This is a genomic window from Pseudomonas songnenensis (assembly GCF_003696315.1).
GTDB classification, from domain to species: Bacteria; Pseudomonadota; Gammaproteobacteria; order Pseudomonadales; family Pseudomonadaceae; genus Stutzerimonas; species Stutzerimonas songnenensis.
Genome location: NZ_RFFN01000009.1, coordinates 1 through 57317 on the forward strand (window position 1 = coordinate 1; position 57317 = coordinate 57317).

Genomic DNA, 57317 nt, shown 5'->3' on the forward strand with positions numbered 1-57317 from the left:
TGTGGCGCTTGAGAGCCGGCGAGGTGAGCCTCTAGGTTGGCAGCGCTGGGGCAACTACAGACTGTAGTGGTCTACTCATCCCTGACAGTGGGTTTCGATTGTCGCTGGGCAGCCCGTCGTTGTATCGGTGCGGCCTGATCAGTTGTAGCGGGTTATCAAGTACGGCTGATGTCCCGTTGAGTCTCTAGGACTGTGGTAGCCAATTGCTGGAATCCATTTCCATTCAGGTTGCGGAGCAGGCGCTCTAGGAACTTCGCGGTTCAGCCGATTGAGCATATTCGGGCGTTCGGCCGTGCGGGTTACAAACAAGTGGGCCAGCCTGCCTGCTGGCGCAGCCCCAGCTCATGTGTCAGCCGGCGCGTGACGATAGCGACCAATCGTCACGCGATCCTCGCGCTACATAGTCGGGATGTGGGCGGGCGACTAATCACGGACGCACGATGTCCTGCCCGTCCTTTCAATACCAGTAAACCCTTCATTGCACGTTGCACAAGGCCGGCGATGGGCAGGAGCAGCCCAGTCCTATCCCCTCTGCCCCGATTCGAGCATGGTTTCCGGACGAACCCATTGATCGAATTCCTCGCTGGTCAAGTAGCCGAGCTCCATGGCCGCTTCGCGCAGTGTGGTGCCTTGCGCATAGGCCTTCTTGGCTATCTCCGCTGCTCGGTCGTAGCCAATATGGGGATTCAGTGCGGTTACCAGCATGAGCCCCCGCTCCAGATGCTCTGCCATGCGGGCCGGGTCAGGTTCGAGCCCCGTAATGCAGTGAGTGTTGAAATTGCGGCATCCGTCTGACAGAAGCTGAATGGATTGAAGCAGGTTGTGAATGATCACCGGCTTGAACACGTTCAGCTGCAAGTGCCCTTGGCTAGCGGCAAAGCTGATCGTCATATCGTTACCCATCACCTGACAGGCAAGCATCGACAACGCCTCGCACTGGGTCGGGTTCACTTTGCCCGGCATGATCGAACTCCCAGGCTCGTTGGCGGGTAACCGTACCTCGGCAAAGCCTCCGCGTGGGCCTGAGCCAAGCAGGCGAAGATCATTGGCCAGCTTCATCAAGGCTACAGCCAGGGTCTTCAATGCGCCGGACAGCGCTACCAGCGGCTCATGTCCCGCCAAGGCAGCAAATTTATTGGGTGCAGATACGAACGGAAGCCCCGAAAGCGCTGCAAGCTCCGCTGCAATGGCTTCGGCGAACCCGTGTGGGGAGTTCAGGCCGGTTCCTACGGCAGTACCGCCCTGCGCCAGTTCGTACACGGCCGGTAAGGTCTGACGAATCGTGCGTTCGGCAATGTCCAGCTGGGCAACGAAGGCCGACATCTCTTGGCCGAAGGTGATCGGAGTGGCGTCCATCATATGGGTGCGTCCGGTCTTGATCAGCTTGCCGTGTCGGACCGAGAGTTCTGCGAGACCGCCAGAGAGCTCCGCCAGGGCGGGAAGCAACTTGGCATGGACCGCCTTGGCCGCAGCGATGTGCATTGCGGTCGGAAAACAGTCGTTGGAGCTTTGAGCGCGGTTCACATGGTCGTTGGGATGCACGGGAGACTTGCCCCCGCGCGTGCCGCCAGCGAGCTCGTTGGCGCGACCCGCGATCACTTCGTTGACGTTCATATTGCTTTGCGTGCCGCTGCCGGTTTGCCAGACCACCAGCGGGAACTGATCGTCGTGCTGCCCATGCAGGATCTCGTCTGCGGCTTGTTCGATCAGGCGAGCCACATCGGGCGGCAGGTCACCGATCCGATCATTCACCCGTGCAGCGGCTTTCTTGATCAAGGCCAGGGCGTGGAGCACCTCGATCGGCATGCGCTCCGTGCCGATTTCGAAATTGCTCAGCGAACGTTGCGTCTGGGCACCCCAGTAAGCCTGATCCGGTACTTCGACTGGTCCCAGGCTGTCGGTTTCTGTACGCGTCATGAAATGCTCCTGCTCGATAGTACTGGTTAGGGTGCCTTGCGGTGCCGACGGTTCCCCTAACGTGCCGCTCGTGGCTTGAGGCATTGGAACTCCCGGCGCAGAATGTGTCCATTGAAGGCTACCTATAGCCTGCCCAAGGGATGTCCAATGCCAACGTTTCGTACCCAGGTCTTGCGCTCTGCAATGCTGTTTGTCTGTATCAGTTCATCGGCCTTGGCCGATAGCGCAAGCCATGCCGGGAGCGCAGAGCGTTTTCTGCAACTGGCCAACGCGGACCGGCTCGCCGTGCCCGTCTATGCCCAAGTGCAGCAGATGTTTGCGCAACGCTTTGCCGAGGCACAGGCCCCTGACAGCAAGAGGGCGATGCTCGAGCGCTACCAGGCTCAGGCCAATACGGCGCTGGACAAGGCCATCGGCTGGGACAAGTTGAAACCCGATCTGGTCGCCCTGTACACCAGCCAGTTTTCCGAAACCGAACTGAATCAGCTGATCGATTTCTACCAATCCCCGCTGGGCAAGAAGATGCTGACCAAGCTGCCGGAGCTCAATGCGCGCTCAGCTCAGCTCACTCAGGTCAAGCTAGAAGGTGCCGTACCGGAAGTGAACAAGTTGCTGGCCGACATGACGGCCGAGCTCGAAAAACAGAAGCCTTGAGAGACCCAGGTAAATGCGCAAGATCGATTCGATTCAGAATGCCCTGCAAGCCCTGCAGCCAGAACATCTCGAAGTCCTCGATGAGAGTCACATGCACAGTCGGGGGCAGGAGACCCACTACAAGGCTGTGATCGTCAGCCAGCAGTTCGCCGGTCTGAACTCGGTCAAGCGCCATCAGCGGGCCTACGCGGCGATGGGCGACCTGATGCGCGAGGTGCATGCGCTGGCATTGCACACCTACACGCCTGAGGAGTGGGCGCAACAGCGCGTGGTCCCGGCGTCGCCAGTCTGCGCTGGAGGGCATAAGTAGGCGCGCTCGCGCAGGACCGCCCTGGCGTTCTTTGTTAGACTTTCGCTCGCGCCGGCCCTCGCCGGCGTTTTCGTTTGTATCCGGTCCACCCTTTACGCGGGTGACCACTGGTGGAAGTATTCATGACCCAAAGAATCGTTGTGGCCGCGTTGTACAAGTTCGTATCGCTGCCGGATTACGTTGCGTTGCGCGAGCCCTTGCTCGAAACACTTCTTCTGCACGGCATCAAGGGAACGCTTTTGCTTGCGGAAGAGGGCATCAATGGCACGGTTTCCGGGACGCGGGAAGCCATCGACGCGCTGCTGGATTGGTTCCGACGCGATGACCGTCTGGCCGATATCGATCACAAGGAATCGTACTGTGACGAGCAGCCGTTCTATCGCACCAAGGTCAAGCTGAAGAAAGAGATCGTCACGCTCGGAGTAGATGGCGTCGATCCCAACAAGCGCGTCGGTACTTACGTGGAGCCGCAGGACTGGAACGAGCTCATCGCCGATCCCGAAGTGCTTCTCATCGATACACGAAATGACTACGAAGTAGCGATCGGCACGTTCGAGGGCGCGGTCGATCCCAAAACCAGGTCGTTCCGCGAGTTTCCCGAGTACATCAAGGCCCACTACGATCCGGCGAAGCACAAAAAGGTCGCGATGTTCTGCACCGGTGGCATCCGTTGCGAAAAGGCGTCGAGCTACATGCTCGGCGAAGGCTTCGAAGAGGTCTATCACCTCAAGGGTGGCATTCTCAAATACCTGGAAGAAGTGCCTGAGGCACAAAGCCGCTGGCAGGGTGACTGCTTCGTTTTCGATAACCGGGTAACGGTACGCCATGACCTGAGCGTCGGTGAGTTCGACCTCTGCCACGCCTGCCGCGCCCCGCTATCCGTGGAAGATCGGCAATCGGAGCACTACGCTCCGGGAATAAGCTGTCCGCACTGCTGGAATACGCTGAGCGAGAAAACCCGCGCCGGCGCTCGCGAGCGGCAGAAGCAGATCGAACTGGCGCGCCAGCGCAACCAGCCGCATCCCATCGGCCGCGACCCGCGCGAACTGGATCGCTGAGCGCTGGCCGCCGCGCCGGCACGTCACGCAGTAGTGGAGTAACGAAGTGGCCCGACTGATCTATGTGATGGACCCGATGTGCTCCTGGTGCTGGGGGTTTGCACCGGTGATGACGGCGCTGGCCGGGCAAGCGGCGGAACGGGGCGTATCGCTTGAGCTGCGCGTCGGTGGCCTGCGGCGTGAGCGCGTCGTCATGGATCAGGCCGGGCGCCAGCGCACACTGTCCTACTGGCAAGCCGTGCATTCGGCGACGGGGCAGGCTTTCAACCTGGCGCAGGGGCTGCCCGAAGCACTGGTCTACGACACCGAACCCGCTTGCAGAGCCCTCGTTGCGGCTCGTGGACTTGATGAGGCTCGTGTCTGGTCATTGTCATTACTGATCCAGCAGGCGTTTTATGAGCACGGGCAGGATGTGACCCAACCATCAGTGCTCGTCGACCTCGCTGAATCCGCTGGCCTTTCGCGCAGCGAATTCGCCGAGCGTTATGACGACTCTGCCACTAAAGCGGCTACCGCGGCTGACTTCATCTGGGTGGAGAATCTGGGCATCGCGGGGTTCCCCACGTTGCTGGCCGAGCACGAAGGGCAACTGGCACTGGTTACCAATGGCTATCAGCCTTTGCCTGCGCTGGCACCGCTACTGGCGCGTTGGCTGGAGCGCAACGCCCATGGCTGACCAACTCAGCTGGGCGGAAATCCGCAGGCTCGCGCTGCATCATCGCAAGGCGCTGATTCTGGCGAATCTGGTCGCGGTGCTGGCGACGCTCTGCAGCGTGCCGATTCCCTTGCTGCTGCCGTTGCTGGTCGACGAAGTGTTGCTGGGTGCGGGTGATACTGCACTGCAGGTGATGGATCGCTTTCTGCCTGCCAGCTGGGAAAGCGCGGCGGGATATATCGGGCTGATGCTGGGTATAACGCTGGTCTTGCGAGCCTCGGCACTGGTGTTCAACGTGCTTCAGGCGCGCCTGTTTGCGCGGCTGTCCAAAGACATCGTGTACCGCATTCGCATCCGGCTGATCGAGCGCCTCAAGCGCATCGCCCTCGCCGAGTACGAAAGCCTCGGCGGCGGTACGGTGGCAGCGCACCTGGTCACCGATCTGGAAACCATCGACAAGTTCATCGGCGACACGCTAAGCCGTCTGCTGGTTGCCGTGCTGTCGATCATCGGTACGGCGGCCATTCTGGTGTGGATGCACTGGCAGCTCGCTCTGCTGATCCTGCTGTTCAATCCGCTGGTGATCTACGCCACGGTGCAATTGGGCAAGCGCGTAAAACACCTGAAGAAACTGGAGAATGACAGCACCTCGCGCTTCACCCAGGCTCTGACCGAGACACTCGACGCCATCCAGGAGGTGCGTGCCGGCAATCGGCAAGGCTTCTTCCTCGGGCGCCTGGGGCTGCGCGCGCGCGAAGTACGGGACTACGCAGTTGCCTCGCAGTGGAAGACCGACGCGTCCAACCGCGCCAGCGGCTTGCTGTTCCAGTTCGGCATCGACGTATTCCGTGCTGCAGCGATGCTCACCGTGCTGTTCTCAGATCTGTCGATCGGCCAGATGCTGGCAGTGTTCAGCTACCTCTGGTTCATGATCGGCCCCGTGGAGCAGCTATTGAGTCTGCAGTACGCGTTCTACGCGGCCGGCGGGGCACTGGGGCGGATCAACCAACTGCTGGCGCGGGCAGACGAGCCGCAATATCCCGGTGGGCGGGATCCCTTCGCTGGGCAGACAACGGTCGCAATCGAGGTGCGAGGCTTGCAGTTCGCCTATCAGGACGAGCCGGTGCTCGAAGGACTCGATCTCAGCATCGCACCCGGCGAGAAGGTCGCCATTGTCGGCGCCAGTGGCGGAGGCAAGAGCACCCTGGTGCAGCTGCTGCTGGGTCTTTATCAACCGCAGGCTGGTCAGATCCGTTTTGGCGGCGTGCCCCTCGAAGAAATCGGACTGAGCACCGTGCGCGACAACGTTGCGGTGGTACTGCAGCACCCGGCGCTGTTCAACGATACCGTGCGAGCCAACCTGATGATGGGCCGCGAGCGGGATGATGACGCCTGCTGGCGAGCGCTGGAAATCGCTCAGCTGGCCGATACGATTCGCCAGTTGCCGAATGGTCTTGACAGCATCGTCGGACGTTCCGGGGTGCGGCTGTCCGGCGGGCAGCGGCAGCGGCTGGCTGTGGCACGCATGATTCTCGCCGAGCCGAAAGTGGTCATCCTCGATGAAGCCACCTCGGCGCTCGATGCGGCGACCGAATACGCGCTGCATCAGGGGCTCAATCGCTTCCTCAAGGGGCGCACGACGCTGATCATTGCGCACCGTTTATCGGCGGTGAAACAGGCTGATCGCGTACTCGTTTTCGATGGCGGCCGTATCGCCGAAGACGGTGACCACGAGCAGCTCATCGCCGAAGGCGGACTCTACGCGCGCCTCTATGGGCACCTGCAGCACTAGGGCGAGGGCTTCGGTAAATTCCGCCGGCTCGGCGTGACCCTTGAAGGCGCGTGACCGGCCCTCTGTCTCAAAGCAACTCGCACTGGTCTCCGCAAAGCGCTAGAAGGTCCCAGCCTACCGCCAGTCTCAAGGCGCCAAAATATCCTGTCTGGCTGCTCAACTATTAGAAATCTCTGCCGACTTCCCGTTGTGCCCCTTTTTGCGGAACCCCTTCTGATGGAACCAGTACTGAATCTCTTCACCAATCTTTCGGTTGGCAAAAAGCTCATCTGCGGCTTCGGCCTGGTCTTGCTGTTGACACTCGGCGTGGCCGGTACCGGATTCGTTGCGGTCGATGAAATCCTCGGTCGGGCGCAACAGATCGAGCAGCTCTCGAGCGTCAACGCATCCATCCTGGCGGCGCGCGGTGCGGAGCGTGATTTCGCCCTGACGCGCCAGCAGTCTTCTGCTGATGCGCTGCACAGCTCCCTGCAGCAGCTCAACACGGAACTGGCTGGCTTGGACGACAGTTCCAGCACGACGGAGCGGGCGTATCTGACGCGAATTCGTCAGGCGGCTGAGGAATATGGGCGTCAGTTCGACCGCTACATGCAGCTGATCGAGCGCGGTGTGGCACTGCGCACGCGTATGCAGGATGCGGCGCAAGTCAGCCGGGAGGAGTTCGAGTTTATCGAGCTGGATATGTATGACGCGGTTCGGGTGCTGCGTCTGGAGGGGGATCGGCTCAAAGGTAGCGACCCGCTGACGATCGCTGAAGCGACCTCCGGCCTGACCAAGCAGATCCTCGACATGCGAACCCTGGAGAACGTGTTCGTTGCCAATAGCTCAGACGCCGCGGCGAAAAGCTGGAGCGAGCTGCACGGCAACGTCACGGCCATCGGCAGCAACCTGAAGGTCTGGTTGAGCGATGATCAAAAGGCATCCATGGACAAGGCCCTCGCGGAACTGGACCAATACCGCGCCGCGTTCGATGAGTTTCGCCAGAATCGTGGCGAGCGGCTCGCGCTGGAACGGTCCATGGCCCAGCAATCCGAGGTGGTGATCGCTGCCGCTGACGAGGCGCTGGCCAATGCCAGCAATGCCATGCAGCAGCAACAGCGCAGCAGTTACCTGCTGCTTGGTGTGATCGGCGCGCTGGCCATCTTCGTCGGCCTGCTGGCGGCCACTGTCATTTCGCGCATGATCGTCGGCCCGCTGCGCAGTACCGTTCAGCAGGCCCAGCGCGTCGCCAACGGCGATCTGACGTACTCCGAGGCCAGCGCGCGTCGCGATGAAGTCGGGCAGCTGCAGAACGCCATGCATGGCATGACGCAAAGCCTGCGCAACCTGATCGGTCGCATCGGGGGCGGCGTCAGCCAGATCGCGGCCGCCGCCGATCAACTGTCTGCCGTGACCGCGCAGACCAGCGCCGGGGTACAGACCCAGCGCGTGGAAACCGAGCAGGTCGCGACCGCCATGCACGAGATGGCTGCCACCGTGCAGGAAGTTGCACGCAATGCCGAGCAGGCGTCCATCGCGGCGCGACAGGCCGATCAGCAGGCGCGGCAGGGCGATCGGGTGGTACAGGATGCGGTCGGGCAGATCGGCAATCTGGCCAACGAGGTGGATCAGTCTGCTCATGCAATCGAAGCGCTGCATGCCGAAAGCGGACGGATCGGCAGCGTGCTTGAGGTGATCCGTGCGGTTGCCGAGCAGACCAATCTGTTGGCGCTCAATGCCGCCATCGAGGCGGCGCGTGCCGGCGAGCAGGGCCGCGGTTTCGCCGTGGTGGCCGATGAGGTTCGCGCGCTGGCCCGCCGTACCCATGATTCCACGGAGGAGATCGAAGGGCTGATCGCTAATCTGCAACGTGTAGCGCAGCAAGCCGTAGAGCAGATGCAGAGCAGCCGTAGCCTCACCCAGCGCACCGTGGATCTGGCCAACGAAGCAGGTGTCGCGTTGGGGCGCATCACCGAGTCGGTGTCCACCATCGAACAGATGAACCAGCAGATCGCCGCGGCGGCTGAGCAGCAGAGCGCGGTGGCCGAGAACATTTCAGAAAGCGTGACGCGCGTGCGGGATATCGGCGACCAGAGCGCCAGCGCGACGGAGCAGACTGCCGGGGCCAGCGCCGAACTGGCACGCCTCGGTGTGGAGCTTCAGGGCCTGGTTCGCCAGTTCCGCACCTGACCCCGCCGAGTCACTTAGCCACAAGCGGCTCGCACGCCCGAGTCGCTTGGCTTATCGACTGCCGTTCAGCTCCGCCGCCCAGGCTGCCAGCGGCAGTGCCGGTTCCTGCTGCCATATGCGCTGCCACAGACTTGCCAGGCGGCCCATATCGCCTCTGTTGGCGGGCAGGCGCTCGGGCAGGGGCACAAGCTGCCAGCCCTTGGCAGTGCGCTCAGCGAGTGGGAAGCGAAATGGATGAAATCCGGTCATGCCCAGCCGCAGGTCCGTCACCAGCAGCTGGTTGCCATCCTCGTCATAGCGCAGCACGTTCCCGGTAAACCACTGCAATCGCTCGTGTTGCGGTGAATCGCTCAGCGCTTTGGCCAGATGCACGTTGCGTGGTAGCCGTACCAGGGTGGGTGGGGCGTCATCCCACCAGCTGACCAGGGTTTCGTAATAATGCTCACCGTCCACCAAGATCACGCGCCACAACAGGCTGTTGAAGGGTGTCGGTGTGCTGAACATACGCTCTGCCTGAATGCCCTGGCTGGCCACGGCCGACTGCACGCGATGTTCGGCCATCTGCTTGCCGGCCAGGGTGAATCCCAGATAACCGGTTGAGATGATCAGTGCGTAGGCGGGCCATCTGGCGATTCGCCCGCTTAGCCCGAACAGGCCAGCCGCCAGCACGGCGAGCAATAGCGGAACGCTGTAGAGCGGGTCGATGATGAAGATGCTGGACCAGGCGATCGGTGGCGTGGCCAGTGGCCAGAACAACTGCGTGCCGTAGCTGGTAAAGGCATCCAGCAGCACGTGGGTAACCAGCACCAGCCATATGGTGGCGAACAGCCGCGTGCCGGAATACCGCGGGTCAGGTCGGAACCGCCTGACCAGCCAGGTCAGCAGCACGGCCACCACACTCAGCACGAACAGCGAATGGCTGAAGCCGCGGTGATAGGTCATGTTGGCCACCGCATCGCCGTAGTCGATGACCACGTCGAGGTCGGGCAGGGTGCCGAGCACAGCGCCATAAGCGAGGGCCTTGCGGCCTTGCCAGCGACCGAGCAACGCGCCCTGCACACTGGCGCCCAGCAGGGCCTGAGTGATCGAGTCCATGCGTAGATCCATTGAGGCGGAGGTTTACCTTAGCCGAACGGCTGAAGGCGTCTGTCCTGCAAATATCTAAAAAGTGTGTCGGCGGTGAGCCCTGCATAGGACAATCGCGGGCGTCCATCGTCCGCTGCGAGCCTTCATGCTGGAAATTTCCAATACCGTGCAGTTGCCCGATGCCGAGATCGAACTGACTGCGATCCGCGCCCAGGGCGCTGGCGGTCAGAACGTCAACAAGGTGTCCAGTGCCTTGCACCTGCGCTTCGACATCCAGGCGTCTTCGTTGCCGGCTTTCTACAAGGAGCGGCTGCTGGCGCTACGTGACAGCCGGATCACCAGCGAGGGTGTGGTGGTCATCAAGGCGCAGCGTTATCGAACCCAGGAGCAGAATCGTCTCGATGCGCTGGAGCGGCTGGCGGAGTTGATTCGCAGTGTCACCAAGGTGGAGAAGGCGCGCCGTCCGACCAAACCGACGCTGGGTTCGAAAAAGCGTCGGCTTGAGGGCAAGAGCAAACGCGGCGCGATCAAGGCCGGGCGCGGCCGGGTCGACTACTAGCGCGTTCAGGTTCCGGTGCGCATGTCGGTCGGCGCTTCGGCCGGCGGCATATCGTCCAGTTCGCTTTCGTCCGCCGGTTCCTGGGTTGTCGCGTCTTCGGGGGTATCGGGCATCAGTTCCATCACCGTCGGGCTGGTACGCAGGATCGGCGTGAAATGTCCGTGCGGTTCGGTGACCAGGTCAAATACCTTGCGCGGCCGATAGAAAGCATAGAACGCCAGCACGCCGAGGCCTGTCGCGAAGAACAGCGGCAGTGCAATCGGGCCGAACAGATGCATCAGGCCGCCAGCGGCCACCGGGCCGAGCGCCGCGCCAAATCCGTTGGCCAGCAGCAGGCCGCTGGAGCCGGAGAGAATCTCGTCAGGGTTCAGCTGGTCGACCATCTGCGCCACCGCGATGGAATAGATGGAAAACGCCAGGCCACCCCAGACGAACATCAGTCCCAGCAGCAGCGAGCCTGCCAGCAGCGGAGCCACGGCAAGCGCCAGTACGGCGGCCAGGGCGACGACCCAGAGCAGTACGGTACGCCGCTCATGCTTGTCGGAGAACAGCCCGATCGGCCACTGCAGCACCGCACCGCCGAGAATGGTGATACTCATCAGCAGGCCGACACCGGCCGCGTCGAAACCGATTTCGCTGGCGTACACCGGGGCCAGACCCCAGAAGCCACCCAGAACGAAACCCGATATGCCAGCCGCCATCAGCGGCAGCGGCGCGATGCGTGCGAGCTGCAGCAGATCGGTGGGCGGAATGTCCGGCAGCGACGGCTGCGGCTGGCGGGTCAGGGTGATCGGCATCATGGCGCTGCCGATGAGAATGGTCGCCAGGGCGAACAGGGTGAATTCCATCGGGCTGTCGAGCCCCAGCAGCTGCTGTGCGGCCGCCAGCGCACCGAGGTTTACCGCCATGTACACCGCAAACACCTGGCCGCGCTTCTCGCCGCTGACCTGGGCGTTGAGCCAGCTCTCGATGACCATGTACAGGGTCACCAGGGCGATCCCGTAGATCACCCGCAGAACGAGCCAGACCCAGGGATTGACGATCATGACGTGCAGCAGCACGGCCGTGGCGGCCACCGAGGCGTAGAAGGAGAACGTGCGGATATGGCCGATGCGGCGAATCAGCGATGGCGCCAGCCAGGTGCCGATCAGGAAACCGGCGAAATAGCCGGACATCAGCAGGCCGACCATCCCCGTCGAATAACCTTCGGCGACGCCGCGCAGCGTCAGCAGCGTATTGAGCAGCCCGTGGCCGAGCAGCAGCAACGCCACGCCAGCAAGCAGGGAACTGATGGGAGCGATCAAGGATTTCATCGGCAACACCCTAAGTAACGAAACTACCAATTACAAGTTGAGGTACGCCCGTGCGGTGGCGCGCCGTGATGCGACCTGTTGGTCGAATATGGCTGTGACCTGTCGGACAGGCATGGAGATTGTCGTGCTGAACGCTTGGGCAGCAGGCATGGCTCAGGATTCCCGCTCTACTGGGTTCGGTAGCGGTTCAGCGTGGCGTACAGCCTGATTCAGCATCCGCACCGCTTCGGCTATGCCCTGCCGATCCAGCGCTCCGCCCAGCGAGGCGGTGGCCTGTTCGAGGATCGCTTGCGCATGGCGCAGGATCACCCGCTCGTGCTCGATGCCCGGTGCGCTGAAGAGCAGGTTCTTGCAGGCTTGCAGCAGCGTCAGCAGGACCTGCAGGTCGTTCTGGCCGTAGCCGCGCAGCGAGCCGAAGGCCAGCAGGAGCATCCGATGCAGGTCGAGCTCGCGCAGAAATATCCGCGGGGCGCCTTCTTCGGGAACCACGTCATGGTCCGGCAGCTTCATGCGTTCGGCGAACAGCACGCCCATCATGTCGATCGCCTTGATCGCCGTACCCGGATCGTTGATGCCGGGGCTCAACGCCCGCACGGCAATCTCGACGATCTGTTTGAAGCCAAAGAAGAAATGCCGGTGCGCATACTCCTCGACATAGAAGTCGAAGCAGTCGAGCAATTGCGTTACGCAGCGTTCGTCCAGCTCCCGGTTCAGGCGTATCAGCGGATGTCCGGGCATGACGAAAAAGCCGTAGTGCACCTGCACGGTCATGCAGGCGTCCTGCTCATCGAGCAACGCCTGGGCGGCTGATATGTTCAATGCCTTGAAATAGCCAGAGCGCCTTGCGGGAATGGTCTGCCAGCCGTCGTCATCCGGCCAGTCCGCCATGCTGCGGCGCTCCAGCCGCGCATGGCGTTGTTGCAGCTGATCGAAGGTCTGCTTGTAGACACGGTTGAGGATGAAATCGACCTGGATCGACAGCGAAATCGAGCGGATGAAGTAGACGAACAGGCACAGGCAGATCACGCCGAGCCCCAGCGCCAGGAAGATGCCCAGGCTCGGCACGTTGATGTCGTCGCCTTCCTGGATGGTCGAGATCAGCATCAGTGAGTTGATGATCGTGCCTAGGTAAACGCCCAGCACGACCTGATGGCTGCGACTGCTGATCAGCCCCGGGATCACCCGCGGTGACAGCGACGACGCGGCCGAGTTGAGCACCACCATGACCATCGAGAAGCTGAACACCATCAGCGAGATGATGCCCGCCACCAGCGTGCCAAGGATCAGACGGGCGTTGTCGGCGTTCTTCACCAGACCCAGATCGAGGTCTTCCTTGTAAGGCTGTAGCCAGGTCATCTCCAGCACGATGGTGACGACGCACAGGCTGGCGAGGCCGACCGCGATCAGAGTCGGGTAGAAGGCGATGCTACCGGTGACGCGGTGATACAGGCGAAACAGCCTGTTGGTGACTGCGGACATTGGGGCTCCCTGCGATGGTCCGCCGAAGCGGGGCTACCCGCCTTTCGGCAGCATCGGGGGCGTAACGTTCGCTCAGGCCTTGTCGCCGGGAACCAGGGTCGCGATCAGCGCGCGCACGCTGCCGGGCAGGGCGTCCAGTTCGCGGACCAGGATGCTGCGTTCTCTCACTGCCCAGGGCTCGTCCAGTGTTACCAGGGCCAGCTGCATGGTGCGGCTGTGTCGGCGCGCCGCGGATTCGGGAATGATGCCGATGCCGACACCGGCCTCGATCATCCGGCACACCGCCTCGAAGCTGGAAACCTGGATGCGCAGGGAGAGCTGGCCACCGAGTTTTTCCACCTGGTCGCGCAGGAAGGTCAGCAGGGTGCTGCCCTCGTGCAGACCGATGTGCTGGCAGGTCAGGGTCTGGCGCAGCGTGACCTGTGCTTCCCCGGCCAGCGGATGGCCGACCGGCACGGCGAGCAGCAGGCGGTCGGTGCTGAAGTGCAATACCTGCAGCCCTTCGGCCTGCACCGGGCCGGCGATGATGCCCATGTCGGTGCTGCCGTCCAGCACGCCACGCACGATGTCGCGGCTCAGCCGTTCCTGCAGGTCCACCGTGACGCCGGGGCGCTCGGCGAGAAAACCGGCCAGCACCTCCGGGAGGAATTCGGTTACGGCCGTGGTGTTGGCGAAGATGCGGATGTGACCGGCCGAATCGGTGCCGTATTCGGTGAACTCGCTCTTCAGGTAATCCACCTGGCGCATGATCAGCCGCGCATGCTGCAGCAGCTTGTGTCCGGCCGGCGTCAGCTCGACACCGCGGCTGTCACGGTAGAGCAAACGGCTATCGAGCTGGCTTTCCAGCGCTTTGATGCGCGCACTGGCGGCTGCCGGCGACAGATGCGCGCGCCGTGCGCCCTGGGTCAGGCTGGGGGATTCGGCGATATGGATGAACAGGCGCAGGTCGGCCAGATCGAAATGCATGCGTGATACCGGTGCTTGGAACGGCGTTCAGCTTAGCCGAACGCTGGTGTTGGTAAATACAAATTCACGGAACGCTGCCTTCGTAGCATTCTCCAGTGAAACAAAGACAACGACCGGAAGCCGCAATGACCGATATCTCTGCCTGGATTGGCCGCAGCGAAGAAGTGCACGACCAGCTCAGCCGCCACCTGCTGATGCGCATCGCCGCCACATTCGGCGAAACCACCCCCGCCCATGGCGAGGCCTTGCCGCCGTTGTGGCAATGGTGCTTCTTTCAGGAGCCCATCGCCGAGAGCGGCCTGGGCGAGGACGGTCACCCGGCGCGCGGCGGCTTCCTGCCCCCGGCCGATAACCGCAACCGCATGTGGGCCGGCGGCCGGGTCGAGTTTCTTCGTCCACTGGAGGCCGGTGGCGAGGCGCGCCGGGTATCGACCATCAAGCACATCGAGGAGAAGCACGGCCGCACCGGTGCGCTGCTGTTCGTCACCGTGCAGCACGACTACCTGCAGGACGGCCGCCTGGCCATCCGCGAGGAGCAGGACATCGTCTACCGCGAGCCGAGCCCGCCGAAGACCAGCAGTGGCGAACCCATGGTCGCCGGTGGCTGGCGCGAGGCGGTGACACCCACGCCGACGCTGCTGTTCCGCTATTCGGCGGTCACCTTCAACGGCCATCGCATCCATTACGACTGGCCCTACGTCACCGAGGCCGAGGGCTATGCCGGTCTGGTCGTTCACGGCCCGCTGATCGCCACGCTGAACCTGCGCGCCTTCTGCCGCGCCAATCCCGATGCCCGCCTGCGGCGCTTTGCCTACCGCGGCCTGCGCCCGCTGATCGCGCCGCAGCCGTTCGAGGTCGGCGGCCGCATCGTCGCGCCGGGCAAGGCCGAACTCTGGGCCGGCGACCACAACGGCCTGGCGCAGAAAGCCGAAGTGGAATTCGACTGAATCGTAGGGTGGATAACGGCGCAGCCTTATCCACCGTTGAGGCCGCGTGCCGCACAAGCGAGAAACCGAGATGAAACCGAACAAGACCGAAGAACTGAACTTCATCCGCGAAGGCGTCCGCGCGCTCTGCGCCGAATTTCCCGCCGAATACTGGCGCAAGATCGATGAGGAAAAGGGCTTCCCGGAAGCCTTCGTCACCGCCATGACCGAGGCCGGCTGGCTCTCGGCGATGATCCCGGAAGAATACGGCGGCTCCGGCCTGGGTCTGGCCGAGGCTTCGGTGATACTGGAGGAGGTCAACCGTTGCGGCGGCAACTCCGGGACCATTCATGGGCAGATGTACAACATGTTCACCCTGCTCAGAAACGGCAGCGAGGAGCAGAAGCGCTACTACCTGCCGAAGCTCGCCAGTGGCGAGCTGCGCCTGCAGTCCATGGGTGTCACCGAGCCGACCACCGGCACCGACACCACCAAGATCAAGACCACTGCTGTGCGCCGGGGCGACAAGTACGTCATCAACGGGCAGAAGGTGTGGATCTCGCGTATCCAGCACTCCGATCTGATGATCCTGCTGGCGCGCACCACGCCGCTGGCCGAGGTGCAGCGCAAGTCCGAGGGCATGTCGATCTTTCTCGTCGACCTGCGTGAGGCCATCGGCAACGGCCTGACCGTGCAGCCGATCGCCAACATGGTCAACCACGAAACCAACGAGTTGTTCTTCGACAACCTGGAGATTCCCGCCAGCAGCCTGATCGGCGAGGAGGGCAAGGGCTTTCGCTACATCCTCGACGGGCTGAATGCCGAACGCACGCTGATTGCCGCCGAGTGCATCGGCGATGGCCGCTGGTTCGTCGAGAAGTCCGCGCAGTACGCCCGCGACCGTGTGGTGTTCGGCCGGCCCATCGGGCAGAACCAGGGTGTGCAGTTCCCGATCGCCGAAGCGCATATCGAGATCGAGGCCGCGGACCTGATGCGCTGGCGCGCCTGCGAGGAGTATGACGCCGGGCGCAACGCCGGAGCGGCGGCAAACATGGCCAAGTACCTGGCAGCGAAGGCCAGCTGGGAGGCAGCCAACGCCTGCCTGCAGACCCACGGCGGCTTCGGCTTCGCCAACGAATACGACGTCGAGCGCAAGTTCCGCGAGACGCGGCTGTACCAGGTGGCGCCGATCTCCACCAACCTGATTCTGTCGTACGTGGCCGAGCACTTGCTCGAGCTGCCGCGTTCGTTCTAACGGAGCCAGACGTAGGGTGGAAAACGGCGAAGCCTTTTCCACGCATATCGAACAGGCGACACAGGGGGGGAAATGCTTCGCGATTTCCACCCCTACGAAAAAGGGAAGTGCGTCATGAATATCAGCCATCTCGACCACCTGGTGCTGACCGTCGCTGACCTCGAGGCAACGATCGACTTCTACACCCGCGTGCTCGGCATGCAGGCGGTGACCTTCGGCGAAGGGCGCAAGGCGCTGGCCTTCGGCAACCAGAAGATCAACCTGCACCAGGCCGGGCGCGAATTCGAGCCCAAGGCCGAGCGGCCGACCCCGGGTTCGGCGGACCTCTGCTTCATCGTTGCCACACCGCTGACCGAGGTGATCGCACACCTCCAGGCGCAGCAGGTCGCCATCGTCGAAGGTCCGGTGCAACGCACCGGCGCGACCGGACCGATCCGCTCGGTGTACCTGCGCGACCCCGACCAGAACCTCATCGAACTGTCCAATCCGTTAGAGAATCCGCTGGAGCCCAACGTATGAGCCAGCACACCCGTGCCCTGACCGAATTCCTCGCCGGGCTTGCCTACGAGCAGATCCCCGAGCCGGTGCTGGCCCGCACCGAAGACCTCTTTCTCGACTGGCTCGGCTCGGCCCTGGCCAGCGCAGGCTCGCATCCGATTCCGCTGTTCGAGCGTTATGCGCAGAGAATGGGCCCGGCCGACGGACCGGCGCGCATTTTGGTCAACGGCCAGAGCAGCTCGGCCTATTTCGCTGCGCTGGTGAACGCCGCCAGCTCGCATCTGGTGGAGCAAGACGACCTGCACAACAGCTCCGTGCTGCACCCGGCCACCGTGGTGTTCCCCGCTGCGCTGGCGGCGGCGCAGGATCTCGGCAAGTCCGGCCGCGAGCTGCTGGTGGCCTCGGTGGCCGGCTACGAGGCGGGCATCCGCATCGGCGAGTTCCTCGGCCGCTCGCATTACCGCATCTTCCACACCACCGCGACGGTCGGCACCCTGGCCGCGGCGGTGGCCGTTGGCAAGCTGATGGATTTCGACCAGCAGCAGTTCACCCATCTGCTCGGCAGCGCCGGTACGCAAGCGGCGGGGCTGTGGGAGTTTCTCCGTGACGCGGCGGACTCCAAGCAACTGCACACCGCCAAGGCGGCTGCCGATGGCCTGCTCGCCGCCTACCTGACCGCCGATGGCCTGACCGGCGCACAGAACATCCTCGAAGGCGAGCAGGGCATGGCGGCGGGCATGTCCCGCGATGCCGAGCCGAGCAAGCTGTCCGACCGGCTCGGCAGCCGCTGGGCGCTGGCGGAAACCTCGTTCAAGTTCCACGCCTCCTGCCGGCATACCCACCCGGCGGCCGATGCGCTGCTGGTGCTGATGCAGCGCGAAGGGCTCGGGGCCGATGACATCGCCTCGGTCACCACCCGCGTGCACCAGGGCGCGATCGACGTGCTCGGCCGCGTGACGGTGCCGCAAACGGTGCATCAAGCCAAATTCTCCATGGGCACCGTGCTGGGGCTGATCGCCCTGTACGGCAAGGCCGGCCTGACCGAATTCCACAGCCATGCGCTCAGCGACCCGCGCGTCGGCGAGTTCCGCGAGAAGGTCTCGATGACGCTCGATCCCGAGGTGGACGGCGCCTACCCGGCACGCTGGCTCGGTCGCGTCGAAGTGACCACCGCCGATGGCCGCACGCTGCACGGCGCCATCGACGAGCCGAAGGGCGACCCGGGCAACACGCTGAGCCGCGCCGAGCTGGAGGACAAGTTCCGCCGCCTGGTGCAGTTCTCCGCGGCGCGCAGCGATGACGAGGCGGGCCTGCTGATCGATACGGTCTGGCGCCTGCGCGAGCTGCAGCGGCTGGACGCGCTGGCCTGAACGTAGGGTGGATGGCGGCGAAGCCCCATCCACCAAAGTGGCGCCAGGGTCCCCAGAGACCTGAACAAACGCGTGGAAAAGGCTTCGCCGTTTTCCGCCCTACGCCGAATTTGCAGGAACCGAACATGAACGACACCCAAGTCAAACCCCGCCCACTCGATGGCATCACCGTGGTCAGCCTCGAGCACGCCATCGCCGCGCCGTTCTGCACGCGCCAGCTGGCCGACCTCGGCGCAAGGGTGATCAAGATCGAGCGGCCCGGTGCCGGCGACTTCGCCCGCGGCTACGACGAGCGGGTCGACGGCCTGGCCTCGCATTTCGTCTGGACCAACCGCTCCAAGGAAAGCCTGAGCCTGGACGTGAAACAGGACGCCGCTGCCCAGGTGCTCGACCAGCTCTTGGCCGGGGCTGACGTGCTGGTGCAGAACCTGGCTCCGGGCGCGGCCGCGCGCATGGGGCTCTCCTTCGAGGCGCTGCACGAGCGCTTTCCGCGGCTGATCGTCTGCGATATCTCCGGCTACGGCGAGGGCGGCCCCTACGAGCAGAAGAAGGCCTACGACCTGCTGATCCAGAGCGAGGGCGGCTTTCTCTCCGTCACCGGCGGGGCGGGTGAGACCGAGATGGCCAAGGCCGGCTGCTCCATCGCCGATATCGCCGCGGGCATGTACGCCTACACCGGCGTGCTTTCGGCGCTGATGCTGCGCGACAAGACGGGCGAGGGCAGCCGCGTCGACGTTTCCATGCTCGAAAGCCTGGTGGAGTGGATGGGCTACCCGCTGTACTACGCCTACAAGGGTGCGACGCCGCCGCCGCGTGCCGGCGCCGCCCACGCCACCATCTACCCCTACGGCCCGTTCCCCACCGGCGACGGCGGCACGGTGATGCTCGGCCTGCAGAACGAGCGCGAGTGGCTGGCGTTCTGCGACAAGGTCCTGCTGCAGCCGGAGCTGGCGCAGGACGAGCGCTTCTCCAGCAACGCCCGGCGTTCGGAGCATCGCGCTGAATTGCGTGCGCTCATCGTCGAGGCGTTCAGCCACCTGAGCGCCGAAGAGGTGATCGCCCGGCTGGATGCCGCGCCCATCGCCAATGCCCATGTCAACGACATGGCCGGTGTCTGGGCGCATCCGCAGCTCAAGGCGCGCCAGCGCTGGAGCGAGGTGGACAGCCCGGCCGGCCGCCTGCCGGCATTGCTGCCGCCGGGGCGCAACAGCGCCTTCGCCCCGCGCATGGACCCCATCCCCGCGCTGGGCCAGCACACCGATAGCCTGCTGGCCGAACTGGGCTACGCCCCCGGCGACATTCAGCGCTTGCACGAGCAGGGCGCGGTATGAGCGTGCCCAGGAGCCAGCCCATGAACGCATCGATCATCCGTAGCGCGCTGTTCGTCCCGGCGACCCGCCCGGAACGCATTCCCAAGGCGCTGGCGAACGGCGCCGACGCGGTCATCGTCGACCTCGAGGATGCGGTCGCGGAGAACCTTAAGGCTGAGGCGAGGGGCAACCTCGACGCCTTCCTGGCTGCCAGCCCGGCGGCGCGCCTGCTGGTGCGCATCAACGCGCCAACCCATGCCGAGCAGGCCGCGGACCTGGCGCTTTGTGCCCGTCATGCCGGCGTCGCCGGCGTACTGCTGCCGAAGGTCGAAAGCGCGGTGCAGGTTGCGCTGGCGGCCAGCTGCGGCAAGCCGGTCTGGCCAATCGTCGAAAGTGCCCGCGGGCTGGCCAATCTGTCGGAAATTGCCCACGCCCAGGGTGTCGAGCGGCTGTCCTTCGGCGCGCTGGATCTGGGCCTCGATCTCGGCCTGGCCAATGGCACCGCCGGCGCCGAGCGCATGCTTGACCAGGCACGCTATGCGCTGCTGCTGCAGTCGCGATTGGCCGGGCTGGCAGCACCGCTGGACAGCGTCTTTCCCGACATCAAGAACCCCGAAGGCCTCGCCCGTGCAGCTGCCGACGCGCGTGACATGGGCTTTGGCGGCCTGCTGTGCATCCACCCGAGCCAGGTGGCCGTGGTGCACGAAACCCTCATGCCCAGTGCCGCGGAACTGGACTGGGCGCAACGCATCCTCGCCGCCGGAGCTTCCGGCGATGGGGTTTTCGTGGTGGACGGACAGATGGTCGACGCCCCCGTCATCGGCCGTGCCCGTCGCCTGCTGCAACGTGCCGGGCAAGCGGTGCCCTGACCGCAACGCTTGCCCGCGAAACGTACCAACCGACAAAAACAAGAGGGTACTTCCATGCTGAGTAACAAGCTCAAGGCACTCGCCTGCGCGCTTTCTTTCACCGTCGCCGGGTTGGTGCATGCCGACCCCGTGACCATAAAGTTCGCCCACGTAGTGGCGGACAACACACCGAAGGGGCAGGGCGCCCTGCTGTTCAAGAAACTCGCCGAGGAACGCCTGCCGGGCAAGGTGAAGGTCGAGGTCTACCCGAACTCCTCGCTGTTCGGCGACGGCAAGGAAATGGAGGCCCTGCTGCTCGGTGACGTGCACATGCTGGCGCCCTCGCTGGCCAAGTTCGAGCATTACGCCAAGGCCATTCAGATCTATGACCTGCCGTTCCTGTTCGACGACCTGGCGGCTGCCGATCGTTTCCAGAGCGGCCCGCAGGGCAAGGCACTGCTGCGCGCGATGGAGGACAAGAACATCACCGGCCTGGCCTACTGGCACAACGGAATGAAGCAGCTTTCGGCGAACAAGCCGCTGCGCGAGCCGAAGGATGCCCGCGGGCTGAAGTTCCGCGTGCAGGCCTCGGCAGTGCTCGACGAGCAGTTCAAGGCGGTGCGCGCCAACCCCCGCAAGATGAGCTTCGCCGAGGTTTACCAGGGCTTGCAGACCGGCGTGGTCAATGGCACCGAGAACACCTGGTCGAACTATGAAAGCCAGAAGGTGCACGAGGTCCAGCCTTACATGACCGCCTCCGACCACGGCCTGATCGACTACATGGTGATTACCAACACCAAGTTCTGGAACGGCCTGCCGGAAGACGTGCGCGGCGAGCTGGAAACGATCATGGAAGAGGTCACCGCTGAGGTGAACCGCCAGGCCGACGACCTCAACCAGCAGGCGCGCCAGGTCATCGCCGCCTCCGGCAAGACCGAAATCATCGAACTGACCCCCGAGCAACGCGCCCAGTGGCGCGAGGCGATGAAACCGGTGTGGAAGAAGTTCGAGAATGAGATCGGCGCCGAGCTGATCGAAGCGGCGCAGGCGGCCAACCGCTCCTGAGCCTCCAGAGGCACCAAGCGGCGGAGAACGAACGGGTCTGTCCGATGTGACCGGCCCGTTTTTTTATGCCTGAAACCAGGCTTATGCTGACCGACCAAAGCGCGCAAGGAGACGCCGGCATGAGTCGTTACGCCACGGTCAGCACACCCGTGCTGGATATCGCTTATCTCGAATGGAACCCCCGCGGCCAGCAGGTGGCCGTGCTCGTGCACGGCTGGCCGGATTGCCCCGAAGGCTGGGAGCCGGTGGCCGAGCGCCTGGCCGCAGCGGGCTACCGCGTGCTCTGCCCGACGCTGCGCGGCTTCGGCCAGACACGCTTTCGCGACGCGCTGACCCCACGCAGCGGTCAGCTCGCCGCGCTGGGGCGCGACCTGCTGGATTTCATCGACGCATTGCGCCTCGACCAGCCGGTGCTGGTTGGCCATGACTGGGGCGCGCGGGCGGTGGCCAATGCCTGCGGGCTGCGCCATCACGCCGCCGCACGGCTGGTAATGCTCGCGGTGGGCTACGGCACCAATGACCCGAACCAGCACATCTCGCTCAGCCAGGCGCGCAACTACTGGTACCACTGGTACATGGCCACCCCGCGCGGCGAGCAGACGGTAGTCGAGGATCGCGCGGCTTTCACGCGGTTGCTGTGGGATACCTGGTCACCGGCCGGCTGGTACGCCGAGGCTGACTTCATCCAGGCGCTGGAGGCGTTCGACAACCCGGATTGGGCTGCCGTGGTACTGCATTCCTATCGCCACCGCTGGGGCTTTGTCGATGGCGATCCTGCATATGCATCGGACGAGGCGCTGCTGCAACCGGCCCCGGTGCTCGCCGTGCCGACGCTGGTGCTGCACGGCGAGGCCGATACCTGCAACGCACCGGAAACCTCGGCCGGGCGTGAGGCCTTGTTCAGCGGCCCTTACCACCGACAGCTATTGCCAGGCGTCGGCCATTTCCCCCAGCGCGAGGCACCGCAGGCGGTGGCCGACGCGATTCTGCAGTTCTGTCAGGGGGACTGAGCCCGTTGTTACATGCTGCGGGCGGCGAGACCTAACCGTTTCTCTCGCCTGCAGTGGTTGGTTTTTCTAGGGCTCTGCTAGGCCTGGCGCTTGTGCTTGCCAGTTTTTTGCGGCTCTACACGGCATGCAATCTCGAAGGCTTATCGACACGGCAAGGGTAGAGCGTGCTGAGGGGGCGCAGGCGGGCGAAATCTGATGGCGCCATTTTCATGCGTCTCGGGGCTGGAGTATAAATTAAATTCACAGCGTCTTTGGGGCGGCTGAGCTAGAGGCTTGGATTGGAGAGAAGGGCGAACGGAACGTATACCACAAGTTTGCTCAGTGTCTTATATATAGTTAGGCAACAAAGTGAGGCGTCCGTGAAGCCTGAAGTTTTCTACAAGTACACTAATCCTTCCACAGCCGAAATTATTCTCGGGAGTGGTAGGCTTCGCTGGTCGAGCCCGTCCATCTTCAACGATCTGGCAGAATTCCAACGCATGCCTCGCTTCGAGCCGACTGTCAGTGACTCTCATAAACTCTTTTCACAGGCATTAATTGATATTGCCGGCGGAAGGAGAACTGCAGACTTGGCACGCTTAGCACCAACTACATGGATGCTTCTTAACTACATCCAGCAGTCGCTAATGGACGGAGTCTCAGAAGAAGCGCTGCTGGAGCTTCTCGGAAACTTCGCGAACCCGCAAGCGGACGAAAAAATTGAACAAGCGCTGCGAGAACATTTTGATTCACTAGACATTCGGACTGCACGAGTCCTGTGCCTTACTGCGACGTCGCACAATGATGTCATGTGGGGCACGTACGCAGAGAATCATTCTGGCTGCGCTTTTGGTTTCTCGGCCGCATTACCGGAAAGTCCATTTCATGAAGCCAAGCCCGTTATCTATACCGAAAAGAGGGCAGTCGCCGGAACAGGGCTAGACTTTCTGCTGTATGGAAATACACAAAGTTTATGACAAAAGGCATTGGAGGCAGTCTGCTATACCAAAAAGACGGTTTGGTCCTATGAGCAAGAATGAAGATTAATAACCTGGCGACCCAATGAGATCGATGTCTTACATGGCGACTATATATTTTATCCGGAAGAGTTGAATTCAATTATTTTCGGCGCGCGAGCTAAACCAGATTTTGTCGAAAGCATATGCGCGATTGCAGAACAAAAGTATCCAATGGCGAATATTCTAAAAATTACTCATGACAAGGGGGCATTGAGCGCAGTCAGTTTTGCCTAACTGGTCAGTAAAAGTAAGCGCTAATTTAATCGTGCCGGCATTTTCATAGCCCTCGCTGGTTCCTCCGCCCACCATTGCCGCGTGCCTCATTCATTATTTTAGAGACGAAATCATGAAATCAAAAATATTTAAATTTTTGCAATTTCTTATAGGTATTTGTGCAATCGGAGCTATCGTCTATGGTTTATGGCTTCTTATTAAAGAGTTTTTAAGTGCGCTCGCCGCCGCCAGTCCAGAAATAACAGCCGCCATAATTGGTGCTATGGCGACCATTCTAGTTGGCATATCAGCCCTTTTAATAAGCCAGGCGCATGAGCGCAAGCGCGCTGCAGATGAAGCTCATAGACTTAAGAAGATCGAAATATATCAAGGCTTTGTCGATATAATCAGCAGAATGATGGGTGCGTCGAATAAAAATCTTTCGCTAAAAGAGGTTGATCCCCAAGAGTTAGTGTGCTTCGCATTCAAGTTCAAATCCGACATATTGCTTTGGGGGTCGCCGAAAGTAATTAAAGCACAAATATATTTTGAAACCGTTTCAGGGAGTGGTGACACAAAGAATCTATTTCGCGCAGTTAATTCTCTGTACTTGGCCATACGAGAAGACATCGGTCTTAGCAACTCAGGGCTTACCAGTCTTGAGCTGGTTAAGCTATCTTTAAATCCCGAGGCGCGAAAAGAGATAGAGCAATAACTAGGGGTGTTATTTTTTGTTCCGGACTTCAAGATGATATTTGTTATTTCAGCCCTCTACTTAGGGATAATGCAGGGGGCAAAGCGTGCAAGCGATATCAACGGTCACGGTTGTTATCGGCCTTGTCCCGCAGCTAGCCCCGTCTGTTCCGGCAGTTTCGCTTCTCACCACAACCACCAAAAACTCACTTCATTATCTACCCCGCCGTCGGGCGGGTTTTGTGCTGCGCCAGCCGCCGCCTAACCGCCGCTCATTGCGCCACACCTTCCAGCAGATGCTTCGGACAGGGTCAAACGCCAGCTTCCTCCATCCACTTCGGTTTCGGGTAACGACGATCGGCCTTGCCGGCCTTTAGTACCGCGCCCGGCACGTCGTGGCCGACCAGTTGGGGCAGGTCGGCGGCGCATTGCAGCAGACGGTCGAGATCGACGCCGGTGTTCAGGCCCATGCGCTGGAACATATGCACGAGATCCTCCGTGCAGATATTGCCGCTGGCGCCAGGGGCGTAAGGGCAACCGCCGAGTCCGCCGAGCGAGGCATCGAAGCGGTCGATGCCGGCGTTCAGCGCTGCCAGCGCGTTGGCCAGGCCCATGCCGCGGGTGTTGTGGAAGTGTGCGGTGAATACTGCCTGCGGCCAGCTGTTCAGCACTTCGCGGCAGATGCGCTCGACCTGCGCCGGGTCGGCCATGCCGGTGGTGTCGCAGAGGGTGATGCCCTGCACGCCGATCTCCAGCAGGCGTTGCACCAGCTCATAGATGCGCCGCTCGGGCACGTCGCCCTCGAAGGGGCAGCCGAAGGTGGTCGATAGCGAGGCGTTGATGAACACGCCACTGCCGCGAGTGACTTCGATGATTTCGCGGAACTGCACCAGCGACTGCTCAGGCGTCATGCGCAGGTTGGCCAGGCCGTGGGTATCGCTGGCCGACATCACCAGGTTGATCTCGTCCACCTCGCAGGCCAGCGCGCGCTCGCAGCCCTTCACGTTGGGCACCAGCACGGTGTACTCGACGCCCTCCGCACGGCGGATGCCGCGCATCACGTCCTCGGCGTCGCGCAGGTTGGGGATGGCCTTGGGCGAGGTGAAGGAGGTGACCTCGATCTTCGCCAGCCCGGTTTGCGAGAGGCGGTCGATCAGGGCGATCTTGGCTTCGGTCGGCACGAAGTTCGCTTCGATCTGGAAGCCGTCGCGGGTCGCGACTTCCTGGATATACAGGCGTTTGCTCATGGGAGTCCTGTCGGTTGTGCCTGGGCGTAGGGTGGACGACGCTTTACCCGTCCCCCGTCGTGGCTTGCTGGCTGGTGGACAAGCTTCGCGTTGTCCACCCTACGTAGAGCTGTAGTTCGTAGGGTGGATGACGCTCCACCCATCCACCGTTTCGGGAATGTCGCGGTGGATGAAAAAGGCGTCATCCACCCTACGTGGCGTTCAGATGATCCCGCGTTCGCGCAGGCCCTGGCGTTGTTCATCGGTGAGGCCGAGGCCGGCCAGCACATCGTCGGTGTGCTCGCCCAGTTGCGGGCCGCCTTCGCCGATGCGCCCTGGCGTGCGCGACAGCTTGGGCAGCACGCCCGGTACCTTGAGCGGGCCGGCGTAGGTCTGCACCTGCTCGATCATCTGCCGCGCCAGGTAGTGCGGGTCCTTGACGATATCGGCAGCGGTGTAGGGATAGCCGGCCGGCACGCGGGCGCCCTTGAGTGCTTCGATCACCTCGTCGCGGCTGTGCTGGATGGTCCATTCGCCAATAGCGGCATCGATCAGCTCGGCGTGCTGGGCGCGGCCGTCGTTGTGGGCGAAGCGCGGATCATCGGCGAGGTCCTGGCGGCCCATCAGGGTCATCAGGCGCTTGTAGATGCTGTCGCCATTGCCGGCGATCAGCACGTAGGCGCCGTCGTTGCACAGATAGGAGTTGGACGGCGTGATGCCGGGCAGGGCACTGCCAGCCGGCTCGCGTACATAGCCGAAGGCGTCGTATTCGGGCACGAGGCTTTCCATCATGGCGAACACCGACTCGTACAGCGCCACGTCGATCTCCTGGCCCTGGCCGCTACGGTTGCGCTCCTGCAGGGCGAGCAATACACCGATCACGCCATACAGCGAGGACAGCGAATCGCCGATGCTGACGCCGACCCGCACCGGCGGCTGGCCCGGATAGCCGGACAGGTGGCGCAGACCGCCCATGGCTTCGCCGATCACACCGAAGCCAGGCAGGTCGCGATAGGGGCCGGTCTGGCCGTAGCCGGAAATGCGCAGCATGATCAGCCGAGGGTTCAGCTTCGACAGCTCATCCCAGCCCAGGCCCCATTCTTCCAGCGTGCCGGGGCGGAAGTTCTCTACCAGGATGTCGGCTTCGGCCACCAGCTGGCGGACGATTTCCTGGCCTTCCGCGGCCTTGAGATCCAGCGTCACCGAGCGCTTGTTGCGCGACTGCACATGCCACCAGAGCGAGGTGCCGTCCTTTAGCTTGCGCCACTTGCGCAGCGGGTCGCCGACCTTGGGCGGCTCGATCTTGATTACATCGGCGCCGAATTCGCCGAGCAGCTTGCTGGCGAAAGGGCCGGCGATCAGCTGGCCCATCTCGATCACCTTGAGGCCCTGCAGCGGCAGGTTCTTGTCTGTCTGTTCGCTCATCACGACACCTGTGCCGGTTGATTCATGGTGCCGAGCATGACCGACGCACCGGCAGCGGACAATTGGCCGTTGGCCAAGTGAGGTTTCGTGCTTCACGAAGGCTAAGACGAAAGGAGCTTTGAAAAGCTCGGGCTGAGCGGCGCATGCTTCGTCTACCGCGAATACGGGAATCCAATATGCGCCGCATCGATTTCGTCACCCTTCGGCTGTTCGTCGCCATCGCCGAGACCCGTAGCCTGACCCGCGCTGCCGAGCGCGAGCATCTGGCGCTGGCGGCGGTGAGCAAGCGCGTCAGCGATCTGGAAGGGCAGCTCGGCGTCAGCCTGCTCTATCGCCAGCCCAAGGGCGTCGAGCTGACGCCGGCCGGCCACGCGCTGCTGCACCACGCGCGCAACCTGCTGGACAACCTGCAGCAGCTGGACGCTGACCTCAGCGAGTTCAGCCAGGGCGTGAAGGGCCATGTGCGCATCCACGCCAATACCTCGGCGGTGATCGAATTCCTGCCCGAGGACCTGAGTACTTTCACCCGTCAGCACCCGGAAGTGAAGATCGACCTGGAGGAGCGCGTCAGCAGCGACACCCTGCGCGCCCTGCGCGAGGGGCTGACCGATATCGGCATCTTCGCCGGGCATATGCCGGCCGAGGACCTGCAGGTGTTTCCCTACCGCGAGGATCGGCTGGTGCTGGTCACGCCACGCGAGCATGTGCTGGCCGGGCGTGCAGAAATCGCCCTGCGCGATGCCGCCGGCTTCGACTTTATCGGCCTGCAGCAGGACGCCTCACTGCATGCCCTGCTGCAGCAGTCGGCACAGCAGATGGGCACGCCGCTGCGCCTGCGCATCCAGGTGCGCAGCTTCGAGGCGATCTGTCGGATGATCCACACCGGCATGGGTATTGGCGTGCTGCCCGAACAGGTGGTGCGCAACTACCTGCCGGCGCTGGACGTGGCCATCGTGCCGCTGACCGATGTTTGGGCGCGGCGCGAACTCAAGCTGGGCGTGCGCAATCTGGAAAGCCTGTCGGTGACTGCCCGGCAGATGCTCGAACACCTCACGCTTCGCGAAGGCCAGGTCTGAACGAAGCCGTTCGGCGGCGCGATCGCGCCACGGCCTTCGCCAAACGCGAAGTCGCGCTTGGCCAAATAGCAATTCAGCCCGAGGGGGCGGCGGGGTAGAGTCGGGCCAGCGATATGGCTCACACAACTACAAAACGGAGCTCACCCCATGGCACGACTCACCCGTGGCATTACCCGTCTGCTCGCCGCTTCGGCGCTGTTTACCGTCTTCGGCGCCCAGGCCGATCCGATCCTGATCAAGTTCTCCCACATCACCGCCGACAGCACGCCGAAGGGCCAGGGCGCGCTGATGTTCAAGAAGCTCGTGGAAGAGCGCCTGCCCGGCCAGGTGGAAGTGCAGGTGTTCGCCAACTCCTCGCTGTACGGCGACGGCAAGGAGATGGAAGCGCTGCTGATGAATGAGGTACAGCTGCTGGCGCCGGCACCGTCGAAGCTCGAGCAATACACCAAGCAACTGCAGCTGTTCGACCTGATGTTCCTGTTCGACGATATGGCTGCGGCGCAGCGCTTCCAGCAGTCGGACAAGGGCCGCGCCATGCTCAAATCCATGGAGGACAAGGGCATCACCGGCCTGGCCTACTGGCTCAACGGCATGCGCCACTTCACTGCCAACAAGCCGCTGCGCGAGCCGGCCGACGCCCGCGGACTGAAATTCCGCGTGCAGCCCTCGGACCTGCAGGCCGCCCAGTACACCGCCCTGCGGGCAGTACCGCGCAAGATGGCCTTCGCCGAAATCTATCAAGGGCTGCAGACCGGCGTGGTCAATGCCCAGGACAATCCCTGGTCGAACATCTACAGCCAGAAGTACCACGAGGTGCAGAAGTACATCACCGAGTCCGGTCACGGCATCGGCAACTACCTGCTGATCACCAACACCAGGTTCTGGAGCGGCCTGCCGGCAGAGGTGCGCGGCGAGCTGGAAGCGATCATCGACGAGGTCACCGTGGAGGTGAACCGCCAGGCCGAGGCGCTGAACGAGAAGGCCAAGCAGGGCGTGATCGACTCAGGCAAGAGCGAGATTCTGGTGCTTACCGACGAGCAACGCGACAAGTGGCGCGACGCGGTGCAGCCGGCGTGGAAGAAGTTCGAAGCCGATATCGGCAAGGACCTGATCGAGGCCGCGCGCGCAGCCAACTCTGCGCCCTGAGGCAAGCCCGCCAATGGTCTGTTAGACCAATGTGCAGTTTCGGCTACGGCGCTGGCTGCACAGAATGGCGGCGTCTATCTGCGTGATCGGACAAGTGTGTATTCCAACCGGATGGTTGAACGAGCGGCCCTTGAGGCCGCTTTTTTTTGCCCGCGATTCAGCGAGGTATTGGGATTGGCAAGCGCTCCAGGTGAGACCGGTGTGTTCGAGGCGCAGCAAAGGCTGAAGGCATGTGGTACGCCGAATAGCCCTCCGCTAAAAACGATACTCCAGAGATGCTGCGGGAGGGCGAAACAGGCCGTTGCTCGGTGCTGACATGGGGGCTGCGGGCGATGGCTGTTACGAATTGAGACAGCAGCCCTCGGCAAATGGCCGCGAAACAGTGTCTATGCTTGGAGGGTGGCCACTAGTCGTGGCCGCTGCGGTATTCGGCATCGGCTGAAGCAGACGTCTGACAGGCGCGTGGTTGGCGATCCGCACGGGAAGCGCGGATCGATCGGGTGGTGAGGGTTCGCCTGCGAGACAAGGCTGCGACCGGAAAATAACCAGATAACCCGAGGTGACTGCCATGTGTGCTGCGTCCGTGTATCCCGTGTCCCCTGAGGCTGCAAAGCATTCCCTGACCGACGAGGCCGCTTATCGGGCCATGTATCAGCAGTCGGTGATCAACCCTGAAGGATTCTGGCGCGAGCAGGCGGCACGGCTGGACTGGATACGGCCCTTCACGGAGGTCAAGCGCACCTCCTTCGACGACCATCATGTCGATATCAAGTGGTTTGCCGACGGCACGCTGAACGTCTCGGCCAATTGCCTGGACCGGCACCTGGCCGAGCGCGGCGATCAGGTGGCGATCATCTGGGAAGGCGATGACCCCTCGGAGCACCGCGAGATCACCTATCGCGAGCTCTATCAGGAGGTCTGCAAGTTCGCCAACGCGCTGCGTGGCCAGGACGTGCACCGCGGCGACGTGGTGACCATCTACATGCCGATGATCCCGGAAGCCGCAGTGGCGATGCTCGCCTGCGCGCGCATCGGCGCTATCCATTCGGTAGTGTTCGGTGGTTTCTCGCCCGAAGCGCTCGCCGGGCGCATCATCGACGGCAACTCGAAGGTGGTGATCACCGCGGACGAAGGCATTCGTGGCGGCAAGCCGATCCCCCTGAAGGAGAACGTCGACGAGGCGCTGACCCACCCGCAGACGCGTTGCGTGCAGAAAATCATCGTGGTGCGCCGCACCGGTGCCGATATCCGCTGGCATCCGCACCGGGACGTCTGCTACGACGATCTGATGCGGGTGGCCGGCGAGGTTTGCGCGCCGAAGGAAATGGGCGCCGAGGAGCCGCTGTTCATCCTCTATACCTCGGGCTCCACCGGGAAACCCAAGGGCGTGCTGCACACCTGCGGCGGCTACCTGCTGTACGCCGCGCTGACCCACGAGCGGGTCTTCGATTACCGCCCCGGTGACGTCTACTGGTGTACTGCTGACATTGGCTGGATCACCGGGCACAGCTATCTGATCTACGGCCCACTGGCCAACGGTGCGACCACCCTGATGTACGAGGGGGTGCCGAACCACCCGGACGTTACCCGCATCGCCCGGATCATCGACAAGCACAAGGTCAATATCCTCTACACCGCGCCAACGGCGATCCGCGCAATGATGGCCGAGGGTGCGGCAGCCATGGAGGGGGCCGACGGCTCCAGCCTGCGTCTGCTGGGCACGGTGGGCGAGCCGATCAATCCGGAAGCCTGGCATTGGTACTACGAGACAGTCGGACGGTCGCGCTGCCCGATCGTCGATACCTGGTGGCAGACCGAGACCGGCGGCATTCTCATCAGCCCGCTGCCGGGAGCGACCGCGCTCAAGCCCGGCTCGGCGACGCGTCCGCTGTTCGGTGTGGTGCCGGGGCTGGTGGACAATCTCGGCAATCTGCTGGAAGGCCCGGCGGAGGGCAATCTGGTGATTCTTGATTCCTGGCCAGGGCAGATGCGCACCATCTACCGCGATCATGATCGCTTCGTCGACACCTACTTCAAGACCTTTCGCGGCATGTATTTCACCGGCGACGGCGCGCGGCGTGATGAGGATGGCTACTACTGGATCACCGGGCGGGTGGATGACGTGCTCAACGTTTCCGGGCACCGCATGGGCACCGCTGAAATCGAGAGCGCGATGGTTGCCCATGCCAAGGTGGCCGAAGCCGCCGCCGTTGGCGTGCCGCACGCGCTGAAGGGGCAGGCGATCTACGTCTATGTAACGCTGGTTGCCGGAGTGGAGCCGAACGAGGCGCTGCGTCAGGAGCTACAGCAGTGGGTGCGGCACGAGATCGGTCCGATCGCGGTGCCGGATACCATTCAGTGGGCGCCGGGACTGCCGAAGACACGTTCGGGCAAGATCATGCGCCGCCTGCTGCGCAAGATCGCCACGGACGACTACGACACCCTGGGCGATACCTCGACCCTGGCCGATCCGGGTGTGGTGGATCAGCTGATCGAGGCCCATGAAGCGGTGAAGCGGCGCTGAAGTCGAGGGTGCCCGGCGGGGGCGGGCGGCAAGGGCGGGCAGACCGTCAGCGCGTTGGCTTCACCTGCGTGCCGGCCATGCCTGGCGGCAACGGTCTGGCTCGCTGGGCTACCAGCTTCCCGCAACCTGACAGGCCGCCGCGCCGGCCTCATTCGCCGCCCGGCCCGCTCTCGGGCAGATCGCCTAGACGCCAGCAGGCGGGCTTTTCAGGTCATCATTGCCGGTAACCGTGGTGCCGTTGGTGGCGGCCGCCGCATTGGCCCGCAGCTGCTCCTCGTTGGCGGCGTACCGCTCGAAGGGCATCTGGTGCGAGCGTCCTTCGGCCATGCCGGCCTGTTCATTGACTTCGTTGAACACGCGCTTGGCTTCGCAGTGTCCGGTTACGCCGCGGGCTACGGCCATGCCGCCGATGCCCAGCTGCAGCAGGCCGCCGAGGCCGCCGCGACGCAGGCCCTTGGCGAGGAAGTACAGGCCGCCGGCCAGGGACATGGCGCGTTCCCAACCGTGGACGTTCTGTTCGAGGTGCTTGGACGAGTTGTTCATGGGTGGCTCCGACGAGGACATTCCTAATGAATGACTGTCGCCGGAGCCGGCTGTTCGGCACCGCAGGTCGGCAGGCTTGGGCCGATCAGGCCATGCCGAACACCTTGAGCACGAAGGCGTACTCCAATGCCACGTCCTTGAGCGCCTGGTAGCGTCCGCTCATGCCGCCGTGGCCGGCGCCGAATTCGGTCTTGAGCAGCAACAGGTTGTCGTCGGTGCGGGTCGCGCGCAGCTTGGCGACCCATTTGGCCGCTTCCCAGTACTGCACGCGACTGTCGTTGTAACCAGCCACGGCGAGCAGCGCGGGGTAGGCCTGGGCGCGGATATTTTCGTAGGGCGCATAGGCCTTGATCCGCTCATGCACCTCCGGTTGATTCGGATCGCCCCATTCGTCGTACTCGGTGACGGTCAGCGGCAGGTCGGCGTTGAGCATGGTGTTGAGTACATCGACGAAGGGCACCTCGGCGACGGCCGCGCCGAACAGCTCCGGGCGCATGTTCAGCACCGCGCCGATCAGCAGGCCGCCGGCGCTGCCGCCGCTGATGGCCAGGCGCGGCGAGGTGGTGTAGCCGTCGGCCAGCAGCTGCTCGGCGCAGGCGATGAAGTCGCTGAAGGTGTTCGGCTTGTGTTCCAGCTTGCCGGCGCGATACCAGGCTTCGCCGAGATCGCCGCCGCCACGCACATGCGCGATGGCGAAGACGAAACCGCGGTCGAGCAGCGACAGGCGAGCATGGGAGAACCACGGGTCGAGGCTGTGCCCATAGGCACCGTAGCCATAGAGATAGAGCGGAGCCGGCTTGCCGAAGCTGTCACGCCGGCCGACCAGGCTGATGGGAATCTGCGTGCCGTCCTGGGCGGTCGCCCAGATGCGTCGACTTTCATAGGCGTCCGCATCGAAGGGGCCTTCCACCGGGGTTTCCTTGAGCACTGCCTGCGTGCCGTCGGCCAGCGTCAGCTGCCGGACTTGTGCCGGTCGGTTGAGCGCTTCGTAGCGCAGGCGGATCACCGTGCTGGTGAACTCCAGCGAATTCTGTACATGCAGACTGTAGGCCGCATCGGGCAGTTGCAGGCGATAGGGCTGCACGTCCTGTGGCCGCACCTCGATCACCGGCAGGCCGCTCTCGCGCAGGGTCAGGGTGATCGCCTCGGCGTTGAGGCTGACATCCTCGAGCATCACCGCGTCGTCATGCGGGACCAGTTCCTGCCAATGCTCCCGCTCGGGCTGCGCCTCGCTGGCGTGATAGAGGGCGAAGTTGATGCCCGCCTGATTGCTGCGGATCAGCCAGCTCCACTGACCTTCGTGAAGGCCATGATCGGGAAAGTACTCGTGGTCTTCCTGGCGTGGCGCCAGGCACGTCCATTGACCTTCCGGCTCATCCGCCGACAGCACCCAGGCTTCGCTGGTGGTCTTGCTGTGGGAAAGGATGACCAGCTGGCGCTCGGAGCTGGTGCGGTAGCAATGCACGAAGAAGCGTCCGTCCGGATCGTGAAATACCGCGTGGCTGCCAGTTTCTCCGAGGCGATGGCGGTAGATCTTGTGCGGGCGGTGGGTGTCGTCCAGTTCACCGTAGAACAGTGTCTGGCTGTCGTTGGCCCAGGTCATGCTGCCGTCGCAATCGTCGAAGGGCAGGGCGGTCACGTCACCGCTGGCGAGGTCTTTGACGTACAGCCGGTAGATCTCGTCGCCCTCGCGGTCGAGGCTGTAGGCGAGCTTGCTGTGGTCCTGGCTGACGCTGAAGGCACCGAGCGAAAGGAAGCCGCCGCCGGCCAGCTCATTGGGGTCGAGCAGCAGCTGTTCGGCGTTATCGTCAACAGTGAGCGAGCCATCGAGCGGGCGCGGGCAGCGATAGTGCCGCGGGTATTCGTCGCCAGCCGTGGTGCGCTGGTAATACAGCCAGGGTCCCCAGGGTGACGGCAGGGAGAGGTCGGTTTCGCGGATGCGGCCCTTGATTTCCTGGAACAGCGTCTCGCGCAGTTCGGCCTGGTCGGCCAGCTGTTCTTCGAGATAGGCATTCTCCGCCTTGAGGTATGCCAGCACGTCTTCGGCGTCGCGATTCTCCAGCCAGCGATAGGGATCGGTGCCGGTGTCGGCGCGGGCGATGGGGGCGTGGGACATGCAGTAACTCCGGATTCGGTTCGCGGCCGGTAGGGCCGGTGATGGCATAGAGCGAGATGCGCCAGTGTACCTGCTCGGCTAGGTCTACGATTGACTCGGTGGGTACGGTGCGGTTTCAGCCCGTCGGCCAGCCCGAGCTTGCGATCATCGAGGCAGTGAATGCACCACGATGGCTGCAGTCGATAATGACCCGGCGGTCGCGAAATGTCCGCTTGCAGGTGGCTTTCGGTTAGGCAAACCAGCTGATTGACAATGCTGAGCTTTTCCCCGAAGGTGTGCCGACCCAAATCAAACGGGCGTATGAATCGAGCGTTTGCCAGAGCAGATGCCGGTCACCCGGATTATCGTGTCGGTGGGTGTCGTTCGCCGCAAGGCGCGGCCGAGTAGGGCCGAAGACGTGAGACACGTAACGTTCAGCTTCCATACCTGGAGATCAGTTGATGATTTACGAAGGTAAAGCCATCACGGTTAAGGCTCTTGAGAGCGGCATCGTCGAATTGAATTTCGACCTCAAGGGTGAGTCCGTCAACAAGTTCAATCGCCTCACTCTCAACGATCTGCGCCAGGCCGTCGATGCCATCAAGGCTGACGCGTCGGTGAAAGGCGTCATCGTTACCAGCGGCAAGGACGTATTCATCGTCGGCGCCGACATCACCGAATTCGTCGACAACTTCAAGATGGCCGACGAGGAACTGGTCGCCGGCAACCTCGAAGCGAACAAGATCTTCAGCGATTTCGAAGACCTGGGCGTACCCACCGTGGCCGCCATCAACGGCATCGCCCTGGGTGGCGGTTTCGAGATGTGCATGGCTGCCGACTATCGTGTCATGTCCACCGCCGCCAAGGTCGGTCTGCCGGAAGTGAAGCTGGGCATCTACCCGGGCTTCGGTGGCACCGTGCGCCTGCCGCGCCTGATCGGTGTGGATAACGCCGTCGAGTGGATCGCCTCCGGCAAGGAAAACCGCGCCGAAGACGCGCTCAAGGTCCATGCAGTCGATGCCGTGGTCGCTCCGGAGAAGCTGCAGGCCGCTGCACTGGATCTGGTCAAGCGCGCCATTTCCGGCGAGCTGGACTACAAGGCCAAGCGTCAGCCGAAGCTGGACAAGCTCAAGCTCAACGCCATCGAGCAGATGATGGCCTTCGAAACCAGCAAGGCCTTCGTGGCTGGCCAGGCCGGCCCGAACTATCCGGCCCCGGTCGAAGCCATCAAGACCATCCAGAAAGCCGCCAACTTCACCCGTGACAAGGCCATCGAAGTCGAGGCCGCCGGCTTCGTCAAACTGGCCAAGACCTCGGTTGCACAGAGCCTGGTCGGCCTGTTCCTCAGCGATCAGGAACTGAAGAAGAAGGCCAAGGCCTACGACAAGCAGGCGCGTGACGTGAAACTGGCAGCCGTACTCGGCGCCGGCATCATGGGTGGCGGCATCGCCTACCAGTCGGCCGTCAAGGGCACGCCGATCCTGATGAAGGATATCCGCGAAGAGGGTATCCAGATGGGTCTGGACGAGGCCTCCAAGCTGCTCGGCAAGCGCGTCGAGAAAGGCCGTCTGACCGCTGACAAGATGGCGCAGGCGCTCAACGCGATCCGCCCGACCATGTCCTATGGCGATTTCGGCAACGTCGACATCGTCGTCGAAGCCGTGGTCGAGAACCCGAAGGTCAAGCACGCCGTGCTGGCCGAGGTGGAAGGCCATGTTCGCGAAGACGCGATCATCGCTTCCAACACCTCCACCATCTCCATCAGCTACCTGGCCCAGGCGCTCAAGCGTCCGGAAAACTTCTGCGGCATGCATTTCTTCAACCCGGTGCACATGATGCCGCTGGTGGAAGTGATCCGTGGCGAGAAGACCAGCGAAACGGCTATCGCCACCACCGTTGCCTACGCCAAGAAAATGGGCAAGAGCCCGGTCGTGGTCAACGATTGCCCGGGCTTCCTGGTCAACCGCGTGCTGTTCCCGTACTTCGGCGGCTTCGCCCGCGCCATCGCCCACGGTGTCGACTTCGTTCGCGCCGACAAGGTGATGGAGAAGTTCGGCTGGCCCATGGGTCCGGCCTATCTGATGGACGTCGTCGGCATGGACACCGGCCACCACGGCCGTGACGTGATGGCCGAAGGCTTCCCGGATCGCATGAAGGACGACACCCGCACGGCTGTCGACGTCATGTACGAGGCCAACCGTCTGGGCCAGAAGAACGGCAAGGGCTTCTACGCCTACGAGATGGACAAGAAGGGCAAGCCGAAGAAGGTCGTCGATGCCCAGGCCTACGAGCTGCTCAAGCCGATCGTTGCCGAGACGCGCGAGCTGTCCGACGAGGACATCATCAACTACATGATGATCCCGCTGTGCCTGGAAACCGTGCGCTGCCTGGAAGACGGCATCGTCGAGACCGCTGCCGAAGCCGACATGGGCCTGATCTATGGCATTGGCTTCCCACCCTTCCGTGGTGGTGCGCTGCGCTACATCGATTCGATCGGCGTCGCCGAGTTCGTCGCGATGGCCGACAAGTACGCCGACCTGGGCCCGCTGTACCACCCGACCGCGAAGCTGCGTGAGATGGCTGCCAACGGCCAGCGCTTCTACGGTTAATCGAGGGAGAGAGAATTCATGAGCCTGAATCCAAGAGATGCAGTCATCGTCGACTTCGGTCGCACCCCGATGGGGCGCTCCAAGGGCGGCATGCACCGTAATACCCGCGCTGAAACCATGTCCGCACACCTGATCGACGGCGTGCTGGCGCGCAACCCGAAGATCGACCCGGCCGAAGTCGAGGACGTGATCTGGGGCTGCGTGAACCAGACCCTCGAGCAGGGCTGGAACATCGCCCGCATGGCTTCGCTGATGACGCGTATCCCGCACACCAGCGCCGGCCAGACCGTGAGCCGTCTGTGCGGTTCGTCCATGAGCGCCCTGCACACCGCCGTGCAGGCCATCCAGACCAACAATGGCGACGTGTTCGTCATCGGTGGTGTGGAGCACATGGGCCACGTCAGCATGATGCACGGCGTCGACCCGAACCCGCAGCTGTCGCTGTACGCCGCCAAAGCGTCCGGCATGATGGGCCTGACCGCTGAAATGCTGGGCAAGATGCACGGCATCACCCGCGAGCAGCAGGATGCCTTCGGTGAGCGTTCGCACCGCCTGGCGCACAAGGCCACGCTGGAAGGCAACTTCAAGGATGAGATCATCCCGATGGAAGGCTACGACGAGGACGGTTTCCTCAAGGTCTTCGATTACGACGAAACCATCCGTCCGGACACCACCCTGGAAAGCCTGGCTGCGCTGAAGCCTGCGTTCAATCCTAAGGGCGGTACCGTGACTGCAGGTACTTCCTCGCAGATCACCGACGGCGCGTCCTGCATGATCGTCATGTCCGCCCAGCGCGCCAAAGATCTCGGCATCCAGCCGTTGGCCGTGGTTCGCGCTATGGCACTGGCTGGCGTTGACCCGGCAATCATGGGTTACGGCCCGGTTCCGTCCACCCAGAAGGTGCTCAAGCGCGCCGGTCTGACCATGGACGACATCAGCCACGTCGAGCTGAACGAAGCCTTCGCTGCACAGGCTCTGCCGGTGCTCAAGGACCTCAAGCTGCTCGACAAGATGGAAGAGAAGGTCAACCTGCATGGCGGCGCCATCGCCCTGGGTCACCCGTTCGGCTGCTCCGGTGCGCGTATCTCCGGCACCCTGCTGAACGTGATGAAGCAGAACAACGGTACGCTCGGTGTCGCCACCATGTGTATCGGTCTGGGCCAGGGGATCAGTACGGTCTTCGAACGCGTCTAACAGACAGATGCAAATGACTGCGCTAGGCTGACAGCCAATCTCGCGACTGAGCGGGAATATGATTGTCAGCCGGTGCATGGAAGCCGGGGCCTGGTGCCCCGGTTTTTCTTTTTTGTATTTGTGTGGAGGTAGGCATGCAGTTGCAGCCGGGGCGTTATCGCCATTACAAGGGGCCGGAGTATCGCGTGTTCGCTGTGGCGCGACACTCAGAGACGGAAGAGCCGGTAGTCTTCTATCAGGCGTTATACGGCGAGCGCGGCCTCTGGGTGCGGCCATTATCGATGTTCACCGAAACGGTGGAGGTCAATGGTGAAACGGTGCCGCGGTTCGCACTGATCGAAGCCGAGGCGAGCCTTTTTGCTGGCTGAACTGGCATTTGGCCATTTCGCTCGCGCTTGACCTCACGTCCATCGCCACTATATATAGCGGTGCTTTTCAGGCAGAGCTAAACCTCAGCGTCTGGTTCGTGGCATCGAGTCGGTGCTCTGTTTCGCGAACGGCCATGCCAGGCAACGGCAACCGGCCTTCTTGCCTGCCTTGTTCGCAAAGCGCGCATCAACGTTCACCGATGCCTTACCGGCCGAGATTGGTTTGGGCATTCAAACTGCCGGAGGCGTCGCCTCTGTTCACCTCTAGATTCAGGAACTCTCCTCTCCATGGGTAAATCGCTGGTCATCGTGGAATCACCGGCCAAGGCCAAGACAATCAACAAGTATCTGGGCAACCAATACGTGGTGAAGTCGAGTATCGGCCACATCCGCGACCTTCCTACCAGCGGCTCTGCCAACAAGGAGCCGGTCAAGCGCGGCAAGGCGGCTGCGGCCGAAGCGCCTGCGCTGTCGCCCAAGGAGAAGGCCAAGCGTCAGCTGATCGCGCGCATGGGCGTCGATCCGGAACATGGCTGGAAGGCCAAGTACGAGATCCTGCCCGGCAAGGAAAAGGTCATCGAAGAACTGCGTCGCCTGGCCAAGGAAGCCGACACCATCTATCTCGCGACCGACTTGGATAGAGAGGGGGAGGCCATCGCCTGGCACCTGCGCGAGTCGATTGGCGGCGATGACAGCCGCTACAAGCGCGTGGTGTTCAACGAGATCACCAAGAAGGCGATTCAGGAGGCGTTCTCCAAGCCTGGCGAGCTTGATCTGAACCGGGTCAACGCGCAGCAGGCGCGTCGTTTCCTCGATCGTGTAGTCGGCTACATGGTGTCGCCGCTGCTGTGGGCAAAGATCGCCCGCGGCCTGTCTGCCGGTCGCGTGCAGTCGGTGGCGGTGAAGCTGGTGGTCGAGCGCGAACGCGAGATTCGGGCCTTCGTCCCGGAAGAATATTGGGAAGTGCACGCGGATCTGGCGACTGCTCAGCAGGCCAAGGTGCGCTTCGAGGTCGCCCGCGAAAAGGGTGAGGCGTTCAAGCCGCTGAACGAGGCGCAGGCCAATGCCGCGCTCGAAAAGCTCAACGGCGCCCAGTACAGCGTCAGCAAGCGCGAAGACAAACCGACCAGCAGCAAGCCCTCGGCGCCCTTCATCACTTCGACCCTGCAGCAGGCGGCGAGCAATCGCCTCGGCTTCGGTGTGAAGAAGACCATGATGATGGCTCAGCGTTTGTACGAAGCCGGTTACATCACCTACATGCGTACCGACTCGACCAACCTTTCCGCTGACGCCATCGGCATGGTGCGCGGCTTCATCGAGAGCGAGTTCGGCGACAAGTACCTGCCGGAAAAGCCCAACGTCTATTCGAGCAAGGAAGGCGCACAGGAAGCGCACGAGGCAATCCGTCCGTCCGACGTCAACCTGCGGCCGACCCAGCTGTCCGGCATGGAGCGCGATGCCGAGCGCCTGTACGAGCTGATCTGGCGTCAGTTCGTTGCCTGCCAGATGCCGCCGGCGCAGTACCTGTCCACCAGCGTTACGGTGGCCGCCGGTGATTTCGAGCTGCGCGCCAAGGGTCGCATCCTCAAGTTCGACGGCTACACCAAGGTCATGCCGCAGCAGAGCAAGGCCGGCGAGGATGACGTGCTGCCGGAAATGAACAAGGGCGACGACATGAAGCTGCTCAAGCTCGACCCGAGCCAGCACTTCACCAAGCCGCCGGCGCGTTATTCCGAAGCCAGTCTGGTCAAGGAAATGGAGAAGCGCGGTATCGGCCGGCCATCGACCTATGCGGCGATCATCTCGACCATTCAGGACCGCGGCTACGTCTCGCTGCACAATCGCCGTTTCTATTCGGAGAAGATGGGCGACATCGTCACTGAGCGTCTGTCCGAGAGCTTCAACAACCTCATGGACTACGGTTTCACCGCCGGCATGGAAGAGCACCTGGACGACGTCGCCCAGGGCGAGCGCGACTGGAAGCACGTGCTGGACGAGTTCTATGGTGACTTCCGCAAGAAGCTCGAAGTTGCCGAAGCCAGCGAGAACGGCATGCGCGCCAACCAGCCGACCCTGACCGACATCCCGTGCAAGGTCTGCGGCCGGCCGATGATGATCCGTACCGCCTCGACCGGCGTGTTCCTTGGCTGCTCCGGCTACAGCCTGCCGCCGAAGGAGCGCTGCAAGTCCACCGTCAACCTGGTTCCGGGCGACGAGATTGCTGCCGATGACGAGGGTGAGTCCGAATCCCGCGTGCTGCTGGGCAAGCACCGCTGCCCGATTTGCAGCACTGCGATGGATGCCTATCTGCTCGACGAGACGCAGAAGCTGCATATCTGCGGCAATAACCCCGACTGCTCCGGATACGAGATCGAGAAGGGCCAGTACCGCATCAAGGGCTATGAAGGTCCGAGCCTGGAATGCGACAAGTGCGGCAGCGAAATGCAGCTCAAGACCGGCCGCTTCGGCAAGTTCTTCGGTTGCACCAACGCCGAATGCAAGAACACCCGCAAGCTGCTGAAGAATGGCGAAGCCGCGCCACCGAAGATGGATGCGGTGAAGATGCCGGAACTCAAGTGCGAGAAGGTGGATGACACCTACGTGCTGCGAGACGGTGCGTCCGGTCTGTTCCTGGCGGCCAGTCAGTTCCCGAAGAATCGCGAAACCCGTGCGCCGCTGGTGCGTGAGCTGATCCCGCACAAGGACGAGATCGATCCCAAGTATCACTTCCTGCTCGAAGCGCCGCAGAAAGATCCGGAAGGCCGCTTCGCGGTCATCCGTTTCAGTCGCAAGACCAAGGAGCAGTACGTGCAGACCGAAGTGGACGGCAAGCCGACCGGCTGGAAGGCGTTCTACGACGGCGGCAAGTGGAAGGTCGAAGACAAACGCTGATTTCGTTGCGGTCGACTGCTCAGCAGATCGGCCGGACCGAGCGCATTCCTCAGATCGGCTGACGGTTCGTCAGCCGATCTGGTGCGGCAACCTGTGAAGGTCCATTCTCTGTTCATCTGCTTTCGGAGAGCACGCCATGGCTCACGAGCTCTACACGCGCACCAACCAGAAGATCTTCTTCGCCGGCCTGTCATTGGAAAGCTGGCGCAAGGCCGAAGAGTCTGCCTCGATGAATTCACAAGGCATGGTCCAGGCCGAGCGCGAGGCCTGCCTGTTCCACCTTTACGGCGCCTTGCTTGGGCTATGCCATGAAATCGCCGGTTACTACCGATCGCCCGGTGCAGATGCACCGGTAGTCGAGGCTTTTCTGACCCGTAGCGTGCTCGAGGCGGCACCGAGCCCCGAACTCGCCGAACTGCTGGAGTTGTCGGAGCAGCCAGGCACCTGGCTCGGGCAGTTGCTTACTGCCTACCGAGAGTTGTTCCAGCCCCCGCGTGCCCCGGCGAAGGCCAAGACCGATCCGCGCCAGCCGCTGATCGAGGCAGTCAGTGTCGAGGATGAAGCGCCGCCGCTGTCGCGCGTCGAGCTGGAAGCCTGGCGTCAGAACCTCAAAGGCCTGGCGTTACGTTTTCGCGAGTCGCTCACCGAGTGGTGACAGCGGGTGCCGCGGTATCAGCCGCGGTGCCTGATGCCCAGGACCATGGCGATGCCGCCGAGAATCGCCGCGCCTGAGATGATCAGCGTTGGCGTCAACGCTTCACCTAGCAGCGCAGCCCCGGCTATGGCGGTGAGTAGCGGAACGCTGAGCTGCACGCTCGCTGCCTGTACTGCCGCAAGACCGGGCAGTGCTGCGTACCAGATGGCGTAGCCGACGCCAGAGGCCAGTGCCCCGGAAAGCAACGCATAGACAACCCCGGGTGCGTCCCATTGCTGCTGGCCAAGCATCACCAGGCAAAGCACGGCGGCGAATGGCACGGCCTTGATGAAATTGCCCGCAGTTGCTGCCAGGGGATTGCTCGCGCCCCGTCCGCGCAACGAATAGATGCCCCAGGCGACACCGGACAGCAGCATGAGCAGTGCGCCCTCCAATGCCGGTGCACGGCTTCCCGGCAGCAGCAGAATCAGCAGTCCACTCAACGCCAGCAGCAAACCGGCCATCTGGCCGGCGCTGAAGCGCTCGCCGCTCAGCAATCCCCAGACAAGCATGCTCAGCTGCACCGCGCCAAACAGCAGCAGGGCGCCAGCTCCCGCGTCCAGGTTGATATAGGCAAAGGAAAAGCTGGCAGCGTAGACAAACAGCGCCAGGGCGCTTAGCCAGTCACCGCCCGCTGAGCGCCGATCCCGACTTAGGCGCAACAGCAGCCACAGCATGAGCGCCCCGGCGAGGATACGCAGTCCTGTGAAGCTGGCCGGGTCGATAGTGGTATCGCGCAGGGCGATACGGCACAGAATCGAATTGCCGGCGAACGCCAGCATTGCCAGAGCGGTTAGCAGCAAGGTGCGGGGGCGCATGCGCAATCCTTATCGCGGCATGTATCCGCGTTTTTTTCAGCGCATGCTACGTGCCGATTCCTGTGGGCGCATCGTTTTCTTGCTTCCCCATCGTCCGGAATCCTCCGGCAGCCATGCTGCAGATCCTGCCAGGGCAGGCAAAGGCTGTCCTGAGGTCGGTCGGCTGGTACAATGGCCGCCTTTCACGCGGAGCTGATCAATGCCTACATCTTTTCTGGAAATCGTCGAGCTACCTGACGGGCGTATCGTGCTCCGTCGTGCCGAGGACGAAGAGGTGTTGGTCACGCTGGATTTTTCCGATGACGCCAAACTTTTCCTGCAGGGCCAGCACGTCGAGATCGCCAAGGCGATGTTCAATGTAGGCGTTCAGATGGCCGGGCGCATGTCGGAAGGGGATTTCGAGCGTGACGATGACGAACCGCGCGTTCTGCACTGACCGCGCCGTTACCCGAAAGCAGTAATCTCAGGATTCTAGCAGCACGTCCCTGTGCTCTATCGCTCAACAACCCAGACGAATATTCAGGCTCTGAGCTTCGCCAAGACTGGCGGCCGCACGGAGTTTGTCGCGCGTTGCGCCCTCAAGCTGGCCAAACCAGCTGACTACGGTATGGCTGCAGCCTGAGGCCAGCGCTTTGCAGGCGAGTTCCAGCGCGCCCGCGGCGTCGCGCGGCTGCAGCAGGATGATGCGTTCGCGATTCAGACCGCACTTGCGCAGCCAGTTCTGCGAGAGGAAGGCTGGCGGGGCAATCAGTGTCAGCCAGCGGCTGTCAGCGGCGTCGCCGAGTTCACGCAGGACTGGAGCGAGCAACAGATGGCAGTGCTCGCTGCTGCCGCTCAGGCTCAATTCGCTCAGATACTCCTTGTCCTGCTCGGATTTCTTGCGTGGTTTCAGGCTGCCAAACGGTGCCAGGCTTTGCGCAATGACGCCGTCGAACAACGAAAGTTGGGGCCGGGAAGTGCTGGTCTGGTACTGCATGAACCTTCTCCTTAGCGGCGGATGACGCCGACACTCAAGCCTTCTATCACCAGTTCCTGTTGCTCGAGGTCGACCTCGATGGGCGCGAACTCGGGGTTTTCAGCCAACAGCCAAACCTTCTTGCCGTCACGCTTGAAACGTTTCACCGTGACTTCGTCACCCACGCGAGCAACCACGATCTGGCCGTTGCGCGCCTCGCGCGTCGTGTGCACGGCCAGCAGGTCGCCATCGAAAATGCCAACGTCCTTCATGCTCATGCCGTGGACACGGAGCAGATAATCGGCGCGCGGATGGAAAAAAGCGGGGCTGATCTGGCAGGATTCTTCGACATGTTGCTGCGCCAGAATCGGCGCGCCGGCGGCAACGCGGCCGATGATCGGCAAGCCATTGTCGGACGCGGCAGGTTCGAAGTCCGGAATACGTATCCCGCGGGACGCGCCGGGCGTCATCTCGATGGCGCCTTTGCGGGCAAGTGCCTTCAGATGTTCTTCGGCAGCGTTGGGCGATTTGAAGCCGAGCTCCTGAGCGATCTCCGCACGGGTGGGCGGATAACCGTTGTCTTCCAGGCAACGCTTGATGAACGCGAGGATTTCCGTCTGGCGAGGCGTCAGCTTGATCATGTCGGTCTCTGTTCTTTTATACAGTGACTGGGATTATATACAGTGATCCGGCCTTGGCAACGAATGATTCTTGGAATGGCCGCTGCTGCGTTTAGCCGGTCACAGATCGCGTCTGCGACAATGACGCTAGTGCGGCAAGGCGTTTCGTGGTTGACTTGCCGGTCGGTGAAACGTAAGTTTCAAACAGTTGTTTGTCTTTCGGAGGGGGCATGGCGCAGTCGGAAACAGTTGAGCGCATTCTTGATGCAGCGGAACAGCTGTTCGCGGAAAAAGGCTTCGCCGAAACCTCGCTTCGTCTGATCACCAGCAAGGCTGGGGTCAATCTGGCAGCGGTGAACTACCACTTCGGCTCGAAGAAAGCGCTGATCCAGGCGGTGTTTTCGCGGTTTCTCGGACCGTTCTGCGCAAGTCTCGAGCGCGAGCTGGATCGCCGCGAGGCGCTGACCGACAAGAAGGATTCGCTGGAAGAGCTGCTGGAAATCCTTGTCGAGCAGGCCCTGGCGGTCAAGCCGCGCAGTGGCGACGATCTGTCGATCTTCATGCGCTTGTTGGGGCTCTCCTTCAGCCAGAGCCAGGGTCACCTGCGGCGTTATCTGGAGGACATGTACGGCAAGGTATTTCGTCGTTACATGCTCAAGGTGCACGACGCCGCGCCGGCCATACCGCCCATCGAGTTGTTCTGGCGCGTGCACTTCATGCTCGGCGCGGCGGCGTTCAGCATGTCGGGCATCAAGGCCTTGCGCGCTATCTCCGAGAACGATTTCGGTGTCCGGACTTCGATCGAGCAGGTCATGCGCATGATGGTGCCGTTTCTGGCGGCTGGCATGCGTGCCGACAGTGGGATCGACGACACCACGCTTGCTGCGGCACAGCCGATCGCACGGCGTAACGCGGTGGCAATTCCGGCGAAGGGTTGAGCTGCAAGCCGGCCGGGCGATCGGCTAAGCTAGCCGCCATGACATCTCTCGATTTTCTGCATATTTCTATCGCCGATCAGCAGCTTTACGGTTTCGCTGGTGGACGGCTTCGTCTGCGTTTCCCGGTGTCCACGGCGCGTAACGGTGCTGGCGAGCTGAACGGGTCCGGCTGTACGCCGCGTGGGTTGCATCAGGTACGCGCATGCATTGGCGACGGCCTGCCCGTGGGGGCGGTTCTACGAGGGCGGCGCTGGACCGGTGAAACCTGGACGCCAGAGCTGCACGCGGCTTTTCCCGGGCGCGACTGGATTCTGACCCGCATCCTCTGGCTTAGTGGTTGCGAGCCGGGCGTCAATCGGATGGGGCAGGTCGATACCTTTCGCCGCTACATCTACATTCACGGCACTCCGGATTCCGAGCCGATGGGTGTGCCGCTTTCTCATGGCTGCGTTCGCATGCGTAACGCCGATCTATTCCAGCTTTTTCCATTGGTGCCGCCTCATTGTCCGGTGCGCATCGACGAGGCGCCCTGTCCGAACTGGGCCGCCGCTGAACTCGAATAAGGATTTCTTCTGTATATGCACGGTTCATTGATGCTGGACCTCGCCGGTACCTGGCTTACGGCCGAGGATCGGCACCTCTTGCGCCAACCGGAAGTCGGTGGGCTCATTCTGTTTGCCCGCAACATCGAGCACCCGCGCCAGGTCGATGAGCTGTGCCGCTCAATTCGTGCTGTGCGGCCGGACCTGCTGTTGGCCGTGGATCAGGAAGGTGGTCGTGTTCAGCGGCTGCGCCAGGGATTCATCAAACTGCCGGCGATGCGAGAGCTATCGCGCTGCTCCGATGCGCCACGGCTGGCTGAGGCCTGCGGTTGGGTAATGGCAACCGAGGTGCTCGCGGTTGGACTGGACTTCAGCTTCGCGCCGGTGCTGGATCTCGACCATCAGCGCAGCGCAGTGGTTGGCACTCGTGCGTTCGAGGGGGATCCACAGGCGGCGGTTGTGCTGATCGACGCCTTCGTTCGGGGCATGCATGCAGCCGGCATGGCGGCGACCGGCAAACACTTCCCAGGCCATGGCTGGGCCGAAGCGGACTCTCATGTCGCCATTCCTGTCGATGAGCGAAGCCTCGACGAACTGCGTGGCTGTGATCTGATTCCCTTCCAGGCGCTGAGCGGAACGCTCGATGCGATCATGCCGGCACATGTGATCTATCCTCAGGTCGACGACCAGCCCGCCGGTTTTTCGCGCCGCTGGCTGCAGGACATTCTGCGCGGCGAGCTCGGCTTCAAGGGGGTGATCTTCAGTGACGACCTTTCGATGGCTGGCGCTCACGTTGTCGGCGATGCAGCTGACCGGATCCAGGCTGCCATGATGGCGGGCTGTGACATGGGGCTGGTATGTAACGATCGTGCTGCTGCAGAACTGGCACTGGCAGCGTTGCAGCGCATGCAGGTCACGCCGTCGCCTGTGCTGGCGCGCATGCGCAGGCGCACGGGATATGCTGCGGAGTACAAGCAAAGCCCTCGCTGGCTGGACGCCATCGGCGTGCTGAAGGCCGCCGACCTGATCGGCTGACCTCTCTTCTTTCAAGGAATACCCATGACTGTCTACGCGATCATCGGCGGCACCGGCCTGACTCAGCTGACCGGCTTCAAGTTGCACCGTGCTCAGCTCATCGATACGCCTTACGGGCGTCCTTCCGGTGAAGTCCTGCGGGGCGAATATGGCGATCGTGAAGTGCTATTTCTTGCCAGGCATGGTCATCCGCACCGGATTCCACCGCATCAGGTGAACTATCGCGCCAACCTCTGGGCTTTGAAGCAAGCGGGCGCCGAAGCCATTCTTGCGGTGAATGCCGTCGGCGGCATCCATTCGGCGATGGGCTCCGGGCATTTCTGCGTGCCCCATCAGATCATCGATTACACCTATGGTCGTGAGCACACGTTCTTCGAAGGTGACATCGACCATGTGACCCATATCGACTTCAGCTATCCATACGACGAGGCGTTGCGCGCACGCCTGATCGGCGCTCTGACCGCAGAGGGTTACGCGTTCAGTAGTCATGGGGTGTACGGCTGCACGCAGGGGCCGCGGCTGGAGACGGCCGCCGAGATCGCGCGCATGGAGCGGGATGGCTGCGACATCGTCGGTATGACCGGTATGCCAGAGGCAGCGTTGGCTCGAGAACTGGACCTGGCATACGCCTGTCTGTCTCTGGTGGTCAACCCGGCGGCCGGCAAGGCGAGTGGCGTGATCACCATGGCGGAAATCGAGGCAGCGCTTTCCGCGGGGATAGGCAAGGCGCGCCAGGTGCTCGCCAGAGTGCTCGCGGAGTGATGAGTCGCTTCGCTGTGTTATCGAGGCGGTACACATTCTTGAAGCGTGCTTGTCATATTGCGGCCTGAGACTGGTATTTTTGCGGCGGCACCCCATTGCGGCAAGCATGCTGCTTGCTACACTTGGGCGTCCTTTGGAGTACCGGAATGTTTTGCCAGGCACACACAATAAGAATTCTTAAAATAATCGTGATGCTGAGCTTGCTTAGTGGCATGGCCGGATGCTCGACCTGGTTTTCGGGCGATTTCAAAGACCCTACGGTCAACCTCACCAAAGTCGATATCGTCAAGGCAAGGCTGCTGGAACAGCAGTTCATGCTGCGCTTTCGCATCGACAACCCCAATGATCACAGCCTGCCGGTGCGCGGGCTGATCTATACCGTTCATCTAAACGATGTTGAGTTGGCCAGTGGCGAGTCCAGTGGCTGGCTGACCGTTCCTGCCAACAGTTTCGAGTATTACGAAGTGCCCGTTCACACCAACCTGTGGCGGCACATGAAGTACATCGTACGGCTGCTGGAAAAGCCGGACCGTCCAATCAGCTATCGGCTGAAAGGCGAGCTGAAGACCGGTCTGATGGCAGGGCGACGCGTGCACATTTCCACGGATGGCGAGATAATCCCGGGCAACTTTATTCCGGAGTAGTACCCAGATGAGTCAAGAGCCGCATGTGCATGGTCCCGACTGCAACCACGATCACGACCATGACCATCACCATGTCCACGGGCCGCATTGCAATCACAGCCACGAGCCCGTGCGCAATCCGCTGAAGGACGTCGGTCGCAACGACCCGTGTCCCTGCGGCAGCCAGAAAAAGTACAAGAAATGTCACGGCGCCTGAGCACCCCATGACTTCGGCCCTCGGTCTGTTCGTCGTAGCCGCGTTGCTGGTCGTTGCGCTGGGCGGCTATGCGCTCTATCTCTGGCGGCGCGTCTGGCGTAACGAGCGGCTGCAGGTCGCGGCACGAGCGCAGCAACAGTCCGCGCTGGCGGACGATCTGCGGATTCTCGCCAGTTGTCTGCTGGATGGGCAGTTGCCGCTCATCGAGGGCGCCATCCGCATCAAGGTGCTGCTCGATAACTATGACGTGGCGTTGGGTCAGCATCCTCGTTGCCAGGTCTTTCAGCAGCTCTTCGAGGCGACCGAGCAGGTGCCTACCCATGCTGCCTGGAAGGCCTTGGACAAGCATGAACGGCGGCGCCACGAAGCGCAGTTCAGCGCACTGGAGTTGCAACACAAGGCTGAAGCACGGCGGTCGGCGCGTTGGCTGCTCGACGAAGCTCTGCCAAAATCGCGCAACGCGGCCTGATCGACCGATCTTCTTCGCTACCCGCCCTCTAAGCTGTTAGCACTCTTCCTCTTTGCAAGCCCGCACAGGAGTCTTCGATGTCTCTGCGTCTGCCGTTCGCCCTGGTTCGCCTGACGCTGGGGGCCGCGCTCGGCCTGGCCGGCCTCGGCGGTTGTCAGGCTTATCTCGATAACCGCTACAGCGCCAGTCTGCCGCCGGCACAGGGCATTCAACCGCTGACCGGGCTGGCGGGCAGTGCGAGCATCCGGCGCAATTCGCTGGGCATGCCGCTGATCGAAACCTCCTCGTTTCACGATGCGCTGTTCGCCATGGGCTACGTGCACGCGACCGACCGTCTGAGCCAGATGGTCAGCCTGCGGTTGATGGCGCAGGGTCGCCTGGCGGAAATGGTCGGCCCCGGCGTGCTGGAAACCGACCGTTTCATGCGTGCAGTCAACCTGCGCCAGAGCGCCGAGCTGCTGTACCGCGAATCCTCGCCGCGGATGAAGAAGTTCTTCGAAGTGTACGCCCGTGGCGTGAACGCCTACCTGTATCGCCATCAGGACAAGCTGCCGATGGACCTCGCCGAGTCCGGCTACAAGCCTGAGTACTGGAAGCCCGAGGATTCGGTACTGGTGTTCTGCCTGCTCAACTTCGGCCTGTCGCAGAACCTGCAGGAAGAGGTGGCCGCCTTGCTGCTGGCGCAGAAGGTGGGTAGCGACAAACTGGCCTGGCTGCTGCCGATCTATCCGGACGAGGCGCTGCCGTTTGCCGAAGCTGACAAGCTCAAGGGGCTCGCGCTGAGCGGATCCGTGCCAGGGCTGGCGGCGATCGAGCAGGCAGCCCAACACTTGGCGGCGCTAACTCCGACCGGCATGGCGGCCTCCAACAACTGGGCTATTGCCGGCAGCAACACGCGCAGCGGCAAGCCGATCCTGGCCAACGACACGCACCTGCCGCTGTCGATGCCCTCGTACTGGAATTTCATGCAGATCCGCGCACCGAAGTTCCAGGCGGCCGGTGTCACTATCGCCGGCGTGCCTGCCGTGGTGGCCGGCTTCAACGGCAAGCTTGGCTGGGGCATGACCATGGTCATGGGCGACAGTCAGGATCTGTATCTCGAGCAGGTTCGCCGTGAAGGCTCGCGGTTGATGTATCTGGCCGATGGCAAGTGGCTGCCGGCCCGCGAGCGCCACGAAACCTACTTCGTCAAAGGCGAGCGACCGATTCGCGAGACCATTTACGAAACCCGTAATGGGCCTCTGTTGAACACGGCGCTCGGCGAGCGCAAGCACCCCTTGCAACCGCTACAGCTCCGCAGCGGCTACGGCCTTGCGCTGAAAATCGCGCAGCTGGATGCCGATCGCACCCTGGATGCCTTCTTCGACCTGTCTCGCGCGCAATCGGTGGATCAGGCCTTCGAAGCGTCCCGCGAGATTCGCGCAGCCGCACTCAATCTGGTCTTCGCCGATCAGCAGGGGATCGGCTGGCAGGTTACCGGGCGTTTTCCCAATCGCCGCGAGGGACTGGGACTGGTGCCTTCGCCGGGTTGGGATGGCCGCTATGAATGGGACGGCTACGCCGATCCGATGCTGCATCCCTACGACCAGGATCCGTTCCAGGGTTGGCTCGGCACTGCCAATCATCGCAGCGTGCCGCGTGGCTACGGGATGCAGCTGTCCAGTTCTTGGTACGGCCCTGAGCGCTATGAGCGGCTGGCTGAGCTGGCCGGGCGCGGCAAGCACGACACCCGCAGCACCATCGCCATGCAGTACGACCAGGTCACGCCGTTCGCCGCCAAGCTCAGGGCGATGTTCGAGGCGCCAGGCATGGCCGCACCGTTGCGCCAGGCGATCGATGCGCTGCCGGCCGCCGAACGCAGCAAGGCGCGTGAAGCGCTGGATCGACTGCTGGCCTTCGATGGCAAGCTGGCTGCGGATTCGGCCAACGCCGCGCTGTATGGTGCCTTCCTGCACGAAAGCGCGCGGCAGATCTTCCTCGACGAGCTGGGGCCAGAGGATTCTCCGGCCTGGCGTGCGCTGGTGCAGACGGCCAACACGTCCTATTCGGCGCAGGCCGATCATCTGCTCGGCCGTGAAGACAGCCCGTTCTGGAACGACCAGCAGACTGCGCAAACCGAAGATAAGCCAGCGATTCTGGCACGCAGTCTTGCTGGTGCCGTGAGTCTGCTGGAAGGCCGCCTGGGCAACGATCGCAGTGCGTGGCAGTGGGGCAAGCTGCACACCGCCAGCTGGACCTCCGGCGCAACGCAGCTGGCGCCGCATATGCCGGCCAGCCAGCGGAGCAAGATCAACGCCATCGGTAGCTACCTCGACCGTGGCCCCTATGCCATGGGTGGCGATCACAGCACGTTGAATGCCTCGGCCTACAACATGGGGGCGAACTTCGATACCTGGCTGATCCCGGCGATGCGCATCATCGTCGATTTCGGCCGCGACGAGCCGATGATCGGTCTCAACAGCTCGGGCCAGTCGGGCAACCCGGCCAGCCCGCACTATGCCGACGGTATCGATGCATGGATGAGGGCGCAGTACATGAGCTTCCCGTTCAAGACGCAGAATCTCGACAAGGTCTACGGCACGCAGCGCCTGTTGCTGACGCCTGCCGGCAAGTGAGGAGAGCGCCGCGCCGGCATCAGGCCGGCTGCGGCGCCGCGGGTGCTACTTCGAGAACACGGATCACGCCTGGCGTCGGGTAGTGCCAGCGCACGTCCACATCCCAGAGCTGCGCGCCGTACCGCCGTTCTGGTTCGGGTTTCTGATAGGCCGGGCGCGGGTCCTGCGCCAGGCACTGTTCGATAAGCTCCACCAGCGGTTCGTCGAGGCGTAGTGCTTCGCGGCGAGCTTGCACCAATCCGACGTCCGACCACTGCACCTCGATCAGCGCAGGTGCGTCGGCGGCCATGTCGTTGCGTGCGTCAGGTAGCGCATCGGCGTAGGGCACGTAGGGTTTGATGTCCAGCACCGGGGTGCCGTCCAGCAGGTCGATGCCGGAAATGAACAGTCGTCCCGGCTCGACCTTATCCAGCCTGACCACCGACTGACCGATGCCATTGGGTCTGTGCGTTGCTCGCGTGGCGAACACGCCAGCCATGCGATTGCCGCCCAGACGTGGCGGGCGGACCTTGAGGCGGGGCTTGCTTTCCAGCGCCTGGTGGAAGAGAAACAGCAGCCACACGTGGCTGACCTGCTCAAGGCCGGCCACCGCATCACCGTTGTCGAACGGCGGCACCAGCTCCAGTACGCCACGCGCGGCCGGCGCCAGGCTGGGCTGGCGGGGGATGGCGAACTTCTCCTTGAAGCAGGAGCGGACGTAGCCGATCGGCGAGACGCTGTGTTGCATGGGGCAGCCTGGATAGGGGCGGGCGGCTGCGCATCTTACCCGCTATGCGCCGAGTTGCGCGACGTCGGGCCGCCCCAGCCCAGGCGGCCCGGTGGCCAGTGATTACAGACCGAGCAGGTTGGCGACGTAATCGGCGTCCTTGTCGCCGCGGCCGGAAAGGTTGACCAGGATGTGGCTGTCCTTGCCCAGCGTCGGTGCGGTGCGGATCGCCCAGGCCACGGCATGCGCGCTTTCCAGGGCAGGGATGATGCCTTCGACGCGCGACAGGGTCATGAAGGCATCCAGGCATTCCTGGTCGGTCGCGGTCTGGTAGTTCACCCGGCCGATGTCCTTGAGATAACTGTGCTGTGGGCCAACACCGGGGTAGTCCAGGCCGGAAGCGATGGAGTGCACCGCAGACGGGTTGCCATCGGCATCCTCCAGCACGTAACAGGCCATGCCATGCAGTTCGCCTGGCTTGCCCTTCGTCAGCGTGGCCGAGTGGCGGCCTGGCTTGTCCAGACTTTCGCCGGCCGGCTCGATACCGACCAGCTCGACCGCGGCATCTTCGAGAAATGCGGTGAACATGCCCATGGCATTCGAGCCGCCACCGACGCAGGCAACCACGTGATCGGGCAGGCGGCCATGTTTGGCGAGGAATTGCGCACGGGCCTCGGTGCCGATGATCGACTGGAAATCGCGGACCATCTTCGGAAACGGATGCGGGCCGACCACCGAGCCGATGGCGTAGATGTAGTTGTGCGGGTCCTTCAGGTATTCCTCGAAGGCGCTGTCCACCGCTTCCTTGAGCGTCGCCGCGCCGCGGGTGACCGCCACCAGCTTGCAGCCGAGGATCTTCATCTTGGTGACGTTGGGGTGTTCCTTCTCGATATCCACCTGGCCCATATGGATCTCGCAGGGAATACCCACCAGTGCGCAGGCGGTGGCCAGCGCGACCCCATGCTGGCCGGCACCGGTTTCCGCGATGACTTTCTTCTTGCCCATGAACTTGGCCAGCAGGGCCTCGCCGAGGCAATGATTGATCTTGTGCGCGCCGGTGTGGTTCAGGTCTTCACGCTTCAGATAGATCTGCGCACCGCCGAGCTGCTCGGATAGACGCCGAGCGTGAAAGATCGGACTTGGCCGACCCACATAGTCGGCGAACAGCGACGCCAGTTCCTGCTGGAAATCCTCGCGCTGGCGGATCTCTTCGTAGGCCAGGTTGATGTCGTCCATCGCCTGCTTGAGGTGTGGCGGCACCAGCTGGCCACCGTAGGGGCCGAAGTAACCGTTGGCATCGGGCATGGCGGTGAAACGCGGATCGGACGACATGAGTTGATCTCTGTTGGGTGGGTGAGGTGGCGCAGATCATATGCCAGCACAATCACGCTGAAAACGTGGGGGATAGCGCAGCGAATTCCTGGTTTTTTCGGTCACCCGCGCAGGCGCGAAAGCGAGCGAACGCGGCGTTCGCTCATGCGGATAGCCTTGGCGTGCCTGTTGTGCCTCGAAGAATCTCGCTTGATCGTGTAGGATGCACGCCGAATCAATAATTATGGGAGCAAATCAGAGCTTTTGTTTTTAGTCGGCAGCAACTTGCCGACGGGCATCGCTGTCATCAGTACGGCCGTTATGCATGCCCGCCCCGCCATCAGGTCGGCGCAATCCTCAACCAATTGCACGCCGCCTGCCGCAATACGTCGCACCGCGATGTCGTAAAAGCCAGAACAAGTTCAGGAGATAGAACTGATGAACGAGGCTGAGCTCTCGCCCAACGATTCCGAAGCGCCCGCTGACCGGATCAATCCCGTAGTTTTCTACGGTTCCGCACTCGCCATCGTGTTGTTTGCCGTATGGACGATGTTCTTCACTGATCGCTCGCTGGCGATCATCAACACGGTACTTGGCTGGATTTCCAATTCATTCGGCTGGTTCTACTTTCTCGCCGTGCTGCTCTACCTGCTGTTCGTGGTGATCGTGGCGACCAGCCGTTACGGCAAGATCCGCCTCGGGCCGGATCATTCCAAACCAGAATTCAACGTGGTCACCTGGGCGGCGATGCTGTTCTCTGCCGGTATCGGCATCGACCTGCTGTTTTTCTGCATCGCCGAACCCATCACCCAGTTTCTCGAACCGCCGGTGGGCGAGGGCGGGACCACCCAGGCCGCGCGTCATGCGATGGAGCTGACCTTCCTGCATTGGGGCCTCTCTGGGTGGGGCGTCTATACGCTGGTCGGCATGTCGCTGGCCTACTTCAGCTTCCGCCAGGGCTTGCCGCTGTCGATTCGCTCCTCGCTGTACCCGATCTTCGGCAAGCGCATCTATGGCCCCATCGGCCATACCGTCGATACCGCCGCGGTGCTTGGCACCATCTTCGGTATCGCCACCAGCCTGGGCATCGGCATCATCCAGCTGAACTTCGGCCTCAACTATATCTTCGGCATACCCGAGGGCACGCTGACCCAGGCGGTGCTGGTGGTACTGATCGTGGTGTTCTCGGCCATTTCGGCGGCCACGGGCGTGGAGCGTGGCATTCGCCGGCTTTCCGAATTCAACATGCTGCTGGCGGTGTTGCTGCTGCTGTTCGTGCTGGTGGTCGGCGACACGGTGTTCCTGCTCAATGCCCTGGTGATGAACGTCGGCGACTACTTCTCCAACTTCATCAGCCTGTCGCTGGACACCTACGCCTACCGCCGCCCGACCGACTGGCTGAATGCCTGGACGGTGTTCTTCTGGGCCTGGTGGATTGCCTGGGGGCCGTTCGTGGGCCTGTTTCTGGCGCGGATTTCCCGCGGCCGCACCATCCGCGAGTTCGTCATCGGCACGCTGCTGCTGCCGCTGGCCTTCATGATGGCCTGGATGTCGATCATGGGTAACAGCGCCATCGAGATGGTCATGGGCGGTGCCCTCGAATTCGGCCAGCAGGCGGTGAGCAACCCCGGTTCGTCGATCTATCTGTTCCTGCAGAGCCTGCCGTGGTCGGGTATCACCACCATCGTGGTGACCATCCTCGCGATCGTCTTCTTCGTCACCTCCGGCGACTCCGGTTCGCTGGTGCTGTCGAACTTCACCTCCATCCTCAAGGATGTGAACAGCGATGCGCCGGTGTGGATGCGCATTCTCTGGGCGGCGATCATCGGCATTCTCACCCTGGCGCTGCTGATCGCCGGCGGGCTGACCGCGCTGCAGGGCACCGTGGTGATCATGGGGCTGCCGTTCTCCATCGTCCTGCTGTTCATGATGTACGGGCTGTTCAAGGCATTGCACGTCGAAGGCGTCATGGCCGACAGCTACCAGAAGAGCCTGTCCGGCTACCTGTCCGGGCGCGCCACGCTGGAGCACACGCAGATGAACTGGAGTCAGCGCCTGTCGCGGGCGATGAGCTTCCCCAGCCGTTCGCAGATCCGTCGTTACCTGAAGGATGTCTGCAAGCCGGCGATGGAAGAGATCCAGAAGGCGCTGGGCGAGAAGGGCGTGCCGGTGGACATCGTTGAAGGCGAGCCGGGCAACGAGCACCTGGCGCTGCACGTCAATCTGGGCAGCGAGCAGGACTTCACTTACCAGATCTGGCCGGTGCGCGGCACCATGCCATCCTTTGCCCTGCGCACGCAGAGCGGCAACGCCGACTACTACCGGCTCGAGGTGCATCTGCGTCAGGGCAGCCTGGGCTACGACCTGATGGGCTACTCCCGGCGCCAGCTGATCGAGGACATCCTCGACCACTACGAGCACCACATGCACTTCCTGCATCTGCAGCGCGAGAACGGTGGTGGTGAAAGCGGCATGCCCAACCCGGGCGCAACGCCGACACCTTGACCCTGCACGCCTCGGGCGATCCCCGAGGCGTTCCATTCATGTCGCGGTAGTGTCGATCCGCTGCCGCCACGACCAGCACGAAGAGGTAGAACATGGCCCGTTTCCCACGGCAGCAACTCTATATCCATGGCGGCTACGTCGACGCCAGCAGCAACCAGACCTTCCAGAGCATCAACCCGGCCAACGGCGAAGTCCTGGCCGAAGTGGCGGAGGCCGGTGCGGCCGATCTGGAGCGCGCGGTCGAAAGCGCCGAGCAGGGCCAGCGCATCTGGGCGGCGCTGACCGGTATCGAGCGGGCGCGCATCATGCGTCGCGCGGTCGATCTGCTGCGTGAGCGCAACGACGAGCTGGCGCTGCTGGAAACCCTGGATACCGGCAAGCCGCTGAGCGAAACCCGCAGCGTCGACATCGTCACCGGTGCCGACGTGCTGGAGTACTACGCGGGCCTCGCCCCGGCCATCGAGGGTGAGCAGATTCCGCTGCGCGACAGCAGCTTCGTCTATACCCGGCGCGAACCGCTGGGCGTGGTCGCCGGTATCGGGGCCTGGAACTATCCCATCCAGATCGCCCTGTGGAAGGCGGCTCCGGCGCTGGCTGCCGGCAATGCGATGATCTTCAAACCCAGCGAAGTCACCTCGCTGAGCGCGCTGAAGCTGGCGGAAATCTTCAGCGAAGCTGGGCTGCCCGATGGCGTGTTCAACGTGCTGACCGGCAGTGGTGCCGGTGTCGGATCGCTGATCACCGAGCACCCGCGCATCGCCAAAGTGTCGTTCACCGGCGGCGTGGCCACCGGCAAGAAGGTCATGGCCAGTGCGGCGGCGTCGTCGCTGAAGGACGTGACCATGGAACTGGGCGGCAAGTCGCCGCTGATCGTCTGCGAGGATGCCGATCTGGATCGCGCAGCCGATATCGCGGTCATGGCCAATTTCTTCAGCTCCGGCCAGGTGTGCACCAACGGCACCCGGGTGTTCGTGCCGGCCGGTCTGAAAGCGGCATTCGAGGCCAAGCTGCTGGAGCGCGTGCAGCGCATTCGCCTGGGCGATCCGCAGCAGGAGGCGACCAACTTCGGTCCGCTGGTCAGCTTCGCGCACATGAACAGGGTGCTCGACTACATCGCCCAGGGCAAGGCCGCCGGCGCGCGCATTCTGTGTGGCGGAGAGCGGGTGACCGAGGGCGAATACGCCAGGGGCGCCTTCGTCGCGCCGACCATCTTCAGCGACTGCAGCGACGAGATGAGCATCGTGCGCGAAGAGATCTTCGGCCCG

Annotated in this window: 50 protein-coding genes and 1 pseudogene (1 of these 51 running past the window's edge); 37 read left to right on the forward strand and 14 right to left on the reverse strand. The window is 62.8% G+C overall.

The genetic code is table 11. From position 1 onward, the window contains the following. Window positions 1-522: 522 nt before the first annotated feature. The gene (locus tag EA798_RS18380; protein WP_122099878.1) at window positions 523-1917 is read right to left on the reverse strand and encodes a class II fumarate hydratase; all 1395 of its coding nucleotides are present in this window, start codon (window positions 1915-1917) and stop codon (window positions 523-525) included. 147 nt (window positions 1918-2064) lie between these two features. On the opposite strand from EA798_RS18380, the gene EA798_RS18385 reads away from it, so the two are divergent. From EA798_RS18385 to EA798_RS21040, 7 genes and pseudogenes are all read left to right on the forward strand, one after another. Next, the gene (locus tag EA798_RS18385) at window positions 2065-2571 is read left to right on the forward strand and encodes a DUF2059 domain-containing protein (protein ID WP_106155263.1); all 507 of its coding nucleotides are present in this window, start codon (window positions 2065-2067) and stop codon (window positions 2569-2571) included. Between the two features lie 13 nt (window positions 2572-2584). Beyond that, on the forward strand, window positions 2585-2881 hold the full coding sequence (locus EA798_RS18390) for a BolA family protein (protein WP_122099879.1): 297 nt from the start codon (window positions 2585-2587) through the stop codon (window positions 2879-2881). Between the two features lie 122 nt (window positions 2882-3003). Next, on the forward strand, window positions 3004-3939 hold the full coding sequence (gene trhO / locus EA798_RS18395; protein ID WP_122099880.1) for an oxygen-dependent tRNA uridine(34) hydroxylase TrhO: 936 nt from the start codon (window positions 3004-3006) through the stop codon (window positions 3937-3939). Window positions 3940-4006: 67 nt separating this feature from the next. Continuing rightward, a complete protein-coding gene (locus EA798_RS18400; protein WP_256075918.1) occupies window positions 4007-4615 on the forward strand; it encodes a DsbA family protein in 609 nt (202 codons plus the stop codon). After that, window positions 4608-6386, forward strand: coding sequence for an ABC transporter ATP-binding protein (locus EA798_RS18405; protein ID WP_122099881.1), 1779 nt, complete (start codon window positions 4608-4610; stop codon window positions 6384-6386). The genes EA798_RS18400 and EA798_RS18405 overlap by 8 nt, the downstream gene beginning before the upstream one ends. Window positions 6387-6602: 216 nt before the next feature. Further along, window positions 6603-7697 (forward strand): annotated as a pseudogene (locus EA798_RS21035) (HAMP domain-containing protein); the annotation flags it as partial. Beyond that, the gene (locus EA798_RS21040) at window positions 7692-8555 is read left to right on the forward strand and encodes a methyl-accepting chemotaxis protein (RefSeq protein WP_420849574.1); all 864 of its coding nucleotides are present in this window, start codon (window positions 7692-7694) and stop codon (window positions 8553-8555) included. The pseudogene EA798_RS21035 and the gene EA798_RS21040, both read left to right, overlap by 6 nt. A gap of 51 nt (window positions 8556-8606) precedes the next feature. Here the strand turns inward: EA798_RS21040 and EA798_RS18415 are convergent, their stop codons facing one another. After that, window positions 8607-9650, reverse strand: coding sequence for a metal-dependent hydrolase (locus EA798_RS18415; protein WP_122099883.1), 1044 nt, complete (start codon window positions 9648-9650; stop codon window positions 8607-8609). Between the two features lie 136 nt (window positions 9651-9786). On the opposite strand from EA798_RS18415, the gene arfB reads away from it, so the two are divergent. Beyond that, window positions 9787-10200: an alternative ribosome rescue aminoacyl-tRNA hydrolase ArfB gene (gene arfB / locus EA798_RS18420; RefSeq protein WP_106155257.1), complete on the forward strand. Its 414-nt coding sequence runs from the start codon at window positions 9787-9789 to the stop codon at window positions 10198-10200. A gap of 5 nt (window positions 10201-10205) precedes the next feature. Here arfB and EA798_RS18425 read toward each other — a convergent pair whose 3' ends face one another. The 3 genes from EA798_RS18425 to EA798_RS18435 form a co-directional block, all read right to left on the reverse strand. After that, a complete protein-coding gene (locus tag EA798_RS18425) occupies window positions 10206-11513 on the reverse strand; it encodes an MFS transporter (protein WP_106155256.1) in 1308 nt (435 codons plus the stop codon). 153 nt (window positions 11514-11666) lie between these two features. Continuing rightward, window positions 11667-12992, reverse strand: a complete 1326-nt coding sequence (locus tag EA798_RS18430; protein ID WP_122099884.1) for a DUF2254 domain-containing protein — start codon at window positions 12990-12992, stop codon at window positions 11667-11669. Between the two features lie 72 nt (window positions 12993-13064). After that, window positions 13065-13958 carry a LysR family transcriptional regulator gene (locus tag EA798_RS18435; RefSeq protein WP_122099885.1) on the reverse strand — a complete coding sequence of 298 codons (894 nt, stop codon included), beginning with the start codon at window positions 13956-13958 and terminating at the stop codon, window positions 13065-13067. Window positions 13959-14083: 125 nt separating this feature from the next. Here EA798_RS18435 and EA798_RS18440 point away from each other — a divergent pair, with 125 nt between their 5' ends. From EA798_RS18440 to EA798_RS18480, 10 genes are all read left to right on the forward strand, one after another. Then, window positions 14084-14905, forward strand: a complete 822-nt coding sequence (locus EA798_RS18440; protein WP_122099886.1) for an HTD2 family dehydratase — start codon at window positions 14084-14086, stop codon at window positions 14903-14905. A 70-nt stretch (window positions 14906-14975) separates the two neighbouring features. Continuing rightward, window positions 14976-16139 (forward strand): acyl-CoA dehydrogenase family protein, encoded by a 1164-nt coding sequence (locus EA798_RS18445; protein ID WP_122099982.1) that lies wholly within the window; start codon window positions 14976-14978, stop codon window positions 16137-16139. Between the two features lie 114 nt (window positions 16140-16253). Continuing rightward, window positions 16254-16658: a VOC family protein gene (locus EA798_RS18450; protein WP_122099887.1), complete on the forward strand. Its 405-nt coding sequence runs from the start codon at window positions 16254-16256 to the stop codon at window positions 16656-16658. Continuing rightward, window positions 16655-18007 (forward strand): MmgE/PrpD family protein, encoded by a 1353-nt coding sequence (locus EA798_RS18455; protein WP_122099888.1) that lies wholly within the window; start codon window positions 16655-16657, stop codon window positions 18005-18007. Before EA798_RS18450 ends, EA798_RS18455 begins: the two co-directional genes overlap by 4 nt. 125 nt (window positions 18008-18132) lie before the next feature. After that, complete coding sequence (locus EA798_RS18460; protein ID WP_122099889.1) at window positions 18133-19338, forward strand: CaiB/BaiF CoA transferase family protein; 1206 nt, start codon at window positions 18133-18135, stop codon at window positions 19336-19338. Window positions 19339-19358: 20 nt separating this feature from the next. After that, window positions 19359-20186, forward strand: a complete 828-nt coding sequence (locus tag EA798_RS18465) for an HpcH/HpaI aldolase/citrate lyase family protein (protein ID WP_122099890.1) — start codon at window positions 19359-19361, stop codon at window positions 20184-20186. Between the two features lie 54 nt (window positions 20187-20240). Then, the gene (locus EA798_RS18470) at window positions 20241-21230 is read left to right on the forward strand and encodes a TRAP transporter substrate-binding protein (RefSeq protein ID WP_122099891.1); all 990 of its coding nucleotides are present in this window, start codon (window positions 20241-20243) and stop codon (window positions 21228-21230) included. A gap of 119 nt (window positions 21231-21349) precedes the next feature. Next, window positions 21350-22240 carry an alpha/beta fold hydrolase gene (locus EA798_RS18475; RefSeq protein WP_122099892.1) on the forward strand — a complete coding sequence of 297 codons (891 nt, stop codon included), beginning with the start codon at window positions 21350-21352 and terminating at the stop codon, window positions 22238-22240. A 359-nt stretch (window positions 22241-22599) separates the two neighbouring features. Next, the gene (locus EA798_RS20560) at window positions 22600-23196 is read left to right on the forward strand and encodes a DUF2971 domain-containing protein (protein ID WP_147456790.1); all 597 of its coding nucleotides are present in this window, start codon (window positions 22600-22602) and stop codon (window positions 23194-23196) included. Window positions 23197-23584: 388 nt separating this feature from the next. Then, window positions 23585-24166: a hypothetical protein gene (locus tag EA798_RS18480; protein WP_122099893.1), complete on the forward strand. Its 582-nt coding sequence runs from the start codon at window positions 23585-23587 to the stop codon at window positions 24164-24166. 289 nt (window positions 24167-24455) lie between these two features. On the opposite strand, the gene EA798_RS18485 is transcribed toward EA798_RS18480, so the two are convergent. Both EA798_RS18485 and EA798_RS18490 read right to left on the reverse strand, forming a co-directional pair. Continuing rightward, window positions 24456-25391 (reverse strand): hydroxymethylglutaryl-CoA lyase, encoded by a 936-nt coding sequence (locus tag EA798_RS18485; protein ID WP_122099894.1) that lies wholly within the window; start codon window positions 25389-25391, stop codon window positions 24456-24458. A 201-nt stretch (window positions 25392-25592) separates the two neighbouring features. Beyond that, window positions 25593-26795 carry a CaiB/BaiF CoA transferase family protein gene (locus EA798_RS18490; protein WP_122099895.1) on the reverse strand — a complete coding sequence of 401 codons (1203 nt, stop codon included), beginning with the start codon at window positions 26793-26795 and terminating at the stop codon, window positions 25593-25595. A gap of 176 nt (window positions 26796-26971) precedes the next feature. On the opposite strand from EA798_RS18490, the gene EA798_RS18495 reads away from it, so the two are divergent. The 3 genes from EA798_RS18495 to acs all read left to right on the forward strand — a co-directional run bounded on the left by EA798_RS18495 (window position 26972) and on the right by acs (window position 31541). Next, on the forward strand, window positions 26972-27871 hold the full coding sequence (locus EA798_RS18495) for a LysR family transcriptional regulator (RefSeq protein WP_122099896.1): 900 nt from the start codon (window positions 26972-26974) through the stop codon (window positions 27869-27871). A gap of 147 nt (window positions 27872-28018) precedes the next feature. Next, on the forward strand, window positions 28019-29017 hold the full coding sequence (locus EA798_RS18500; protein ID WP_122099897.1) for a DctP family TRAP transporter solute-binding subunit: 999 nt from the start codon (window positions 28019-28021) through the stop codon (window positions 29015-29017). A gap of 568 nt (window positions 29018-29585) precedes the next feature. Further along, complete coding sequence (gene acs, locus EA798_RS18505; protein ID WP_122099898.1) at window positions 29586-31541, forward strand: acetate--CoA ligase; 1956 nt, start codon at window positions 29586-29588, stop codon at window positions 31539-31541. Window positions 31542-31724: 183 nt separating this feature from the next. Here acs and EA798_RS18510 read toward each other — a convergent pair whose 3' ends face one another. Both EA798_RS18510 and EA798_RS18515 read right to left on the reverse strand, forming a co-directional pair. Beyond that, window positions 31725-32084, reverse strand: coding sequence for a YgaP-like transmembrane domain (locus tag EA798_RS18510; protein ID WP_015277427.1), 360 nt, complete (start codon window positions 32082-32084; stop codon window positions 31725-31727). 85 nt (window positions 32085-32169) lie between these two features. Continuing rightward, entirely contained in the window at window positions 32170-34200 is a 2031-nt protein-coding gene (locus EA798_RS18515) for a S9 family peptidase (protein WP_122099899.1), read from the reverse strand. 440 nt (window positions 34201-34640) lie between these two features. Between EA798_RS18515 and fadB the strand changes: the two genes are divergently transcribed. The 5 genes from fadB (at window position 34641) to EA798_RS18540 (ending at window position 41897) form a co-directional block, all read left to right on the forward strand. Beyond that, window positions 34641-36788, forward strand: coding sequence for a fatty acid oxidation complex subunit alpha FadB (gene fadB / locus EA798_RS18520; protein ID WP_122099900.1), 2148 nt, complete (start codon window positions 34641-34643; stop codon window positions 36786-36788). A gap of 18 nt (window positions 36789-36806) precedes the next feature. After that, window positions 36807-37982 carry an acetyl-CoA C-acyltransferase FadA gene (gene fadA / locus EA798_RS18525; RefSeq protein ID WP_106155233.1) on the forward strand — a complete coding sequence of 392 codons (1176 nt, stop codon included), beginning with the start codon at window positions 36807-36809 and terminating at the stop codon, window positions 37980-37982. Between the two features lie 134 nt (window positions 37983-38116). Further along, on the forward strand, window positions 38117-38350 hold the full coding sequence (locus EA798_RS18530) for a DUF1653 domain-containing protein (RefSeq protein WP_106155232.1): 234 nt from the start codon (window positions 38117-38119) through the stop codon (window positions 38348-38350). A 288-nt stretch (window positions 38351-38638) separates the two neighbouring features. After that, the gene (gene topA, locus EA798_RS18535; RefSeq protein WP_122099901.1) at window positions 38639-41242 is read left to right on the forward strand and encodes a type I DNA topoisomerase; all 2604 of its coding nucleotides are present in this window, start codon (window positions 38639-38641) and stop codon (window positions 41240-41242) included. A gap of 136 nt (window positions 41243-41378) precedes the next feature. Next, the gene (locus EA798_RS18540; RefSeq protein ID WP_122099902.1) at window positions 41379-41897 is read left to right on the forward strand and encodes a DUF6586 family protein; all 519 of its coding nucleotides are present in this window, start codon (window positions 41379-41381) and stop codon (window positions 41895-41897) included. A 17-nt stretch (window positions 41898-41914) separates the two neighbouring features. On the opposite strand, the gene EA798_RS18545 is transcribed toward EA798_RS18540, so the two are convergent. Further along, window positions 41915-42754 (reverse strand): DMT family transporter, encoded by an 840-nt coding sequence (locus tag EA798_RS18545; RefSeq protein ID WP_122099903.1) that lies wholly within the window; start codon window positions 42752-42754, stop codon window positions 41915-41917. A gap of 199 nt (window positions 42755-42953) precedes the next feature. Here EA798_RS18545 and EA798_RS18550 point away from each other — a divergent pair, with 199 nt between their 5' ends. Next, the gene (locus EA798_RS18550) at window positions 42954-43190 is read left to right on the forward strand and encodes a hypothetical protein (protein WP_003302508.1); all 237 of its coding nucleotides are present in this window, start codon (window positions 42954-42956) and stop codon (window positions 43188-43190) included. 63 nt (window positions 43191-43253) lie between these two features. Here EA798_RS18550 and sulA read toward each other — a convergent pair whose 3' ends face one another. Both sulA and lexA read right to left on the reverse strand, forming a co-directional pair. Then, entirely contained in the window at window positions 43254-43730 is a 477-nt protein-coding gene (sulA, locus tag EA798_RS18555; RefSeq protein ID WP_106155228.1) for an SOS-induced cell division inhibitor SulA, read from the reverse strand. Between the two features lie 11 nt (window positions 43731-43741). Next, window positions 43742-44350 (reverse strand): transcriptional repressor LexA, encoded by a 609-nt coding sequence (gene lexA, locus EA798_RS18560; RefSeq protein ID WP_106155227.1) that lies wholly within the window; start codon window positions 44348-44350, stop codon window positions 43742-43744. Window positions 44351-44559: 209 nt separating this feature from the next. On the opposite strand from lexA, the gene EA798_RS18565 reads away from it, so the two are divergent. The 8 genes from EA798_RS18565 to EA798_RS18600 all read left to right on the forward strand — a co-directional run bounded on the left by EA798_RS18565 (window position 44560) and on the right by EA798_RS18600 (window position 51530). Continuing rightward, entirely contained in the window at window positions 44560-45267 is a 708-nt protein-coding gene (locus EA798_RS18565; protein ID WP_106155226.1) for a TetR/AcrR family transcriptional regulator, read from the forward strand. A 38-nt stretch (window positions 45268-45305) separates the two neighbouring features. Next, the gene (locus EA798_RS18570) at window positions 45306-45830 is read left to right on the forward strand and encodes a L,D-transpeptidase (protein WP_106155225.1); all 525 of its coding nucleotides are present in this window, start codon (window positions 45306-45308) and stop codon (window positions 45828-45830) included. A 15-nt stretch (window positions 45831-45845) separates the two neighbouring features. Beyond that, window positions 45846-46844 carry a beta-N-acetylhexosaminidase gene (gene nagZ / locus EA798_RS18575; protein ID WP_122099904.1) on the forward strand — a complete coding sequence of 333 codons (999 nt, stop codon included), beginning with the start codon at window positions 45846-45848 and terminating at the stop codon, window positions 46842-46844. A gap of 24 nt (window positions 46845-46868) precedes the next feature. Further along, on the forward strand, window positions 46869-47606 hold the full coding sequence (locus EA798_RS18580) for an S-methyl-5'-thioinosine phosphorylase (RefSeq protein ID WP_122099905.1): 738 nt from the start codon (window positions 46869-46871) through the stop codon (window positions 47604-47606). Between the two features lie 146 nt (window positions 47607-47752). Next, window positions 47753-48250 (forward strand): LEA/WHy family protein, encoded by a 498-nt coding sequence (locus EA798_RS18585; protein WP_167462994.1) that lies wholly within the window; start codon window positions 47753-47755, stop codon window positions 48248-48250. Window positions 48251-48257: 7 nt separating this feature from the next. Then, window positions 48258-48446, forward strand: a complete 189-nt coding sequence (locus EA798_RS18590; protein ID WP_015277412.1) for an SEC-C metal-binding domain-containing protein — start codon at window positions 48258-48260, stop codon at window positions 48444-48446. A 7-nt stretch (window positions 48447-48453) separates the two neighbouring features. Then, window positions 48454-48915, forward strand: coding sequence for a DUF2489 domain-containing protein (locus EA798_RS18595; protein ID WP_122099907.1), 462 nt, complete (start codon window positions 48454-48456; stop codon window positions 48913-48915). Between the two features lie 77 nt (window positions 48916-48992). After that, entirely contained in the window at window positions 48993-51530 is a 2538-nt protein-coding gene (locus EA798_RS18600) for a penicillin acylase family protein (RefSeq protein ID WP_122099908.1), read from the forward strand. A 19-nt stretch (window positions 51531-51549) separates the two neighbouring features. On the opposite strand, the gene tsaA is transcribed toward EA798_RS18600, so the two are convergent. Both tsaA and trpB read right to left on the reverse strand, forming a co-directional pair. After that, window positions 51550-52257, reverse strand: coding sequence for a tRNA (N6-threonylcarbamoyladenosine(37)-N6)-methyltransferase TrmO (gene tsaA / locus EA798_RS18605; protein ID WP_122099909.1), 708 nt, complete (start codon window positions 52255-52257; stop codon window positions 51550-51552). A 102-nt stretch (window positions 52258-52359) separates the two neighbouring features. Next, window positions 52360-53568 (reverse strand): tryptophan synthase subunit beta, encoded by a 1209-nt coding sequence (gene trpB / locus EA798_RS18610; RefSeq protein WP_122099910.1) that lies wholly within the window; start codon window positions 53566-53568, stop codon window positions 52360-52362. Between the two features lie 417 nt (window positions 53569-53985). On the opposite strand from trpB, the gene EA798_RS18615 reads away from it, so the two are divergent. Both EA798_RS18615 and betB read left to right on the forward strand, forming a co-directional pair. Then, entirely contained in the window at window positions 53986-56052 is a 2067-nt protein-coding gene (locus EA798_RS18615) for a choline transporter (RefSeq protein ID WP_122099911.1), read from the forward strand. A gap of 92 nt (window positions 56053-56144) precedes the next feature. Next, window positions 56145-57317 carry the 5' portion of a betaine-aldehyde dehydrogenase gene (gene betB, locus EA798_RS18620; protein WP_122099912.1) on the forward strand. 300 nt of this gene lie beyond the right edge of the window, so 1173 of the gene's 1473 nt are visible here — the first part of the coding sequence; the start codon lies at window positions 56145-56147; its stop codon lies beyond the right edge, outside the window.

Coding starts and splice junctions, on each gene's coding strand:
- EA798_RS18380 (WP_122099878.1), bottom strand. CDS start 1,917: ATGACGCGTACAGAAACCGACAGCCTGGGACCAGTCGAAGTACCGGAT.
- EA798_RS18385 (WP_106155263.1), top strand. CDS start 2,065: ATGCCAACGTTTCGTACCCAGGTCTTGCGCTCTGCAATGCTGTTTGTC.
- EA798_RS18390 (WP_122099879.1), top strand. CDS start 2,585: ATGCGCAAGATCGATTCGATTCAGAATGCCCTGCAAGCCCTGCAGCCA.
- trhO (WP_122099880.1), top strand. CDS start 3,004: ATGACCCAAAGAATCGTTGTGGCCGCGTTGTACAAGTTCGTATCGCTG.
- EA798_RS18400 (WP_256075918.1), top strand. CDS start 4,007: ATGGACCCGATGTGCTCCTGGTGCTGGGGGTTTGCACCGGTGATGACG.
- EA798_RS18405 (WP_122099881.1), top strand. CDS start 4,608: ATGGCTGACCAACTCAGCTGGGCGGAAATCCGCAGGCTCGCGCTGCAT.
- EA798_RS21040 (WP_420849574.1), top strand. CDS start 7,692: ATGACGCAAAGCCTGCGCAACCTGATCGGTCGCATCGGGGGCGGCGTC.
- EA798_RS18415 (WP_122099883.1), bottom strand. CDS start 9,650: ATGGACTCGATCACTCAGGCCCTGCTGGGCGCCAGTGTGCAGGGCGCG.
- arfB (WP_106155257.1), top strand. CDS start 9,787: ATGCTGGAAATTTCCAATACCGTGCAGTTGCCCGATGCCGAGATCGAA.
- EA798_RS18425 (WP_106155256.1), bottom strand. CDS start 11,513: ATGAAATCCTTGATCGCTCCCATCAGTTCCCTGCTTGCTGGCGTGGCG.
- EA798_RS18430 (WP_122099884.1), bottom strand. CDS start 12,992: ATGTCCGCAGTCACCAACAGGCTGTTTCGCCTGTATCACCGCGTCACC.
- EA798_RS18435 (WP_122099885.1), bottom strand. CDS start 13,958: ATGCATTTCGATCTGGCCGACCTGCGCCTGTTCATCCATATCGCCGAA.
- EA798_RS18440 (WP_122099886.1), top strand. CDS start 14,084: ATGACCGATATCTCTGCCTGGATTGGCCGCAGCGAAGAAGTGCACGAC.
- EA798_RS18445 (WP_122099982.1), top strand. CDS start 14,976: ATGAAACCGAACAAGACCGAAGAACTGAACTTCATCCGCGAAGGCGTC.
- EA798_RS18450 (WP_122099887.1), top strand. CDS start 16,254: ATGAATATCAGCCATCTCGACCACCTGGTGCTGACCGTCGCTGACCTC.
- EA798_RS18455 (WP_122099888.1), top strand. CDS start 16,655: ATGAGCCAGCACACCCGTGCCCTGACCGAATTCCTCGCCGGGCTTGCC.
- EA798_RS18460 (WP_122099889.1), top strand. CDS start 18,133: ATGAACGACACCCAAGTCAAACCCCGCCCACTCGATGGCATCACCGTG.
- EA798_RS18465 (WP_122099890.1), top strand. CDS start 19,359: ATGAACGCATCGATCATCCGTAGCGCGCTGTTCGTCCCGGCGACCCGC.
- EA798_RS18470 (WP_122099891.1), top strand. CDS start 20,241: ATGCTGAGTAACAAGCTCAAGGCACTCGCCTGCGCGCTTTCTTTCACC.
- EA798_RS18475 (WP_122099892.1), top strand. CDS start 21,350: ATGAGTCGTTACGCCACGGTCAGCACACCCGTGCTGGATATCGCTTAT.
- EA798_RS18480 (WP_122099893.1), top strand. CDS start 23,585: ATGAAATCAAAAATATTTAAATTTTTGCAATTTCTTATAGGTATTTGT.
- EA798_RS18485 (WP_122099894.1), bottom strand. CDS start 25,391: ATGAGCAAACGCCTGTATATCCAGGAAGTCGCGACCCGCGACGGCTTC.
- EA798_RS18490 (WP_122099895.1), bottom strand. CDS start 26,795: ATGAGCGAACAGACAGACAAGAACCTGCCGCTGCAGGGCCTCAAGGTG.
- EA798_RS18495 (WP_122099896.1), top strand. CDS start 26,972: ATGCGCCGCATCGATTTCGTCACCCTTCGGCTGTTCGTCGCCATCGCC.
- EA798_RS18500 (WP_122099897.1), top strand. CDS start 28,019: ATGGCACGACTCACCCGTGGCATTACCCGTCTGCTCGCCGCTTCGGCG.
- acs (WP_122099898.1), top strand. CDS start 29,586: ATGTGTGCTGCGTCCGTGTATCCCGTGTCCCCTGAGGCTGCAAAGCAT.
- EA798_RS18510 (WP_015277427.1), bottom strand. CDS start 32,084: ATGAACAACTCGTCCAAGCACCTCGAACAGAACGTCCACGGTTGGGAA.
- EA798_RS18515 (WP_122099899.1), bottom strand. CDS start 34,200: ATGTCCCACGCCCCCATCGCCCGCGCCGACACCGGCACCGATCCCTAT.
- fadB (WP_122099900.1), top strand. CDS start 34,641: ATGATTTACGAAGGTAAAGCCATCACGGTTAAGGCTCTTGAGAGCGGC.
- fadA (WP_106155233.1), top strand. CDS start 36,807: ATGAGCCTGAATCCAAGAGATGCAGTCATCGTCGACTTCGGTCGCACC.
- EA798_RS18530 (WP_106155232.1), top strand. CDS start 38,117: ATGCAGTTGCAGCCGGGGCGTTATCGCCATTACAAGGGGCCGGAGTAT.
- topA (WP_122099901.1), top strand. CDS start 38,639: ATGGGTAAATCGCTGGTCATCGTGGAATCACCGGCCAAGGCCAAGACA.
- EA798_RS18540 (WP_122099902.1), top strand. CDS start 41,379: ATGGCTCACGAGCTCTACACGCGCACCAACCAGAAGATCTTCTTCGCC.
- EA798_RS18545 (WP_122099903.1), bottom strand. CDS start 42,754: ATGCGCCCCCGCACCTTGCTGCTAACCGCTCTGGCAATGCTGGCGTTC.
- EA798_RS18550 (WP_003302508.1), top strand. CDS start 42,954: ATGCCTACATCTTTTCTGGAAATCGTCGAGCTACCTGACGGGCGTATC.
- sulA (WP_106155228.1), bottom strand. CDS start 43,730: ATGCAGTACCAGACCAGCACTTCCCGGCCCCAACTTTCGTTGTTCGAC.
- lexA (WP_106155227.1), bottom strand. CDS start 44,350: ATGATCAAGCTGACGCCTCGCCAGACGGAAATCCTCGCGTTCATCAAG.
- EA798_RS18565 (WP_106155226.1), top strand. CDS start 44,560: ATGGCGCAGTCGGAAACAGTTGAGCGCATTCTTGATGCAGCGGAACAG.
- EA798_RS18570 (WP_106155225.1), top strand. CDS start 45,306: ATGACATCTCTCGATTTTCTGCATATTTCTATCGCCGATCAGCAGCTT.
- nagZ (WP_122099904.1), top strand. CDS start 45,846: ATGCACGGTTCATTGATGCTGGACCTCGCCGGTACCTGGCTTACGGCC.
- EA798_RS18580 (WP_122099905.1), top strand. CDS start 46,869: ATGACTGTCTACGCGATCATCGGCGGCACCGGCCTGACTCAGCTGACC.
- EA798_RS18585 (WP_167462994.1), top strand. CDS start 47,753: ATGTTTTGCCAGGCACACACAATAAGAATTCTTAAAATAATCGTGATG.
- EA798_RS18590 (WP_015277412.1), top strand. CDS start 48,258: ATGAGTCAAGAGCCGCATGTGCATGGTCCCGACTGCAACCACGATCAC.
- EA798_RS18595 (WP_122099907.1), top strand. CDS start 48,454: ATGACTTCGGCCCTCGGTCTGTTCGTCGTAGCCGCGTTGCTGGTCGTT.
- EA798_RS18600 (WP_122099908.1), top strand. CDS start 48,993: ATGTCTCTGCGTCTGCCGTTCGCCCTGGTTCGCCTGACGCTGGGGGCC.
- tsaA (WP_122099909.1), bottom strand. CDS start 52,257: ATGCAACACAGCGTCTCGCCGATCGGCTACGTCCGCTCCTGCTTCAAG.
- trpB (WP_122099910.1), bottom strand. CDS start 53,568: ATGTCGTCCGATCCGCGTTTCACCGCCATGCCCGATGCCAACGGTTAC.
- EA798_RS18615 (WP_122099911.1), top strand. CDS start 53,986: ATGAACGAGGCTGAGCTCTCGCCCAACGATTCCGAAGCGCCCGCTGAC.